Origin of the sequence: Acidisphaera sp. S103 (assembly GCF_009765975.1) — a bacterium.
Taxonomy (GTDB): Bacteria; Pseudomonadota; Alphaproteobacteria; order Acetobacterales; family Acetobacteraceae; genus Rhodopila.
On sequence record NZ_LMUJ01000042.1, the window covers coordinates 1 to 56,106 of the forward strand.

At 65.5% G+C, this 56,106-nt stretch carries 54 protein-coding genes (1 of these 54 only partly in view); 23 read left to right on the forward strand and 31 right to left on the reverse strand.

Annotated elements, in window-relative coordinates:
- Nucleotides 1–287 precede the first annotated feature (287 nt).
- Nucleotides 288–629 carry an MmcQ/YjbR family DNA-binding protein gene (locus GSQ89_RS10270; protein ID WP_216856102.1) on the reverse strand — a complete coding sequence of 114 codons (342 nt, stop codon included), beginning with the start codon at nucleotides 627–629 and terminating at the stop codon, nucleotides 288–290.
- Nucleotides 626–1,465 (reverse strand): 3-deoxy-8-phosphooctulonate synthase, encoded by an 840-nt coding sequence (kdsA, locus tag GSQ89_RS10275; protein WP_158924689.1) that lies wholly within the window; start codon nucleotides 1,463–1,465, stop codon nucleotides 626–628. Before kdsA ends, GSQ89_RS10270 begins: the two co-directional genes overlap by 4 nt.
- A gap of 385 nt (nucleotides 1,466–1,850) precedes the next feature.
- Between kdsA and GSQ89_RS10280 the strand changes: the two genes are divergently transcribed.
- The gene (locus tag GSQ89_RS10280; protein ID WP_254073152.1) at nucleotides 1,851–2,657 is read left to right on the forward strand and encodes a CHAP domain-containing protein; all 807 of its coding nucleotides are present in this window, start codon (nucleotides 1,851–1,853) and stop codon (nucleotides 2,655–2,657) included.
- Nucleotides 2,658–2,746: 89 nt separating this feature from the next.
- On the opposite strand, the gene GSQ89_RS10285 is transcribed toward GSQ89_RS10280, so the two are convergent.
- The 7 genes from GSQ89_RS10285 to GSQ89_RS10315 form a co-directional block, all read right to left on the reverse strand.
- Nucleotides 2,747–3,679 carry an amino acid ABC transporter substrate-binding protein gene (locus GSQ89_RS10285; RefSeq protein ID WP_158924700.1) on the reverse strand — a complete coding sequence of 311 codons (933 nt, stop codon included), beginning with the start codon at nucleotides 3,677–3,679 and terminating at the stop codon, nucleotides 2,747–2,749.
- Nucleotides 3,676–4,932, reverse strand: coding sequence for a dicarboxylate/amino acid:cation symporter (locus GSQ89_RS10290; protein ID WP_254073153.1), 1,257 nt, complete (start codon nucleotides 4,930–4,932; stop codon nucleotides 3,676–3,678). Before GSQ89_RS10290 ends, GSQ89_RS10285 begins: the two co-directional genes overlap by 4 nt.
- Nucleotides 4,933–5,050: 118 nt before the next feature.
- Nucleotides 5,051–5,692 carry a hypothetical protein gene (locus tag GSQ89_RS10295; protein WP_158924704.1) on the reverse strand — a complete coding sequence of 214 codons (642 nt, stop codon included), beginning with the start codon at nucleotides 5,690–5,692 and terminating at the stop codon, nucleotides 5,051–5,053.
- Nucleotides 5,693–5,793: 101 nt separating this feature from the next.
- Nucleotides 5,794–7,425, reverse strand: coding sequence for a thiol reductant ABC exporter subunit CydC (gene cydC / locus GSQ89_RS10300; RefSeq protein WP_158924706.1), 1,632 nt, complete (start codon nucleotides 7,423–7,425; stop codon nucleotides 5,794–5,796).
- The gene (gene cydD, locus GSQ89_RS10305) at nucleotides 7,425–9,113 is read right to left on the reverse strand and encodes a thiol reductant ABC exporter subunit CydD (protein ID WP_158924708.1); all 1,689 of its coding nucleotides are present in this window, start codon (nucleotides 9,111–9,113) and stop codon (nucleotides 7,425–7,427) included. The genes cydC and cydD overlap by 1 nt, the downstream gene beginning before the upstream one ends.
- 95 nt (nucleotides 9,114–9,208) lie before the next feature.
- Nucleotides 9,209–10,267, reverse strand: a complete 1,059-nt coding sequence (locus GSQ89_RS10310) for an aspartate-semialdehyde dehydrogenase (RefSeq protein ID WP_158924715.1) — start codon at nucleotides 10,265–10,267, stop codon at nucleotides 9,209–9,211.
- 288 nt (nucleotides 10,268–10,555) lie between these two features.
- Complete coding sequence (locus GSQ89_RS10315) at nucleotides 10,556–11,302, reverse strand: SDR family NAD(P)-dependent oxidoreductase (protein ID WP_158924717.1); 747 nt, start codon at nucleotides 11,300–11,302, stop codon at nucleotides 10,556–10,558.
- Nucleotides 11,303–11,408: 106 nt separating this feature from the next.
- On the opposite strand from GSQ89_RS10315, the gene panC reads away from it, so the two are divergent.
- Nucleotides 11,409–12,245: a pantoate--beta-alanine ligase gene (panC, locus tag GSQ89_RS10320; RefSeq protein WP_158924719.1), complete on the forward strand. Its 837-nt coding sequence runs from the start codon at nucleotides 11,409–11,411 to the stop codon at nucleotides 12,243–12,245.
- 33 nt (nucleotides 12,246–12,278) lie between these two features.
- Here the strand turns inward: panC and GSQ89_RS38440 are convergent, their stop codons facing one another.
- Nucleotides 12,279–12,827, reverse strand: coding sequence for a DUF2332 family protein (locus tag GSQ89_RS38440; protein ID WP_216856103.1), 549 nt, complete (start codon nucleotides 12,825–12,827; stop codon nucleotides 12,279–12,281).
- The gene (locus GSQ89_RS38445; RefSeq protein ID WP_216856104.1) at nucleotides 12,803–13,282 is read right to left on the reverse strand and encodes a DUF2332 family protein; all 480 of its coding nucleotides are present in this window, start codon (nucleotides 13,280–13,282) and stop codon (nucleotides 12,803–12,805) included. The genes GSQ89_RS38440 and GSQ89_RS38445 overlap by 25 nt, the downstream gene beginning before the upstream one ends.
- 144 nt (nucleotides 13,283–13,426) lie before the next feature.
- Between GSQ89_RS38445 and GSQ89_RS10330 the strand changes: the two genes are divergently transcribed.
- From GSQ89_RS10330 to GSQ89_RS10350, 5 genes are all read left to right on the forward strand, one after another.
- Nucleotides 13,427–14,269, forward strand: a complete 843-nt coding sequence (locus tag GSQ89_RS10330; protein WP_158924721.1) for an amidohydrolase — start codon at nucleotides 13,427–13,429, stop codon at nucleotides 14,267–14,269.
- A 118-nt stretch (nucleotides 14,270–14,387) separates the two neighbouring features.
- Nucleotides 14,388–15,326 carry a glycine/sarcosine/betaine reductase selenoprotein B family protein gene (locus GSQ89_RS10335; RefSeq protein ID WP_158924723.1) on the forward strand — a complete coding sequence of 313 codons (939 nt, stop codon included), beginning with the start codon at nucleotides 14,388–14,390 and terminating at the stop codon, nucleotides 15,324–15,326.
- Nucleotides 15,323–16,519: a CaiB/BaiF CoA-transferase family protein gene (locus GSQ89_RS10340; RefSeq protein ID WP_158924725.1), complete on the forward strand. Its 1,197-nt coding sequence runs from the start codon at nucleotides 15,323–15,325 to the stop codon at nucleotides 16,517–16,519. Before GSQ89_RS10335 ends, GSQ89_RS10340 begins: the two co-directional genes overlap by 4 nt.
- Before the next feature lie 201 nt (nucleotides 16,520–16,720).
- Nucleotides 16,721–18,289, forward strand: a complete 1,569-nt coding sequence (locus GSQ89_RS10345) for a glycosyltransferase family 39 protein (RefSeq protein WP_158924727.1) — start codon at nucleotides 16,721–16,723, stop codon at nucleotides 18,287–18,289.
- 75 nt (nucleotides 18,290–18,364) lie between these two features.
- Nucleotides 18,365–19,336 carry a glycosyltransferase family 2 protein gene (locus tag GSQ89_RS10350; protein WP_254073154.1) on the forward strand — a complete coding sequence of 324 codons (972 nt, stop codon included), beginning with the start codon at nucleotides 18,365–18,367 and terminating at the stop codon, nucleotides 19,334–19,336.
- A 174-nt stretch (nucleotides 19,337–19,510) separates the two neighbouring features.
- Here GSQ89_RS10350 and GSQ89_RS10355 read toward each other — a convergent pair whose 3' ends face one another.
- From GSQ89_RS10355 to GSQ89_RS10375, 5 genes are all read right to left on the reverse strand, one after another.
- Entirely contained in the window at nucleotides 19,511–19,879 is a 369-nt protein-coding gene (locus GSQ89_RS10355; protein ID WP_158924729.1) for an OmpA family protein, read from the reverse strand.
- A 108-nt stretch (nucleotides 19,880–19,987) separates the two neighbouring features.
- The gene (locus tag GSQ89_RS10360; protein ID WP_158924731.1) at nucleotides 19,988–21,103 is read right to left on the reverse strand and encodes an FAD-binding oxidoreductase; all 1,116 of its coding nucleotides are present in this window, start codon (nucleotides 21,101–21,103) and stop codon (nucleotides 19,988–19,990) included.
- A gap of 73 nt (nucleotides 21,104–21,176) precedes the next feature.
- Nucleotides 21,177–21,464, reverse strand: coding sequence for a hypothetical protein (locus GSQ89_RS10365; RefSeq protein ID WP_158924733.1), 288 nt, complete (start codon nucleotides 21,462–21,464; stop codon nucleotides 21,177–21,179).
- A gap of 5 nt (nucleotides 21,465–21,469) precedes the next feature.
- A complete protein-coding gene (locus tag GSQ89_RS10370) occupies nucleotides 21,470–21,796 on the reverse strand; it encodes a YbjQ family protein (protein WP_158924735.1) in 327 nt (108 codons plus the stop codon).
- 122 nt (nucleotides 21,797–21,918) lie between these two features.
- On the reverse strand, nucleotides 21,919–22,635 hold the full coding sequence (locus GSQ89_RS10375) for an SDR family oxidoreductase (RefSeq protein WP_158924737.1): 717 nt from the start codon (nucleotides 22,633–22,635) through the stop codon (nucleotides 21,919–21,921).
- 97 nt (nucleotides 22,636–22,732) lie between these two features.
- On the opposite strand from GSQ89_RS10375, the gene GSQ89_RS10380 reads away from it, so the two are divergent.
- Nucleotides 22,733–23,701 carry a LysR family transcriptional regulator gene (locus GSQ89_RS10380; protein ID WP_158924739.1) on the forward strand — a complete coding sequence of 323 codons (969 nt, stop codon included), beginning with the start codon at nucleotides 22,733–22,735 and terminating at the stop codon, nucleotides 23,699–23,701.
- Here GSQ89_RS10380 and GSQ89_RS10385 read toward each other — a convergent pair.
- Both GSQ89_RS10385 and GSQ89_RS10390 read right to left on the reverse strand, forming a co-directional pair.
- Entirely contained in the window at nucleotides 23,637–24,134 is a 498-nt protein-coding gene (locus GSQ89_RS10385; RefSeq protein ID WP_158924741.1) for a chalcone isomerase family protein, read from the reverse strand. The genes GSQ89_RS10380 and GSQ89_RS10385 overlap by 65 nt on opposite strands.
- Nucleotides 24,135–24,457: 323 nt before the next feature.
- Complete coding sequence (locus tag GSQ89_RS10390; RefSeq protein WP_158924742.1) at nucleotides 24,458–25,366, reverse strand: LysR substrate-binding domain-containing protein; 909 nt, start codon at nucleotides 25,364–25,366, stop codon at nucleotides 24,458–24,460.
- Between the two features lie 115 nt (nucleotides 25,367–25,481).
- On the opposite strand from GSQ89_RS10390, the gene GSQ89_RS10395 reads away from it, so the two are divergent.
- Entirely contained in the window at nucleotides 25,482–26,684 is a 1,203-nt protein-coding gene (locus GSQ89_RS10395) for an MFS transporter (RefSeq protein WP_254073155.1), read from the forward strand.
- A 26-nt stretch (nucleotides 26,685–26,710) separates the two neighbouring features.
- Here GSQ89_RS10395 and mntR read toward each other — a convergent pair whose 3' ends face one another.
- Nucleotides 26,711–27,157 (reverse strand): manganese-binding transcriptional regulator MntR, encoded by a 447-nt coding sequence (mntR, locus tag GSQ89_RS10400; RefSeq protein WP_158924744.1) that lies wholly within the window; start codon nucleotides 27,155–27,157, stop codon nucleotides 26,711–26,713.
- Nucleotides 27,158–27,477: 320 nt separating this feature from the next.
- Nucleotides 27,478–28,764, reverse strand: coding sequence for an Nramp family divalent metal transporter (locus tag GSQ89_RS10405; protein WP_158924745.1), 1,287 nt, complete (start codon nucleotides 28,762–28,764; stop codon nucleotides 27,478–27,480).
- A gap of 192 nt (nucleotides 28,765–28,956) precedes the next feature.
- Here GSQ89_RS10405 and GSQ89_RS10410 point away from each other — a divergent pair, with 192 nt between their 5' ends.
- The 3 genes from GSQ89_RS10410 (at nucleotide 28,957) to GSQ89_RS10420 (ending at nucleotide 31,177) form a co-directional block, all read left to right on the forward strand.
- Nucleotides 28,957–29,913 (forward strand): acetyl-CoA carboxylase carboxyltransferase subunit alpha, encoded by a 957-nt coding sequence (locus GSQ89_RS10410; protein WP_158924746.1) that lies wholly within the window; start codon nucleotides 28,957–28,959, stop codon nucleotides 29,911–29,913.
- 86 nt (nucleotides 29,914–29,999) lie between these two features.
- A complete protein-coding gene (locus GSQ89_RS10415) occupies nucleotides 30,000–30,611 on the forward strand; it encodes a TetR/AcrR family transcriptional regulator (protein WP_158924747.1) in 612 nt (203 codons plus the stop codon).
- 161 nt (nucleotides 30,612–30,772) lie between these two features.
- Nucleotides 30,773–31,177, forward strand: a complete 405-nt coding sequence (locus GSQ89_RS10420; RefSeq protein ID WP_158924748.1) for a LysR family transcriptional regulator — start codon at nucleotides 30,773–30,775, stop codon at nucleotides 31,175–31,177.
- A gap of 95 nt (nucleotides 31,178–31,272) precedes the next feature.
- Here the strand turns inward: GSQ89_RS10420 and GSQ89_RS10425 are convergent, their stop codons facing one another.
- Nucleotides 31,273–31,881, reverse strand: coding sequence for a hypothetical protein (locus tag GSQ89_RS10425; protein ID WP_158924750.1), 609 nt, complete (start codon nucleotides 31,879–31,881; stop codon nucleotides 31,273–31,275).
- A gap of 105 nt (nucleotides 31,882–31,986) precedes the next feature.
- Between GSQ89_RS10425 and GSQ89_RS10430 the strand changes: the two genes are divergently transcribed.
- Entirely contained in the window at nucleotides 31,987–32,193 is a 207-nt protein-coding gene (locus tag GSQ89_RS10430; protein WP_158924752.1) for a molybdopterin-binding protein, read from the forward strand.
- A gap of 45 nt (nucleotides 32,194–32,238) precedes the next feature.
- Here the strand turns inward: GSQ89_RS10430 and GSQ89_RS10435 are convergent, their stop codons facing one another.
- Nucleotides 32,239–33,672, reverse strand: a complete 1,434-nt coding sequence (locus GSQ89_RS10435; RefSeq protein WP_158924754.1) for an NAD-dependent succinate-semialdehyde dehydrogenase — start codon at nucleotides 33,670–33,672, stop codon at nucleotides 32,239–32,241.
- 484 nt (nucleotides 33,673–34,156) lie between these two features.
- On the opposite strand from GSQ89_RS10435, the gene GSQ89_RS40080 reads away from it, so the two are divergent.
- Entirely contained in the window at nucleotides 34,157–34,282 is a 126-nt protein-coding gene (locus GSQ89_RS40080; protein ID WP_158925264.1) for a GxxExxY protein, read from the forward strand.
- Between the two features lie 170 nt (nucleotides 34,283–34,452).
- On the opposite strand, the gene GSQ89_RS10445 is transcribed toward GSQ89_RS40080, so the two are convergent.
- Nucleotides 34,453–35,343 carry a DMT family transporter gene (locus GSQ89_RS10445; protein WP_158924756.1) on the reverse strand — a complete coding sequence of 297 codons (891 nt, stop codon included), beginning with the start codon at nucleotides 35,341–35,343 and terminating at the stop codon, nucleotides 34,453–34,455.
- A 601-nt stretch (nucleotides 35,344–35,944) separates the two neighbouring features.
- Here GSQ89_RS10445 and GSQ89_RS10450 point away from each other — a divergent pair.
- The 6 genes from GSQ89_RS10450 (at nucleotide 35,945) to GSQ89_RS10475 (ending at nucleotide 42,013) form a co-directional block, all read left to right on the forward strand.
- On the forward strand, nucleotides 35,945–37,387 hold the full coding sequence (locus tag GSQ89_RS10450) for a hypothetical protein (RefSeq protein WP_158924758.1): 1,443 nt from the start codon (nucleotides 35,945–35,947) through the stop codon (nucleotides 37,385–37,387).
- A gap of 42 nt (nucleotides 37,388–37,429) precedes the next feature.
- A complete protein-coding gene (locus tag GSQ89_RS10455) occupies nucleotides 37,430–39,811 on the forward strand; it encodes a methyl-accepting chemotaxis protein (protein ID WP_158924759.1) in 2,382 nt (793 codons plus the stop codon).
- A 116-nt stretch (nucleotides 39,812–39,927) separates the two neighbouring features.
- Entirely contained in the window at nucleotides 39,928–40,407 is a 480-nt protein-coding gene (locus GSQ89_RS10460; protein ID WP_158924761.1) for a YcgN family cysteine cluster protein, read from the forward strand.
- On the forward strand, nucleotides 40,407–41,327 hold the full coding sequence (locus GSQ89_RS10465) for a dihydrodipicolinate synthase family protein (protein WP_158924763.1): 921 nt from the start codon (nucleotides 40,407–40,409) through the stop codon (nucleotides 41,325–41,327). Before GSQ89_RS10460 ends, GSQ89_RS10465 begins: the two co-directional genes overlap by 1 nt.
- A 101-nt stretch (nucleotides 41,328–41,428) precedes the next feature.
- Nucleotides 41,429–41,695 carry a type II toxin-antitoxin system CcdA family antitoxin gene (locus GSQ89_RS10470; RefSeq protein WP_158924765.1) on the forward strand — a complete coding sequence of 89 codons (267 nt, stop codon included), beginning with the start codon at nucleotides 41,429–41,431 and terminating at the stop codon, nucleotides 41,693–41,695.
- Between the two features lie 6 nt (nucleotides 41,696–41,701).
- Nucleotides 41,702–42,013 carry a CcdB family protein gene (locus GSQ89_RS10475; protein WP_158924767.1) on the forward strand — a complete coding sequence of 104 codons (312 nt, stop codon included), beginning with the start codon at nucleotides 41,702–41,704 and terminating at the stop codon, nucleotides 42,011–42,013.
- A gap of 50 nt (nucleotides 42,014–42,063) precedes the next feature.
- Here GSQ89_RS10475 and GSQ89_RS10480 read toward each other — a convergent pair whose 3' ends face one another.
- From GSQ89_RS10480 to GSQ89_RS10495, 4 genes are all read right to left on the reverse strand, one after another.
- Nucleotides 42,064–45,246 (reverse strand): efflux RND transporter permease subunit, encoded by a 3,183-nt coding sequence (locus GSQ89_RS10480; RefSeq protein WP_158924769.1) that lies wholly within the window; start codon nucleotides 45,244–45,246, stop codon nucleotides 42,064–42,066.
- A gap of 69 nt (nucleotides 45,247–45,315) precedes the next feature.
- On the reverse strand, nucleotides 45,316–46,560 hold the full coding sequence (locus GSQ89_RS10485; RefSeq protein WP_158924771.1) for an efflux RND transporter periplasmic adaptor subunit: 1,245 nt from the start codon (nucleotides 46,558–46,560) through the stop codon (nucleotides 45,316–45,318).
- A gap of 258 nt (nucleotides 46,561–46,818) precedes the next feature.
- Nucleotides 46,819–47,403, reverse strand: coding sequence for a TetR/AcrR family transcriptional regulator (locus GSQ89_RS10490; protein ID WP_158924773.1), 585 nt, complete (start codon nucleotides 47,401–47,403; stop codon nucleotides 46,819–46,821).
- A gap of 377 nt (nucleotides 47,404–47,780) precedes the next feature.
- Entirely contained in the window at nucleotides 47,781–48,869 is a 1,089-nt protein-coding gene (locus GSQ89_RS10495; RefSeq protein WP_158924775.1) for a mandelate racemase/muconate lactonizing enzyme family protein, read from the reverse strand.
- A 153-nt stretch (nucleotides 48,870–49,022) separates the two neighbouring features.
- Here GSQ89_RS10495 and GSQ89_RS10500 point away from each other — a divergent pair, with 153 nt between their 5' ends.
- Complete coding sequence (locus GSQ89_RS10500) at nucleotides 49,023–50,195, forward strand: glycosyltransferase family 4 protein (protein WP_158924777.1); 1,173 nt, start codon at nucleotides 49,023–49,025, stop codon at nucleotides 50,193–50,195.
- Here GSQ89_RS10500 and GSQ89_RS10505 read toward each other — a convergent pair.
- Genes GSQ89_RS10505 through dut form a run of 4 tightly spaced genes read right to left on the reverse strand, consistent with a single transcriptional unit; the run spans nucleotide 50,192 to nucleotide 55,055 of the window.
- Nucleotides 50,192–51,226 carry a protein-L-isoaspartate O-methyltransferase gene (locus GSQ89_RS10505; RefSeq protein ID WP_305782255.1) on the reverse strand — a complete coding sequence of 345 codons (1,035 nt, stop codon included), beginning with the start codon at nucleotides 51,224–51,226 and terminating at the stop codon, nucleotides 50,192–50,194. The two genes, GSQ89_RS10500 and GSQ89_RS10505, sit on opposite strands and share 4 nt — an antisense overlap.
- A complete protein-coding gene (locus GSQ89_RS10510; protein WP_158924781.1) occupies nucleotides 51,187–53,628 on the reverse strand; it encodes a hypothetical protein in 2,442 nt (813 codons plus the stop codon). The genes GSQ89_RS10505 and GSQ89_RS10510 overlap by 40 nt, the downstream gene beginning before the upstream one ends.
- The gene (locus tag GSQ89_RS10515; protein WP_158924783.1) at nucleotides 53,625–54,572 is read right to left on the reverse strand and encodes an alpha/beta fold hydrolase; all 948 of its coding nucleotides are present in this window, start codon (nucleotides 54,570–54,572) and stop codon (nucleotides 53,625–53,627) included. The genes GSQ89_RS10510 and GSQ89_RS10515 overlap by 4 nt, the downstream gene beginning before the upstream one ends.
- 33 nt (nucleotides 54,573–54,605) lie before the next feature.
- A complete protein-coding gene (dut, locus tag GSQ89_RS10520; RefSeq protein ID WP_158924785.1) occupies nucleotides 54,606–55,055 on the reverse strand; it encodes a dUTP diphosphatase in 450 nt (149 codons plus the stop codon).
- A 164-nt stretch (nucleotides 55,056–55,219) separates the two neighbouring features.
- Between dut and tsaB the strand changes: the two genes are divergently transcribed.
- Nucleotides 55,220–55,879, forward strand: coding sequence for a tRNA (adenosine(37)-N6)-threonylcarbamoyltransferase complex dimerization subunit type 1 TsaB (gene tsaB / locus GSQ89_RS10525; protein WP_158924787.1), 660 nt, complete (start codon nucleotides 55,220–55,222; stop codon nucleotides 55,877–55,879).
- Between the two features lie 5 nt (nucleotides 55,880–55,884).
- A protein-coding gene (locus GSQ89_RS10530) for a GNAT family N-acetyltransferase (RefSeq protein WP_254073157.1) crosses the window boundary here: on the forward strand, nucleotides 55,885–56,106 show its 5' portion. Its footprint extends 204 nt past the window's final position; the window shows 222 of its 426 coding nt (coding positions 1–222); its start codon is at nucleotides 55,885–55,887; its stop codon lies beyond the right edge, outside the window.

A 56,106-nucleotide genomic window follows, 5' to 3' on the forward strand; every position in this document is an offset into this window, starting at 1 on the left:
CAAGTGAGGCCTAGCAGGGACTCACATTCGATCCGAGCCGGTCAACCCCTCACCTTAACCGATTCCAATGACTCGCTTTGATCCCGGACAGACACTTAGGGTTCGCGGCGAAATAACCGAATCGTTTGGCGAGAGCCGCCGGTCTCTCATCGTCATAGGGGGCGAAGGCCCGCCATCCACACCTTGCTGTGCGGGTCTCGGGAAAGGCATGGATGGCGGGCCTTCGCCCGCCATGACGGGATTGGGCGGCAGTGCCAACGTCGAAGCACTTATTTATCAACGGACCCTTAGACCGATCCCACCAACCGCCTAGGCGCCGTCATCCGATAACTACGCCCAACCAGATCGGCCACCTCATCCCAATCAGCCACCCCATCCAGCCAGAACCCGATCCACCCCTTGTGCCCGACATAGGGCGGCCGAAAGAACCGCTCCGGCGCCGCCGTCACCAGGATCGCCTGCGCCCCTGGCGGCGCCTTGCACCACACGCTCAGCCGCCCATCCACCGCATGCACCATGGCAAAGATCTTGTCGCGGACCCGGAACGTCGGCTGTTCCCACGTCTCCTTCTCCACCGCTTCGGGCAACCCCAAACAAACCTCACGCAACCGAGCGATCGCCTGTGTCACGCCGCCTGCTTCGCCAGCCGGTCGAATGCCGCCAGCCGCGTCACCAACGCCTCCATCTCCCGCAGGGGGATCATGTTCGGCCCATCGCTCGGCGCGACATCCGGGTCGGGATGGGTCTCGATGAACACCGCCGCCACGCCCACCGCCAGCGCCGCCCGCGCCAACACCGGAGCGAACTCGCGCTGCCCACCCGACGACGTCCCCTGCCCGCCCGGCTGCTGCACCGAGTGCGTCGCGTCAAACACCACCGGATACCCGGTACGCGCCATGATCGGCAGGCTGCGCATGTCGCTGACCAGGGTGTTGTAGCCGAAGCTGGCCCCCCGCTCACACAGCAGGATGTTCTGGTTGCCGGTGCCGGCGATCTTGGCGGCGACGTTCACCATATCCCAGGGCGCCAGGAACTGGCCCTTCTTCACGTTGATCACGCGCCCGGTCTCCCCGGCGGCCAGCAGCAGGTCGGTCTGGCGGCACAGAAAGGCTGGGATCTGCAACACGTCCACGGCCTCCGCCGCCGGCGCACAGTCGGCCGCGGTGTGAACATCGGTCAGCACCGGCAACCCGGTCGCCTCCCGCACCTCGGCCAGGATCGCCAGTCCCGCCGCCATGCCGATACCCCGCTCGGCGGTCGCACTGGTGCGGTTGGCCTTGTCATAACTGGATTTGTAGATGATCTTCACGCCGGTGCGGTCGGCGATCGCCCGCAACGCATGCGCTACCTCCAGCGCGTGGGATCTCGACTCGATTTGACAAGGGCCGGCGATCAGAACGAACGGACACAAATTGCTGATCTCGATCCCGCCAACCGTTACGACTCGCGCCGTGTCCGATTCCATGGCTCCAAACCCCTCCAAAAAACCCGAGCCTCTATAGTTCTTTCTTCGCGCGCGGTCACAACTGATAAGCGCCCTCGGCAGTATCATCGTATGAGACGGATTTGACCCTCGAGCAGCCCGAAGGTGTGACATCGGCCTGATGCAAGAAAGTCACACCTGTAACATTTCAATTAATACGTTCGGGTCACATTTTCGTTATTAGGGATAAATACCTCATATCGATAGTTATCCACAGCCCCAGAACGGCGAAATGGTGCGTCAACCTAGAAATCTTGCCGCGAAAGGGTTGTCACCTTTGCAACCCTGCTGTTACCGCACGTCTTGTCTAGCGTTTGCGGGAGGCGAGTCTATGCGGTCAGTCGGAACAGGAACCAAAGCTTGGCTTTTGAGCTCGTCGCTCCTGCTCAGTTGCACCGTGTTCGTCGCCCAGGCCGAAGCCGCCCACCATAGTCATCCCGCCAAAGCGCATGCGATCGAATCCCATCACGCGGTTGCGTCCCATCATTCGATCGCGCCCCGCTACGCGCATCCGCTCAGCAGCCGCGTGGCGTTCGTGTCGCATGGCCGGTACTCCTACGCCATGCACCTGGCCGGCCGCCGGTTCGCGATGCGCTATCATGGCATTTCCTGCGTGCCGTACGCTCGTGAGATTTCCGGCATCGAGGTGCCCGGCAATGCCTGGCAGTGGTGGGACAATGCCGAGGGCCGCTATGCCCGCGGCGACCAGCCCGAAGCCGGCAGCGTGCTCAATTTCCGGGCGAATGGCCGCATGCGCCTGGGCCATGTCGCCGTCGTCTCACGCGTGGTGAACCCGCGTGAAATCATGGTGGATCACGCGAATTGGCCGGGCGCCGGCGGCCGCGGAGGCATTTCCCGCGATGTCGCGGTGGTCGACGTCTCCGAGGCCAACGACTGGTCTGCCGTGCGGGTCGAACTGGGCCGCGGCGGGGAATTCGGGTCGATCTACCCGACCTACGGCTTCATCTACGACCGCCCCGACAGCGGCCGGGTCGACGCCGAGATCAGCCGTCCCGCCCCACTGGTGGCGGCAATTAACCGAGCACCGGCCGATCTGCGCCCGGCGGCGGAGCGGTCCTGGCACACGGTGGAAGAAGTCGCCGAGGCCCCGGCCACCTCGGCCCGCCGCATCGACCTGACCGTGCCCTCGGCGGAATTCCACGCCGGAAAATAAGACCACTTGCTTCCCGGCATCGCGGGCGCAGGCGTCGTCGAGCTTCGAACCAACACCGGTCCACATCAGGCTGCTGGAATAGCCAGGACCTAATCCGGCTGGCCCACCAGGCGGTACATCTCAGCCAAGGCCGGACTCATCGGTACATTGAGTGTTTCGCCGTTCGGCAACCGATCCACCAGCCAACGTGCATACAGCCGGTTCAATGTCCCCTCGCCCGCCATGCGGACAAAGCTGTCGCGGATCAGGTCGGCGAACGCAGCGTCATCCCGCCGGAAACCGATGGCGTACGGTTCGTAGGACAGATAATCGCCGGTGATGCCGAAGCGTTTGCCATCCGGTCGCGTGGCGACGAAGCCGGACAGCAGGATGTCGTCGGAGGCGAATGCATCGGCGTTGCCCGCCGCCAGCATGTCGTAGGCGGTGTTCAGATTGGGCACCTCGGTCACCGTGATCGGCGGCGAGACCGTCGTGGCCAGCCGGTGTAACGCAATCGCATTGGTTGTGCCGGTCCCAACGACAATCGTACGACCAGACAGTCCACGGTAGGAGGAGACCGCCGGCCGCCCGTCCGCCAGCGGCACCAGCAGCTTGGTGCCCGCCAGGAAGAACACCGGCGAGAACGCCACGGTCTTTGCCCGTTCGGCGTTGGCGGTCGTGGACCCACACTCCAGGTCGATCGCACCCGATACGATCTTTGGCAGGCGTTCGTCAGCCGCCACCGGCACATAGACGATGCGCACACCGGTCTGCCACGCCGGGGCGTCCGATTCCAGCAGGTCGCGATTCAGCGTGCGGGCCACATCCTCCGCGATGCCGTGGCACAGATCCAGGGAAAAGCCGACCGGTTGGCGGCCGGGGTTCAGGAAGGAAAACGGCGGCGCGCTGTCGCGATAGCCGATCAGGATGGTACCGCGATCGTTGATGGTCCGCAGCGTGCCGGACAGCACGGCACCCTCTTCCGCTCGGGCACCGTAACAAACTCCAACCGCCAGCAGAACGAAGGCAAGAAGAAGCCTCATGCCGGCTCCACCTCCATTTCCTCGATCATTTCGGTTGTGTCGTCGTCGGCGACCAGCAGCCCTTCCCATTTGGCGACCACGGCGGTGGCCAGGGAGTTGCCGATCACGTTGGTCGCCGAACGGCCCATATCGAGGAAGGTGTCGATGCCGAGGATCAGCAGCAGCCCTTCCTCGGGCAGGCTGAACTGGCTGAGCGTCGCCGCGATCACCACCAGCGACGCGCGCGGCACCCCGGCGACCCCCTTGCTGGTCAGCATCAGCGTCAGCAGCATGGCGATCTGGGTGCCGAGGGTCAGCGGAATGTCATACGCCTGGGCGATGAACACCGACGCGAAGGTGCAGTACATCATCGTGCCGTCCAGGTTGAACGAATACCCCAGCGGCAGCACGAAGCTGGAGATGTTGCGGGCGATAGGGAATTTCGCCAGTTGCTCCAGCATCTTCGGATACGCCGCCTCGGAGCTGGCGGTCGAAAACGCCAGCAGAAACGGCTCCCGCACCAGCATGACCAGGCGCCTCACACTGGGACCCAGGATCACGAAGCCGACCAGGATCAACAGCAGCCACAGGCAGACGAGGCCAAAGTAGAACTCACCCATGAATTTAGCGTAGTTCACCAGGATGCCCAGGCCGTTGGTGGCGATGGTCGCGGTCATGGCGCAGAACACCGCCAGCGGGGCCAGTTTCATCACGTAGCCGGTGACCCGCAGGATGATATGCGACAGGCCCTCGATGGCCTCCAGCACCAGCTTGGCGCGTGCCCCCATCGACGCGCAGGCGATGCCGAAGAAGATCGAGAACACCACGATCTGCAGGATCTCGTTGTCCACCATCGGGCGGATCGCCGAGTCCGGAAACACATGCTTGACGAACCCATCCAGCGTCATGGCGTGCGCATCGACGCCGGAACTGACGCCGCTGAGCACCTTGTGGATGCCGACGCCTGGCTCGAACAGGTTGACCAGGATCAGGCCCAGGGTCAGCGACACCAGGGAGGCACTGACAAACCACAGCATGGCCTTGCCACCGACCCGGCCGACGGCGCCGGCGTCCGACATATGGCCGATACCGACCACCAGCGTGGAGAACACCAGCGGCGCGATGATCATCTTGATCAGCCGAAGGAAAACGGTGCTGCCGATGGAGATGTAGCCGGCGAGCATCTTCTGTGTGGCTGGCGCGGCAACCTGGTCGTGGATCAGGCCACCGGCGGCGATTCCCAGGATCATCGCGATAAGGATATAGGTTGTCATACGGCTGGACTTCATTGCGACCGCGCCCCCTGTTGCTCAAGCGTCGGTGCGATCATGCTATGACGCATCGCCGCATTACAAGAAGTTAACGCACCTCAGGGTCCAGCAACGTTTGCGATCAAAGTCCGGCTCGGGCAGCAAACAACTTGTTGCATAGACCGCCCAGTTTGGCGGCAATCGTGTCATCGCCCACCGGGATGACCAGCTTTTCCCCACTGCCATTGGACCGATGCAGTTCGACGAGGCATTGCAGATTGCCCTTCCGCGCATACAGGTCCGTCTCCTTGGCGTCCGGCACGTTGGAATCCGTAGTCGGGGTGCCGTAGGCCTCGTCACCAATCCCGGCCAGGGATTTACGTGATGGGGGAACAAGAAGCAGCAGGTTCTTGAAGGACTGCATGTCACCGCGTCGTATCGATATATCGACGAACGCTACACCGTTTCCAGCGACGCCGAGTTCGCAGCCTTCCCCCTGCTGGCCCTCCGACATCGAATAATGGTTGATCGTCGCCTTTCCGGTAAGGATACCGTCGACGTCACTGACGGACAATTCCTTGTCGCATGGGTCCGGTGGGCGTGGGGTATCGGCCGCAAAGGCCGGCAGGCCGTGGATCGAAATACCGAGCAACGCAATAGTGGTAAAAATGGCTGCGATCTTGGGGGGTAGCATTGTTACCTCCAGGTCAGGTCGTTTATCGATAGACCGAATACTGGAATTATACGAATCGACTATGCCGTTGTTCTTTCGGCGCGGCTGCATAACCATTATCGCGAGCTAGGGCGCGCCGTTCTTTGTTTTGTTGTTGAAAGGCGTGGATGCCGATCTGCATCGGCATGGCGAGTGGTGGGACCTGTCCGAGGTTACCCGGCTGCGGCGACGGCCTTGCCGTTGGACAGCCGGAAAATTCGGTCCAGCCGCTCCACGCCGGTCAGGCGGTGGGTGATCAGAATGACCGACCGGCCGGACGCAGTCTCGTTCAGCGTCTCCAGGAAGGCTCGTTCGGTCTCCGAGTCCAGGCCGGCGCAGGGTTCGTCCAGGATCAGCACGGGGGCCGGCGACAGCAGCGCTCGGGCCAGTGCCAGGCGCCGGCCTTGGCCGCCGGAAAAGCGGGTTCCGCCCTCACCCACCCAGGTTTCCAGGCGATCCGGCAGGGCGCGCACCATATCGCCGATCCGGGCCGCGTCCAGGGCAGCCCATAGTGCGGCATCATCCGCGTCGGGGCGTGCCAGCAGCAGGTTGGCTCGGATGGAGTCGTCGAACAGGTGGGTCGCCTGCCCCAGCCAGCCGATACGCGCGCGCACCAGTGCTGCCGGCAGGGTAGCGATATCGACGCCGCCCAGCCGGACCTGGCCGGAGCGCGGTGCCACCACTTTCAGCGCTAGTGCCGCCAGGGTTGATTTTCCGGCCCCTGATGGGCCAAGCAGTGCCACGCGGGCGCCTTGCGGGACCTCCAGCGTCAGGCTGTCGAAGACTGGCGGGCGGTCGGGTTGCCAGCGGAACTCGACAGCCTCGAAGCGCAGCGTGGTGCCGACGGGCATGGCGGCGGGATCGGCCGGGTCGGGCACCGGCACGGGGGCATCCGCGGCTTCCAGCACCCGGCGGGCGGCGGCTGAGGCGTGGCCGGCCAGGGCACCGGCGCGGGTCAGGCCGCCCACGGCCTCGAATGCCGCCAGCACCAGGAATGCCGCTGCGATCGCCATGGCCGGGTTGACCCTGGCGCCGATCAGCACCGTCAGCACGGCGATCTGCGCGCACAGGAACGATGCCGCGCCGGCCAGGGCGGTCCGCCCGGCCATCGCCTGCTGCGCCGACAGCAGCGCTGCCTCCTTCGCCTGCACCGCGGCCAGCATGCGGCCCTCGGCGGCGAATGCGCGCACCTCCCGCAACCCGGTCAGCGCGTCGAGGGCGGCGATGCGGAGCGCGCCTGCCTCGGCCGCCAGTCCGGCGCCGGTTCGGCTGGACGCCCGAGCGGCGAGGCAGGGCAGGATGAAGGCGGCGGCGGCAAAGAGGGTGCCGACCTCGATTGCCACACCGGGGGCGCGATGCCCGATCAGCAGCAGCAGCGTCGGTAACAGCAAAACCGCCGAGGCCAGCGGGAGCAGGATGCGCAGATACAGGCCGTCCAGGGCCTCGATGTCCCCGACAAGGCGGGACAGCGCATCGCCGGCGTGCCGGAATCCCAGGCCGCCGGCCGATGTGCGCGCCAGGCGGCGGAAGAACCACACGCGTGTGTCGGCCAGGGCTCGGAACATCGCGCCATGGGTGACCAGCCGTTCGGTGTAGCGCAGGACGACGCGGGCGGAACCAAGGCCGCGCAGCACCGCCGGGATCACCAGGCCGCCGCCGACCAGTGCGGCCCCGATGGTCAGGCCGGAGACCGCCATCAGCGCGACCCCGGCGGCGAGCGATGCCAGGGAGACGACCAGGCCGGCCAGCAGCCATCCGGTCTGGCGGCCCCACAGGCCCATGATCCGCAGCAATGGTCCGCTCATCATGCCGCGCCTCGTGCCGATACGGCCTTGCCGTCGCGCAGGTCCAGTCGCCGGCCGCCGAAACCGTGCGCGGCGGAGGAGTGGCTGGCCAGGATCACTGTCCGCCCCAATGCCAGTCGTCGGAGGCTGTCGAGTACCTCCTGCTCCGTTGCCGGGTCGAGGTGCGCGGTGGGTTCGTCGAGCAGCAGTACCGGGGCGTTCTTCAGGTAGGCTCGGGCGATGGCGACGCGCTGCGCCTGGCCGCCGGACAGGCCGTAGCCGCCCTCGCCGATCCGGGTGTTCAGGCCGGCCGGCAGCCCGGCGGTGAACTGGTCAAGCCGAGCGGCGGTGGCGGCGGCGGTGATTTCGTCGTCGGAGGCCTCCGGGCGGGCGAACACGATGTTGTCGCGGATGGTGCCGGAGAAGAGGACGGGCCGCTGGCCGATCCAGGCGGTCAGGCGGGACAGCGCTTGCGGCACGAGGTCGGTGATGTCGGCGCCGTTGATGGTGACGCGGCCGCTGTCGGGGCGGACGAAGCCGAGGAGGATCTCGATCACCGAGGATTTTCCGGCGCCGGACGGGCCGGCCAGCACCAGGGTTTCCCCGGCGGAGACCCGGAACGACAGCCCGTCCAGTGCTGGTCCGCGGGAGGCGTCCCAGGTCAGGCGCACATTGTCGAAGGCGACGGTCACGCCTTGTGCGGCGACGGTGCGGATTTCGCGCGCCGGAACGGGTTCGGGCAGCGGCGGCAGGTCGATCAGCGATTCCGCCGCGCCGGTGGCGTGCAGCCGGTCCTGGTAGGCGGCGGAGAAAGTTCGCAGCGGGGCGAAGAATTCCGGAGTCAGCAGCAGCACGGCCAGGGCCGGCCACAGGACGTTCGCTATGTCGCCGTGCCGCAGCAGGCCGAAATAGTGGATCGCCAGCACCACCAGGGCCAGCGCGGCGGCCAGGTCGAGCACGACCGACGACAGGAAGGCTACACGTAAAACCCGCATGGTGCGGACTCGGAGTTCGGATGCGGCGGCCGACAGGGATTGGGCCTCGTCCTCTGCCCTGCCGTACAGCACGATGGTGGCGATGCCGCGCATGCGATCGAGGAAGCGGGCCTGCAAACGCGCCATCGCCAGGAACTGATTGCGTGAGGCTGCGGCGGCGCCGATGCCGGCGACCGCCATGCCCAGGGGCACCAGCAGGCCACAGCCCAGCAGAAGCAGCGCCGCCCATGGGTCGGCATACAGCACCGCCAGCAGAACGACGCTGGGGCCGACCATGGCGAAGGTCGTTGCCGGCACGTAGCGGGAGAACAGGCCGTCCAGTGCCTCGATCTTGTCCACCACGATGGTGGCCAGGTCGCCGGAATGGCGGCCGCGCAGCAGGGCTGGGCCGGCATGCAGCAGTCGGGACAGCGCGTCGCTGCGCAACCGTCGCCGAGCCGCCGCGCCAGCCGCGAAGGCGGTCTTTTCGGTCAGGTAGGACAGGCAGGCGCGCAGCACCGCCAGCACCCCGAATGCCGCCAGCGCGCTGGCATCGAGCGCTGATCCGGCGAAGGCCGAAGTCAGCACCGAGGCGGCGGCGAAGGCCTGGCCGATCGCCAGGATCGATCCCGCCACGTGCAGCATCAGCACCGGTCGGGCGGTTCGGCTGCCCGCGCGTTGTTCTCGCCGCAACCAGGATCGTGCAGCGGCCTTGGTGGGATCTGCCTGTGCCATGGAGGGGTGGATTAGACGAACGGGGCGGCGATGGACAGTACGGGAAAGCCAAAACGGCTGTTAAACTTCGTCAAGATCGCCGCCACCGGTCGAGGTCAGCGCCGCAACAGCATCTCCGCGATCTGAACGGCGTTGAGGGCGGCGCCTTTCAGCAGTTGGTCGCCTGCCACGAACAGGGCTAGCGAGCGGCCGGATGGATCGCCGCTGTCGGTGCGGATGCGGCCGACCAGCACGTCGTCTTGACCGGACGCCTCGGACGGCATCGGGAAGTGGTTGGTGGTGCGGTCGTCCACTACGCGCAGGCTTGGCGCGGCGGCGAGGATGGCTCGAGCTTCGGCCGGCGAAACGATTTCGTCGAATTCGACGGTGAGTGCCATCGCGTGGGCGCGCAGGACCGGGACGCGGATGCAGGTGACGCCGATCGGCAATTGGTCCGCGTCCAGAATGCGCCTTGTCTCCGCCACGACCTTGAGTTCTTCACCGTTGTAGCCGCTGTCTGGATCGACATCGGCGTTGTGGCTGAACAGGTTGAACGCGTAGGGGTGTGGCAGGACTTTGGGTTCGTAGGTCTGGCCGGCCAGGAAAGCGGCGGTGGACTGGCGCAGTTCCTCCATCGCCGCCGCACCGGCACCGGAGGCGGCCTGGTAGGTTGCCATGCTGATCCGGCGGAGTGGATGCGCCTGGTGCAGCGGGGCCAGGGCGACGGTGGCGATGGCGGCGACGCAGTTGGGGTTGGCGATGATGCCGTGATGGTGGCGCAGGGTGGCGGCGTTCACTTCCGGCACCACCAGCGGGACGTCGGGGTCCATACGGAAGGCGGAGGAGTTGTCGACCACCACTGCGCCGGCCCGGACCGCTGTCGCTGCATAGCGCTTGGAGATACCGCTGCCGGCGGAGAACAGGGCGATGTCGACGCCGTCGAAACTCGTTTCGGTGAGGGTCTCGACGCGGATGTCCTGGCCCTTGAACGGCAGCATCCGGCCGGCGGATCGTTCCGAGGCCAGCAGTTTCAGGCCGCGCAGGGGGAAGCCTCGGGCTTCGAGGCAGCGGAGCAGTTCGATGCCGACGGCGCCGGTGGCACCGACGATGGCGACGACGGGCGCACCGGCCTGGGCTTGATGTGCTTCGGTGGGTTCTTCGAGGGTGGTCAGCATGGTGTCTCTCTTCCGTTGAGCCGGGGGAGACGGGCCAGACTGAAACCGAGGCCCGTCCGTTGCCGGCGGGCCTTTGGGTGTTTTATGCCGTGACGATCACTGCACGCACACCAAAGGACGCCCCGCCTGGGCGGTCGTTTTGGTAATGCGTTTAATGGTCGTCGTCGTGGACATGGGCGGTTGCTTACGCGTTCGAACGGAGCGGCGTCAAGTCTGGCGCAGAGGCCCTAGGGTGCAGCGCGATCCAAGGCGTGGATGGTGGGCCTTCGCCCACCATGACGGGGGGCCTCAGTGCATCACATCCCCGCCGTTGGGTGACAGCGTGGCCCCAACGTAGAAGCCACCGTCCGGGCCGGCGAGCAGCAGGGCGGTGGCGGCGATTTCCTCCGGCCGGCCGAACCGGCCCGCCGGCAGCGCATCGATGAATGCCTGGCGATCATCCGGTTCCATCGTCGCCGTCAGATCGGTGTCGATCGGGCCGGGCGCGATAGCGTTGACGCGAACGCCTTTCGGAGCCGCTTCCCACGACAAGGCTCGGGTCAGGCCGATGATGGCGGCCTTCGCCGCCGAATAGGGGGCCGAGTTGACGGCGCCCTTCAGGCCGCGTTGGGAGGCGACGTTGATGATGCAGCCCCGGCCCCGGGCGATCATGGCCGGGTAGACCGCCTGGGCCATGAAGAACATGCCCTTCAGGTGGACGCTGATGATGCGGTCGAATTCGGCCTCGGTGTAGGTCTCGAACGGCTTGCGGATGTTCATGCCGGCGTTGTTGAACAGGATGTCGATCGGGCCGAACGTCGTGGCGACGTTCTCGGCGAACGCCCCGGTCGCAGCGATATCGGCGACATCGACCGATTGGTGCATGACGCGCCGGCCGAGTGCTCGTATGTCCGCGGCGGTTTCCTCCGCCTTGGCACCATCGTCCAGGTGGCAGAACGCGATGTCCGCCCCTTCCCGTGCGAACAGCAGCGCGGTGGCCCGGCCGATGCCGCGCGAGCCTCCGGTTATCAGCGCGATCTGGTTCCGCAGTTTCATGATGCCCGCCCCCTGTCCGGCAACCCGCCTCGGCAATACGTTTGTCGGGGCGGGTATTCGCCGCGAGACATTGCCACGGCGGTCGGTCTGAACCAAGGTCCGCCGCATGCTGATCGCCCGCACCCTTCCCGACCTTCGTTCGGCCTGTGCCCATCTGCGCCTGACCGCAAACTCCCTGGCCCTGGTGCCGACAATGGGGGCTTTGCATGAGGGCCACCGGACCTTGGTGCGCGCTGGCGTCGCATCCGGGGCGGCAACGGTCGCCTCGATCTTCGTCAACCCGCTGCAATTCGGTCCGAATGAGGACCTGTCGCGCTACCCGCGCGACGAAGCCGGCGACCTGGCGGCGCTGCAGGCCGAAGGCTGCGCCCTGGCCTGGCTGCCCGACGTCGAGACGATGTACCCAGCCGTGGAAGCAACGACGATCACCGTCGAGGGACCAGCCAAGGGCTGGGAAGGCGATGCCAGGCCCGGACATTTCCGCGGCGTGGCGACGGTATGCGCCAAGCTGTTCGGCCAGGTGCGTCCGGATCGCGCCTATTTCGGGGAAAAAGACTGGCAGCAACTGCAAGTGGTGAAACGGATGGTCGCCGACCTTTTGCTGCCGCTGGAGATCGTCGGTGTCCCGACGGTGCGGGAGGCGGACGGCCTCGCGATGTCGTCGCGGAACCGGTTCCTGTCCAAGGAGGAACGAGAAAAGGCCCCGGTGCTGATCGGAACGTTGCGTGCCACGGCGCTGCGGCTCACCAGCGGCGAACCCGCCGGCCAGGCACTGGCCGATGCGCGTGTTGCCTTGCAAAGCCAAGGATTCGGCGTCGATTATTTCGCTTTGGTGGAGGGCGCGACCTTGCTGCCGGTCGCGCAAGCCGTTTCGGGCGCGCGACTGATCGCGGTGGCGAAGCTGGGGCCGGTGCGGCTGCTGGACAATATCGGGATCGGGTGATCCGCCGGCCGCGATCGATCCGGCGAAGCATCATCACTCACCGGCCTGGGGAGACCCCTGCCCAATCCATTCGATCGAGCCGCCATGCGGATCGGTCCAGGCAACCGGCGACCCATTCACCGACAGCAGGAAATCGCCGGGCCTGCCGGTGGTATCCGTACGGCGCGCGATGTCCGGAAAGACCAGCGGCGTTTCATTCGCGATCCAGAATTGGCAAAGCGACATGACCCGAACCGCGAAAGCCTGCCTGTCGGCGCGGCTGGCGACATAGGCCAGGACAGCGGTGTGGAAGACCACCAGTGTGGCGTCTTTCGGGGCTTCACCGCACAGGGTCGCGAGTTCGTCTCCGAGCAGACTGCCCTTCGCCACCCGCGGTTTCGTTGCAACGGCAACTTTCATCGCGGCCCGCAGACGGTGCAGCCGTTCGGTCTGCTCCGGCCACACGAGATTTTCCAGCCACGCCGCCTGCGATGGGTCCGACACGTCGAGCGGATTGAGATCCAATCCGGCTCGCCAGACGATTTGCGGCATGGCGGCCGGGATCGGCGTTATTTCGTTTACGGAACAGGGGATACCGGACATTCCGGTGCCGGCACCTTCGGGCGGATCGATGTGCGCCCGTAATCGTAGCCATACAGATCAGGCAGCAGGCATAACCCCGCCGATGCGCCGACCTCGATCAATGCAAGCGGTTGCGGCAATGTCGCCAGAACCGGCAACAACGTCGCGCACCGAGCCGGTTCGTTGGTCTGCGTCGCATGGGTCAGCATCACCGAACGGATGGCATCGGGATGCGCCAGGATTGTCTCACGGAACGTGGTCCAACCTGGCGGCGTACCGAACAGATGGCGCATCGCGGCCAGCAAGAGGTTCGGTTGCCGCTTTTCCGATGGCAGGGTCAACAGAAAGCCCATGACATCCGGGTCGGCCGCGACACCGCGCGCCAGCATCTCGTACAGCGGCGACCGGAGATGCACTTCGTCATCGGCGAAGCGTATGTATCGCGAGGAGATTTCAGCGGCCTGCTTCGCGTCCATGCCCGATGGGTCCCCTCCCTGCAACCACGCCGATCCGCCACTATACGACCCCCGCCCACGCGGCGTAATCCTGCCGGTACTGCACCCCAAACGACCGGCCGGACGCGCTTCACGTCCGGAGCAACATGGTCCGTGAGCCACAAGATGTCCGTTTTCGACGAACCCAAGATCGACTGCCACTGCCATCTGCTCGACCCGGCGCGCTTCCCCTACGGCGCCGACAATCCCTATCAGCCGGCGGGGCAAGAGATCGCGACGGCTGGGCAGATGGACCAGGTGTTCCACGCTTACGGCGTGCGTAACGCGCTGCTGGTGCAGCCGAATTCCGGGTACGGTTCGGATAACAGTTGCCTTCTCGCCGCGATCGCCGCCAGCCGGGGGCGGTTCAAGGGCGTCGCCGTGGTACCGCACGACGTCGCCGAGACCGACCTCATCCGCCTGAAAACACAAGGCATTGTCGGCATCGCCTTCAACCCGACATTTCACGGCGTGGCCTATTACCTGGAAACCGAGGCGCTGCTGGCCAAGCTAGTCCGGCTCGATATGTTCCTGCAAATCCAGGTGTTCGAGGAGCAGATCCTCGCAGTGCTGCCACTTCTGGAACAGTTCCCCGTCCGGCTGCTGATCGATCATTGTGGCCGCCCCACCCCCGCCGCCGGCCTTCAGGCGCCCGCTTTCCAGGCACTGCTGGCCATTGGCCGCCGCGGGCGCGCTGCCATCAAGCTGTCCGGCGAAATGAAATTCTCCAGCGAGCCGCACCCGTTCCCCGACACCTGGCCGTTCGTGCGCGCGCTGGTGGATGCGTTCACGCTGGATGCGTGCCTGTGGGGGTCGGATTGGCCGTTCCTCCGTGCTCCGGAGCGGGTGGATTATGGACCATTGCTGACGCTGGCCGGCGAACTGTTCCCCGATCCCGCCGACCGGCGAAAGCTGTTCTGGGAAACCCCGCGCCGGCTTTTCGGTTTCGACAATCCAACGGAACCCTGACCCGCCCTTGGCATGGAGGCGCGCCGTCGAAGCGGCCAATCGAAGCCGGTCTTGCCGCCATCCCACCGGTCGTGCGACGACTCCCCGACACGCTGGCGCCCCAGCGACCGGAGGACCCATGGACCAGACCCTCGACGCCCTGCTTGGTTTTGCCCCCGACTACGATTCGCCGATCCCGTATATGCGGCGCACGCGCGAGTATTACACGGCGATCGGCTACACCACGCCGTATCGCTGGGCACACTATCTGTCGGCGCCGTTCACGCCGCTGAGCAAGCCGCTGAGCCAGTCCAAGATCGCCATTGTGACCACCGCCGCGCCCTATCAGCCCGACAAGGGCGACCAGGGCCCCGGCGCGCCCTATAACGGCAGCGCCAAGTTCTACGCGGTGTATTCGGGCGATACGGCGCAGGACCATGACCTGCGGATTTCCCATATCGGCTACGACCGCACCCACACCACAGCGACCGACAGCGGCACCTGGTTTCCCCTGCCGGCGTTGCGGGCGGCCGCCGCAGCGGGGCGGATCGGTGCCGTCGCACCTCGGTTCCATGGTGCGCCAACCAACCGCAGCCACCGCGTCACGGTCGAAACCGACGCGCCGGAAATCCTGGCCCGGCTGCGCCAGGACGGCGCCGACGCCGTCCTCGTCGTGCCCAACTGTCCGGTCTGCCATCAGACCAGCACCCTGGTCGCCCGTCATCTGGAGGCCAACGGCATCCCCACCGTCCTGATGGGCTGCGCCAAGGACATCGTCGAGCATGCCGCCGCGCCGCGCTTTCTGTTCAGCGATTTCCCGCTGGGCAACAGCGCCGGCAAGCCGCACGATCCGGCGTCCCAGGCGCAGACCCTGGAATTGGCGCTGCATCTGCTGGAAACCGCCGCCGGGCCGCAGACCACGATGCAATCGCCACTGCGCTGGAATGCGGATGGCAAGTGGAAACTGGACTATCTGAACCTGGAACAGATTGGTGAAGCGGAACTGAAGCGCCGGCGGGAGGAATTCGACCGGCAGAAGGAACTCGCCCGTCCCAACCGCGTGGTCAAAGCGGCATGACCGCCCGCCCGTTCACCGGGGTCCGCATCCTGGACTTCACGCAAGTGCTCGCCGGACCCTATGCCAGCTACCAGTTGGCGCTGTTGGGGGCGGATGTGATCAAGATCGAGCGGCGCGGTGGCGAGGACATGCGCCGCACGCCGCTGTCCCGCGAATGGGCCGACCGCAACATGGCGCCGCCATTCCTGGCGGTGAACGGCAACAAGAAAAGCCTGACGCTGGACCTGCAGAAGCCGGCGGCGCGGGAGATCGTAATGAAGCTGGCGGCGAAAGCCGATGTGGTGATGGAGAATTTCCGCGCCGGCGTCATGGACCGGCTTGGTCTCGGCTACGCTGCCTTGTCGGCGGTCAATCCGAAGCTGATCTACTGTGCCATCTCCGGCTTTGGCCAGACCGGACCCGCCAGCAATGAAGCCGGCTACGACGGCAAGATCCAGGCGATGTCTGGCATCATGGCGATCACCGGCCACGCGGAAATGGGGCCAACCCGAGCGGGGTTCGCTGTGTGCGATGTGTTGTCGGGCGCGACCGGGGCGTTCGCGATTTCCTCCGCGCTGTTCCAGCGGACGCATACCGGAAAAGGCCAGCGCCTGGACGTTTCGATGCTGGAGGCGAGCCTGGCCTACCTGGCGACCCAGGTCGCCGACTACACGGTTGCCGGGCATCGCCAGCAGCAGGCCGGCAACCAGGCAATCAGCCGCAAGGTCACCGCGAATTTGTTCCGCGCCAAGGACAGTTTTCTGTTGCTGGCGGTGAACGACGAAAAACAATACCGCAACCTGATGACCGCGCTCGGTCGCACCGATGTGTTTGACGATCCGCGGTTCAGCGACTGGTTCACCCGCAAGGAGAACGAGACGGCGTTACGGGCGATCATCGAATCCGCGCTGACGGCCGCGGACTCCAAGGTCTGGGAACGCCGCCTGAACGACGCCGGCGCGCCGTGCGCCAGCATCTGGAAGGTGGAGGAGATCATCGATCATCCGCAGATCGCGGCGCGTAACGTCATGCAGACGGTGGACAGTCCGTACGGGCCGATCCGGCTGATGGGTTCCGGCTTCCAGATGGCACACGGTGGCGGCAAGCTGGACACGCTGGCGCCCGAGGCCGGGGCCGACACCGACGCCGTATTGGCCGAGATCGGTTACGATGCCGCCGCCATCGCCGCGCTGCGGGTCGAATCGGTGATCTGAGCGGCGTTACCCGCTGCACCGCAACGTCGGACAGGGCCTTCGGGATCGGGCGGCGGTGCCGCGAAGCCGTCAACCACGGTCGGGCGCAGTCGCTACGGTACTCTAGCCTCGGCTTTGTTGAACTTCACGCAGGTGCATCATATACAACACGATTACATTTCCATTGGCCGCTCCATTATGTTCTCGACGCGTTCTTCGATCTTGGGCGTCATTTCGACCGCCATTTTGTGCGGCCTGATTGCCATTCTTTTCTTTACGTCCCCCAGGTCGGAGGATTTCTGGTGGACCGACGCGGCAAGCTTCGCCCTGAACGGCGACCTTATTCGGGACTACGTCGCGTCCGGATTACACCAGTCACCCATGGCCTTCGCCAACGGCTGGTTTCGCCATTACCCGGCGCTGACGATCAGTCTGTATCCGCCAATCTTCCCGATCGCCGAGGCCATCGCATTCGGCCTGTTCGGCTTTTCCCATCCGGTCGCCCAGGCCACCGTCTCCGCCTTCGCGGGGTTGGCGGCGTACGGTTCCTATCGGCTGGCCAGAACCACGACCGGCCCTTTGGAGGCCGCGGGTGGCGTCCTGCTGATGTTCAGCGCGCCAGGCATGCTGTTGTGGTCGCGCCAGGTGGTGATGGAGGTCCCCTCGCTGGCGTTTCTGCTGCTGGCCAGCCTGTGCCTGCTTCGTTTCCAGGCCGGCCGCCGCAGCCGGGACCTGATAATCGCGACATTGTTGACCCTGTGCGCCGTCTATACAAAGCAGACTGCCATTTTCGCCGCCCCGGCCTTTGCCTTGGCATTGATCGTATCGGATGGCTGGCGTTTGTTACGTGACCGGACGACGTGGGCCGCGGCCGGCCTTGGAATCGTCGGGCTCGTGCCGCTTGCCGTCTTTACCGTGGCAACCGCCCCTGAAATGCTGGCGATCGCGCTCAACCAGGGGATCGCCGCGCATGCGGATGGCGGACTCCAGGCCGGCGGTCATTTCGCGCAGGCCAAGGCCTATGTGCTCGCGTTGCCCGATATCGTGGGATGGCCCCTGCTGGTCGCCGCCGTCTGCTATCTCGCCAGTGTGGCTTGCCTTGGCTGGCGCGGCCCGGCTGAACGCCGGCTGGCAATCCTGATGCTGGCGTGGTTTGGCTGCGATTTCCTTTTCATATCGGCCACGGGACATTTTGAGGTTCGATATGCGATGGCGCTTGGGGTTCCGTGCGCCCTGTTCAGCCTCATGCTGCTCTCACGCATGCTGACCCCCTCCATCCGGCCTGTGGCCATCTTGGCTGCCGGGGCCGCGGTGCTGGGGTTTTTCCTGTGGACACAGCCGGTCTTTCGAATGTCCGGCTATGACAAAGTCGCTGCCTATGTGTTGCAGCACAGCGCGCAGAACGACGTTATCTGGTTTCAAGGCAGTGAATCGAAAAATCTGGTTTTCTCCCTTCGGAGCCATCAGCCGACACCCAAGCTGTTCGTGCTGAGGGCTGAGAAATTTCTGACCGACTACCATATCGTGCGCGAATGGGGGGGCACCGATCGCGGATGGACGACCGATGCGCTGCAAGCGATGGCCGATCGGCAGCATATCGCCATGGTTGTCCTGCAACCCGGGTTCTGGGCCGATCTGCCGTCCATGAAGCTCATGCAGGACTACATTCTCTCCGATCGTTTCCGGCAAGTCGCGGAATTCAAGATCACCGCCGATGAACCAAGCCAGCGGAGCACGATCAAGGTTTTCGTCAACCAGCGGCCGGCCATCACGACAGGATCCTCCAACTGATGGCGAACCTTCGATCCCGCAACGATAAACCATCTGTCCGATATCGCCGGCACCCCGGTGGCGCACGAGGATCCCATGTCTGACGTCGCCATGCCACTGGTCAGGGACGGTCCCGGCAACCGGCTCTGCGTGGTCGTGCCCGCCTTCAATGAGGCAGCCGGCATCGAGGAATTCCATCGGCGCCTGTCGGCGGCGATGACGGCGCTGGGCCCCTGGCGGGTGATCTATGTGAACGACGGAAGCACCGACGACACGCTGGCGATCCTGAAGCAGCTTCGGGCGGGCGACAGCCGTGTCGCGCTGGTCAACCTTTCACGCAATTTCGGCAAGGAAATCGCGATGACCGCCGGCCTCGACCACGCGACCGGCGATGCGATCATCGTCATTGATGCCGATCTGCAGGATCCGCCGGAATTGATCCCGCGTCTGGTGGCCGCATGGCGCGACGGTTACGACATCGTCTATGCCCAACGGAGCGTTCGGATGGGCGAAACCTGGCTCAAGAAGACCACCGCGAACCTGTTCTACCGCCTGATGCAGGATGTCGGAAACGTGAAACTGCCCCGTGACACGGGCGATTTTCGCCTGATGAGCTGGCGGGTCGTGGAGGCCGTGCGCTCACTTCGCGAAGGCCACCGTTTCATGAAGGGACTGTTTGCCTGGGTCGGCTTTCCCAGCCAGGCAATCCTCTACGAGCGAGCGCCGAGGCACGCCGGGACCACCAAGTGGAACTACTGGAAGCTGTGGAATTTCGCGATCGAGGGTATCACCAGCTTCACCGTCATGCCGCTGAAGATCGCCAGCTATCTCGGGCTGGCCGTTTCCGCGTTCGCCTCGCTGTTCATCTTGCAACTTGTGGTTCGAACCATCCTGTTCGGCAATCCGGTGGCCGGCTATCCCAGCCTGATGGCCGTGGTGCTGTTTTTAGGCGGCGTGCAGTTGCTCACCCTGGGCGTTATCGGCGAGTATCTTGGCCGGGTCTTCAACGAAACGAAACAACGGCCGCTCTATTTTGTGGAAAGCTTCCTGCCACCCGGCGATGCGTGAATCCACAACGCGATGGATGCCGCCTGAAACCATCTTAGGGTCCGTAGATAAATACGTGCTTCGGCGTTGGCACCGTCGCCCAATCTCGTCATGGCGGGCGCGGGCTCGTCATGACGATGAGGGACTGGGGGCACTCGCCAGACAATTCGTTACGCGGACGACCCGGCAACCCACCTATTCCCCGATACCGATATCCACGCGGCGAACCGCCACGCTGGGCAGGCTCTTTGGGTCGACGATCCCGTTCGCCGTGGTCGTGATCCGGACCGACGCGACACCGTCACCGATCAGCGCCTGCTTCACCACGTCCGCCCGCTGTGCCGACAGGCCGTCAACGTCCTGCTTTGGATCGGGTGGCGCCGAGAACCCGTCGATCGAGACAGGCCGCAACGGATGGTTCCGGGCAAATTCCGCGGCGCTGGCGATCGTTGCGTGCCCCTGCTGATTCAGTTCGGCCGAGTAGGGTTCGAAATAAACACTGAATTTTCGCGAATCGGACAGCAACGAACAGCCGCCAAGGCCCACCAACAAAAGAACGGTCATACAGCGTAGCCGCACATGATCCTCCCACCCGGCTGGGGTTGTGCCGGACCCATCGGTGCGGCGCCGGTTCGTATCCTAAGCGGTCCAAGCGGGACAGGAACGCTCACATTACCGCGAGGCAATGGTGGTGAACCGGCCGGGTGCGACGGCGGGTGCCAGGGTGGCGGCTTGCCCGGCATCGCGACCCAACACCAGATCGGCGACAAACCGTCCCGCGGCGGGGGCGGTCTGGATGCCGTAACCGGCCTGGCCGACGCACCAGAAGAATCCCTCGACACGCGGGTCCCAGCCGAACGCCAGGCTGCCGTCCGGGGTAAAGGTGCGCAAACCGGCCCAACTGTGCTCCACCCGCCGCACCGGGATATCCAGCGCCTGTTGCATACGGTCGATGCCGATGGCGACGTCGATCTCCTCGGGCTGGACGTCGTGCGGATGGGTGGGGGTCGCGTCGGCGGGCGAAACCATCAACCGGGTGCGAGCTTCCGGACGAGCGTACCATTCCTCACCAACATCGACGATCATCGGCCAGTTGGAAACGTCGAACGGTGATGGATCGATAATGGCCGCGGTACGGCGGCACGGCTGTAGACCGAGCGGGGCAGCGCCGGCGATGGTGGCGACATGATCGCCCCAGGCGCCCGCGGCGTTGACCACCACCGACGCCCTGAATGTCGTGCCGGATGTGGTTTCCACGTCCCACATGTCGCCGCGTTTTTCGATGCGCCCTGCCCGGCTGCGCAAACCCAATTCGCCGCCGTTGGCACGCAGCATGCGCAGGAAACCCTGATGGATCGCGGCGACATCCATGTCGAAGGCGTCTTCCTCCATCGTCGCGCCGGCCAGGTAACCGGGGCGGAGGGCAGGCAACAGCGCCTGTGCCTCCTGGACGGAGGCACGCCTTATTCCGTGGCCGCTCGCGAGGGCATTCTCCAGGTCGGGCAGTTGGGCTTCCGACGCCAGCATCAGGACCGGACGCTGGCGGATCAACGGCACGTCCGAGAAGCCGGCCGGAGGCGTTTCATAGAACGCGCGCGACAGCCGGGTCAGCGCCCGAACGTCCGGCGGACCGTAGTTCTGGATCCAGATGGCGGCGGAACGACCGGTGGTGTGATAGCCGGCGACCTCCTCCGCCTCGATCAGTGCGACACGCTTATCGGCGGACAGGAAAGCGGCGGCGGTGGCGCCTGCCATGCCGGCGCCGATCACGGCGATATCGAAATTCATCTGACCCCCTCGATGGTTGGTCCCGGACGCCGCCTCCGCTGCTTATACTGGCAGGAAGATCGGCCTGACGCCATCAGCCATCGGTGTCGGCGACGTAATGCCTCTCGCCGGTCCGAGCGTTGTAGTACACCACGACCGTCTGGCCAGAGCGCGGATCGACGAATTTTTCCGTCGTCCTGTCCCATCCGGGGCCAGGCGGCTCCCGACGGATCGGCTTGTAGATGTAGCGTTCGAACAGCAGGCCCAGCAGCAAGATAGCGGGTGCGATCGCGAATGGCAGCGTGCGCCAACCCATAGCGGCGCCCGCCAGCGCCCCCGCCAGTAGGACCGCCATCAGAAGCAGCGCCGCCGAACGCAGCATCGGGGTCAGGCCGGGTCCGGTTCCACGACCACAGCGGTGCCGTACGCCACGATTTCGCTCATGGTCTGGCCGATCTCAGAGCTGTCGAAGCGCATCATCACCACGGCGTTGGCACCCATCATCGTTGCGTTCTGCACCAACCGATCGACGGCGTGGCGGCGAGCTTCCTCCAGCAAGGACGTGTATTCCTTGATCTCGCCGCCGACGATGGAGCGCAGGCCGGCCATGATGTTGCCGCCGATCCCGCGGCTGCGCACAACCACGCCGAAGCACTGGCCCTTGACGTCCCGCACCCGATAGCCGGGCAGGTTCTCGGTGGTCACGACGATCATGCGACACCCCTCTGTTCCGCCCGCGTCATAGCCTGACGTTACGGACAAGGGCAACAAATCGCCATCACGAAACGAACGACGTTCCGGTTCCACGCTGTCCTGCGGAACCGGAACGTCCGTCTTCACACCAGGCTGCTGCCGCCATCGACCACGATCACCTGCCCGGTCCCATAGGTCTGGCGCATCAGATACAAATAGGATTCGGCGATTTCCTCGGGTTCGCCGGCGTGGCCGACCAGCAGTTTGTCCGCCATCTGGCGATACAGCGCTTCCCGGTCGGCCTCTTGCATCGCACCCCACAGCGGCGTCTTCACCACGCCGGGGCACACGATGTTCACACGGATCGGGGCCACCTCAACCGCGAGGGCTCGGGTCAGGCCCTCCATGGCAGCGCAGATACTTGCCCCGAGCGCCCAACCGGGCTGTGGACGGCGGCTAGCGACGCCCGAGGTGAAGACGATCGATCCGCCCGGCCGGATATTGCCGGCACCGTGCTTGGCGGCCAGATAGGCACCCCAGTAACGAAGTTCGAAGAACCGGTGCGCGGCGTCCAGGTCGGTGGCGGCCAGGGGACCGAGTTGCAGCGTCTCACCAGCGGTGAACACCAGGTGGTCGAAGGCGCCGATCCGGGTGAACAGGGCCTGGACCGCCGTGGCGTCGGTCAGGTCCACAGCATGGCCCTCGGCGCCGGGGAGTTTCGCCAGTGCTTCGTCCACGCGGGCCTGACGGCTGGAAACAATAACGACCGAGGCGCCTTCACGCGCGGCCGCCTGGGCCGTCGCCAGGCCGATACCGGAACTGCCGCCCAGCACCACGATCCGTTTGCCGTTCAATGTCATGGGATTCCTCCATCGGTTGCGATGGCAGGGTATTTCGGCGTTTCGCGGCATTGATGCCAGCGCATCTTTATCCATACTATAGTGACTGGAGATCATCATGGCGTTCGATAGCAGGTTGCTCGCCGGCATCGGTGTGCTGACGGCCGTGGTGGAAAGCGGCAGTTTCGTGCGGGCAGGGGAAGCGCTCGGACTGACGCCGTCCGGGGTAAGCCGAGCGGTGGGGCGGTTGGAGGGACGGGTGGGGGTCAGGCTGTTCGACCGAACTCCACGTGCGGTGACGCTGACGGATGAAGGACGGCGGTTTCATGCCCAGGTGCTGCCGCTGCTGGCGGGGTTGGAGGAAGCCGCGACGGATGCGGGCGGATCGGCGGCCGAGGTGCGCGGGCGACTGCGGGTCAACGTCGATCCCTGGTTCGCCCGATTGGTGCTCGCGCCACGCCTGGCCGGGTTTCTGGACGCACATCCGGCGCTGTCGGTCGAACTCGTGGTGCGCGACACGCTGGGCGAACTGGTGGCCGAGGGCTTCGACGCCGCCGTCCGGTTCGGGGAGCCGGAGCCATCCGGGTTGGTCGCGCGCAAGCTGCTGGAGACCCGGATTCTGACCTGTGCCTCGCCCGGGTACCTGGCCCGGAATGGCACACCGCTGCATCCGAACGACCTGGAACGGCACGCGTGCCTGATGTTCCGGGATTCGGTGACCGGGCGCCCGTTCGCGTGGGAGTTTTGCCGCGGCGACGAGGTCGTGGCGGTGAAGGTGAATGGCCGGATGGTGCTGAACGACCTGGCGACCAAACTGGCGGCCTGTGCCGCCGGCTGCGGGGTGGCGCAGACGATCGCCCTAGGAGTCGATTCGCTGCTGGCGAGCGGGGAACTGGTGCAGATCCTGCCGGATTGGGCGGATGAACGGTTCCCGCTGTACGCGTATCACCTGTCCCGCCATTTGCCGCCGGCGAAGGTGCGCGCCTTCCTGGATTTCGTGGTCGCTAGCGTCATGGGGAGCTCTATTCGGCCGGCAGGCCCAGCAGTCCGCGACGCAGTTCCGGCGACGGCGGACGAGGGCCGATAAACCCGGACAGCAGCCGGTAGGCCAGATCGCGATCCGTGAAGTCGCCGATTATCCGGTCGTTGGCGAGCACTCGAACGCCCTTGGCGGTGAAAATGTAGGTGGACGTGTCGCCGGCGCTCACCGCCGGTGCGGCGGCGACAAGCCGCTCGAAATCCGTCTGGTCGGAGGGTGCGCATTCGCCGTTGCCGCAGTTGTTTCGCTCGCCCTCGCGGTATTGCTGCTCCACCCGTTCCTTCGACGCACCGCGGATGAATTTCAGCAGGATGACCTTGGGTTCGGACGAAGCCAGTATCTGCGGCGCGTCATGACTTGGCCGCGGCAGGTAGAGTCCGGCGACGTAAGCCTCGATGTGGAAAATCGTCAGCGAACGCAGCCCGATTCCGTTCAGGACAAGGGATTGTCCGTCAACGGTATAGCTATCCGGCAGACTCACACCCTCCAGCGTAGCCGCCGCCGCGCTTGACGCAAGCCAACAGCACAAAAGGACCGCCAGGAGTATTCGCAACAGGGATGGGCGCATTGTCGATTCAGGGCCAATGATGTTCCAGCCGGCCAATCTAGCCCGTTTACATCGTGTTTGAAGGGTCTCCCGCCCCCGTTTTGTGGCAAGGACGATCAAAGTCGCGTGCCATTTAACGATGCTGGCGGTTTGGACTATCGTTTGCCGGTTGGTCTACCGCCGAAAATGGACGCATGAGCGACAGACCGCCTCAAAGCGCTGGGGCGATGGCAGCGGCCGGTCCCGCGCGACCGGCCTTAATCGATTGCCCGCCCGACATCCTCAAGCCATTCGCAGAAAGCCGAACTGGCGGGGTTGGCAACCTGTGCCCGCGGCAGGTACGCGAAGTAGCCACGGGCCGGCAGGCTCACCCCCGGAAACGGCGTCACCAGACGCCCGGCGGCGAGATCGTCGGCGACCAGCGCGGTTGGCCCCATCGCGACGCCCAGCCCATCGATCGCGGCCTGAACGGACAGATAAAAATGGTCGAGCGTCAAGGAGGCCGCCGGCACCAGCCCTGGCGATCCCGCGGCGGTCAACCAGTCATGCCACAACCTCGGTATGGAGGTGACATGCAGCAGCGTATGCCGCTCCAGATCGGCGACCTGCACCAAGGGCATGCGTCGCAGCAAACCCGGGCTGCATACCGGCAATCGCCGTTCGGACAGCAGCAGACGGGAGACAAAGCCGTGAAAGCTGTCTGGACCGCCACGAATCACCACGTCGTACGGCTCCGGCAAGGCGTCGAGCGGATCGTTGGACGTGGTCAACCGTACCTCGATATCCGGATGGCTCTCACGAAACTGCGTCAGCCGAGGCAGCAGCCAACGCAGGCTGAACGTGGCGAGCGCATTCACCCGCAGCAGTGTCGTTGACGCCGTCCCGGCCCGCCCCTTGTGCTGCCGCACCGCTGCCGCGACACGATCGAGTGCCGGACCGAACTCCCCCAGCAGCACAGTGCCCGCCGGCGTCAGCACCACCCGCCGGTTCAGCCGCCGGAACAGTGCCGGCGGACCCAGCCAGTCCTCCAACAGGCGAACCTGGCGACTGATCGCCCCATGGGTCACCGCCAATTCGGCCGCCGCGTCCTTGAAGCTGCCATGACGGGCGGCGGCTTCGAACGCTCGAACGGCATTCAGGGGCGGAAGATAGCGGTGCTGCGGCATTCGAGTGAGTTTTCCTGACTTAATGAAAGAAATTAACTCGTTTGTCGGCTTGGTGGCGGCAAACCATACTCCATTGCGTGAGGTTTTCGCATTAATGCGATTCGAGGGAGCCGCCATGACCGAACTCGCTGCTGCCACGCCATTCGGCCGGTTCATGGCCAGTGGTTCCAAGGCCCGGACGCTTGCTTTGGCCGGCCTGGCACACGCGCTGCACGATGGCTACACCGACACGATCTATGTTCTTCTGCCGGTCTGGCAGGCCGAGTTCGCGCTGGGCTACGGCGCACTGGCCTTGCTGCGCGGCCTCTATGCAGGCGCGATGGCCGCCCTGCAGATCCCCGCCGGCCGCTTGGCCGAACGGTTCAGCGGGCGGACTGTCCTCGTCCTCGGCACCGCCCTCGCCGCCGGCGGCTACATGCTCGCCGGCCTCTCCGCCGGGTTGCTCGGCCTCTGCGCCGCCCTGGCGCTGTCGGGTGTCGGGTCCAGCACCCAGCACCCGATCGCCTCAGCGGCGGTCTCACGCGCCTACGGCTCTGCCGCCCGCGGCCCGCTTGGCACCTACAATTTCGCGGGCGACCTGGGCAAAGCCGCGATTCCGGCGTTTACCGCCCTGCTGTTGACGCTGGTGTCATGGCGCCGGTCGCTGTGGCTGTTGGCACTGGCCGGATTGCTGGTTGCCGCCCTGGTCGCCTGGCTTCTGCCACCGATCCGGAAGGCACCGCCCCCCGAACGGCACGCAGCCGTCGTGGGCGGCGATCGAGGTGGCTTCCCGCTGTTGCTGGCGATCGGTGTGCTGGATACCGGCGTGCGGATGGGGCTGCTGACCTTCCTGCCATTCCTGCTGAAGGCCAAGGGCGTTTCCCTGCCGGCGATCGGACTGGCGTTTGCCCTGGTCTTCATCGGCGGCGCGGCCGGCAAGTTCACCTGCGGCTGGCTGGGCGGCCGGTTCGGCGTGCTACGCACGGTGTTGCTGACCGAGGGCGGAACGGCGGCCTGTATCCTGGGCGTGCTGGTCCTGCCGCTGACCCCGGTCTTCCTGCTTCTTCCGCTGCTCGGGGTGATGCTGAACGGCACATCGTCGGTGCTGTACGGGACGGTGCCGGAACTCGCCCCGGCGCACCACGCAGAGCGCGCATTCGCCCTGTTCTACACAGGCACGATCGGATCGGGCGCCATCGCCCCGGTGCTGTATGGCATGCTTGGCGACGCCATGGGTCCGAACGTGGCGACCATGGCGACCGCCGCCACGGCCCTGGCCATATTCCCGTTAGCATTGGCGCTCGCGCCGCACTTGGAATCTGATCGGGCGCAGTCCTGAGCGATGACCGCTGCGAATGGAGGCCCCTACCCCCGCGCCAGAAACCGAGCGAACGCCGCCAGCGTCGTGTCCGATACGTGGTGCTCGATGCCCTCGGCATCCGACTCCGCCGCCTCGAACGGCACGCCCACCGCCAACAGCAGATCGACCACCACCCGGTGCCGCGCGCGCACCCGGGCGGCGAGGCTCTCGCCGGTCTCCGTCAGAAACACACCGCGATAGGGCTTGGCCACCGCCAGTCCTTCCCGCTTCAATCGCCCGATGGTCTTGATCGCCGTCGCGTGCGCCACGCCCAGCCGCCTCGCGATATCGGTGGGCCGAGCCTCACCGCCATTGGCGAGAAGGTCGGAGATCAGTTCGACATAGTCCTCCAGCAGCGCGCCGGACTGGGCGGTGCGCGCCTTGCCGAAGCGGCTGGCCTGCGTCGGCTCCTCCGGCAGCGTCGAGGCAGAACGAATCGGGCTATCGACCATTGGGACTGACATCGCATGGTTAGAGCGTGATGACCGAAGGCGGAATCGCCGGAGGTCTGAATCACGCGATCAGACTTTAGCGCGTGATGACCGAAGGCGGAATCGCCGGAGGTCTGAATCACGCGATCAGACTTTAGAGCGTGATGACCGGAGGCGGAATCGCCGGAGGTCTGAAGCACGCGATCAGACTTTAGAGCGTGATGACCGGAGGCGGAATCGCCAGAGGTCTGAATCACGCGATCAGACTTTAGAGCGTGATGACCGGAGGCGGAATCGCCGGAGGTCTGAAGCACACGACCAATTAATGCGCCAAGGTCTGCCTAATTGCCAAAAATTTGCAACAGCAGGATCGCGTTCAACCCTAACACCACCACCGTCGCCGCCGTGGCCAGCCCCTGCGCACCGCGCCCGATAGCGAATCCCGCCATCACACCGGGCCGCCGGATCAGCACGAACAGAGCCACCATCGGCACCGGCAACACCAGGCTGAGCACAACCTGGCTGATCACCAGCGCATCGGTCGCATTGACGCCCATCGCCACCACCACCACCGCCGGCACCATGGTCACCGCGCGCCGGACCCACATCGGAATGCGGAACCCGACGAAATCCTGCATGATGACCTGGCCGGCCATCGTGCCGACCACGGAACTGGATAGGCCGGACGCCAGCAGCGACGTCATGAACGCCCCCGCGGCGACCACGCCCAGCACCGGCAGCAAGGTGTGATAGGCGGTCTCGATCTCGCCGACATCCGCGTGCCCCTGGTGGAACACCGTCGCCGCCATTGCCACCATCGCCATGTTGACCAGCCCGGCCAGGGTCAGCGCGACCAGCACTTCCAGGTTCGAATAGCGGATCAGCCGCCAACGCTCCCCGTCCGTACGGGCCTGCACGCGATCCGTCATCATCGCCGAGTGCAGGTAGATCGCATGCGGCATCACCGTGGCGCCGACGATACCCACCGCCAGCGTCACGCTGCCGGCGCCGTCCAGTTGCGGCACCACGCTGTGGTAGAAAAACTGGCCCCAAGCGGGCGGCGCGATGAAAAGCTCGACCAGGTAGGCCAGGCTGATGATGCCGACGAAGCCGGTGATGATCAGCTCGATCGGCCGGAAGCCGCGCGACTGGAAGGTCAGCAACCCCCAGGTGATGGCGAAGGTGATCAGCAGCCCGGCCAGCAGCGGCAGGTGAAACAAGACGCTGATGCCGATGGCGGCACCGATCGACTCGGCGAGGTCGGTGGCCATGGCCGCGATCTCGCTGACCAGCCACATGGCGACGACCAAGGGCCGCGGGAAATGCAACCGGCACAGGGTTGCCAGGGAATGCCCCGTGACGATCCCCAGCCGGGCGGACAGGGCCTGGAACAGCATGGCGATGACGTTGGCCAGCAGCACGACCCACAGCAGCATATAGCCGTGCCGCGCGCCCGCCTGGATGTTGGTCGCGAAATTGCCGGGGTCCATGTAGGCGATCGACGCCACGACCGCCGGCCCGACGAACGGCAGCAGCCCGCGCAGTCCCTGACGCCCGCCACTCAAGGCCGTCCGGCCCGCGAGCGCGGTGCGATCGGACAAATTGGCGCGGATCGCCACTTCGTTCATGGGCGCCTCGGTTCGGGCGGATATGAAGCTTCGACCATAGATTATGCCTTTCACGACAGAATGTAGCCTAGGCTACATCTCGAGTCGAGAAAATTGCTCGCGCCCGGCGGAATTCAAGCCCCTGAAGGGCATGCGTGCAGCGTTTCTTCCCCCGCTTCCCCTGGCCCGGAAGTGTGCTAAAGCCCCCGCCCCATGCGTCATTTCCTTGATTTCGAAAAACCCATCGCCGAACTCGAAGGCAAGATCGAGGAGCTTCGACGGATGTCGGAGCCCGATGGCATCAATATCGCCGATGAGGTCGCCCGTCTGACCACGGTCGCCGACCGGCAGTTGCGCACGACCTACGGGCGCCTGACGCCGTGGCAGAAGACCCAGGTCGCCCGCCACCCCGACCGGCCGAAGGCCAAGGATTACATCGACTCGCTGATCACCGAGTTCACCCCGCTGGCCGGTGACCGTGCTTTCGCCGATGACGCCGCTGTCCTGGGCGGCATGGGCCGATTCCAAGGCCGCCCCGTGATGGTGCTGGGCACCGAAAAGGGCACCGACACCGAATCCCGCGTGAAACACAATTTCGGCATGGCTCGGCCCGAGGGCTATCGCAAGGCGCGCCGCCTGATCGAGCTTGCCGGTCGTTTCGAACTACCCGTGATCAGCTTCGTCGATACGTCGGGCGCCTTTCCCGGCATCGAAGCCGAAGCCCGCGGCCAGGCCGAGGCAATCGCCCGCTCCATCGAGGCACTGCTGGAAGCCCCGGTGCCCGTGGTGGCGACCATCATCGGTGAGGGCGGCTCCGGCGGTGCCATCGCCCTGGCCGCCGGCGATCGGGTCCTGATGCTGGAACACGCGATTTATTCGGTGATCTCACCGGAAGGGTGCGCCTCCATCCTGTGGCGCGACCAGGCGCAGGCACCGACGGCCGCCGAGGCACTGCGGCTGACCGCCGAGGACCTGCTGCGCCTGAAGCTGATCGACCACATCGTGCCGGAGCCCCTGGGCGGCGCCCAGCGCGACAAGCCGGCGACGCTGGCCGCGGTGGCAGCGGCAGTGCAAGACGCCCTGACGACCCTGAAGGGCCTCGACGCGGCGACATTGCGCGGCCGGCGCCGGGAAAAATTCCTAGCCATGGGCCACGAATCCATCGCCTAGGCCCGCACGTCTGGCCGAAACCGCGAAACTCTGCTTAGCTGGCGGCGGGGCCGGTTCCGCCCCGGGGGCCTATCGGTAGAAACGTCATGCGCGAAGAAATAGCGGCCTACAAGCGGGAGCGCATCCTCGAGGAAGCGGTGAAGCTGTTTTACGAGCGCGGCTTCAGTGGCACCACGCTGGACGACATCGCCGGCATGCTGGGGGTGACGAAGCCATTCATCTACACGCATTTCCGCAGCAAGGTCGAATTGCTGGAGGCGATCTGCCGCCCGACCATCGAGATGTCGCTGCAAGCGATCGCCGAGGCCGCTCGCCTGCCCGGCACGCCGTCCGAGCGGCTTTTCGATGGTATCGTTAACTTCAGCAAAGTCATCTTGCAGCGCCAGGCCAACATCGCGGTGTATTTCCGCGAGGAAAAGCACCTCTCCGAAACCGGCCTGGCCGAGATCAACGCCCTGCGCAAGCAGTTCGACCGGGTGTTGAGCGAATTGCTGGAAGAAGGTGCCCGCAACGGCGAATTCCACATCGCGGACGTCCGCCTCTCCGCCCTGGCGATCGGCGGCATGGTGAGCTGGGCGTACACCTGGTACCAGCCGGAGGGACGCCTGCCGATCGAGCAGGTTGGCGCCAAATTGGCCCGTTTCGCCCTACAAATGGTTGGCGTGCAGCCGGCGGAGCAGCCCTCCACCGCGCTTTGAAATCAAGCCCCTCGCCTGCCGCCGGCCCGATTATCGGCACCTGACGGCATAGTCACCCGCATATAACGGCGCAGGCCCGCGTCCACGCCACTTCCGTCATACTGGGGTCCGACTCGGCAACGACTGGTTGATCTCCGCCGGGAGGCGTGTTTCGGTGCGCCATGGCAGTGGCAAAGACATCATCCAAGGCGCCGCCCCCTCCGGCTTCGGCCAAGGCGGTGAGCCGGCTCAGCATTCGGGTGGACCTGGCGTCCGGCGCCCGTATCGGTCCCGGCAAGGTCGCTGTCCTGGAGGCAATCGCCAGTTCCGGCTCGATCTCCGCGGCCGGCCGAGCGTTGCATATTTCGTACCGGCGGACGTGGGAACTGGTGGAGGACCTGAACGCCACGCTGGGCGCGCCGGTGGTGCAAACCGCGGCCGGGGGCAGCGGCGGCGGCGGCGCCAGCCTGACCGAACTCGGCCAGGCTGTGGTCACACGGTATCGGGCGATCGAGGAAGACTGCGCCGCCGCGGCGCGCAAGCACCTGGCTGCGTTGCAGCGCGTCGCCCGGGGGCGATCCGAATAATACCGGGCCGCATTCACATAAACACACCAATCTCCTCGTGGTCCGACTGAATTGCCGCGTGCCGATCCGGTGGGGCTTGGGACGGCATCCGCCCGTCAACACATGCCGGTCGCCGTGTGGCCCGCACGGGCGCCATGCTCCACGAAGGCATTGACCGCCCACGCCTCGCCTCGCTTGAGGTAGGCGCGCGTCACATCAAGCCACGCGGGCAACGACATGAGCCGGAGGCCGCGCGGTTCGGACCATCCTTGGGCCTCGGAGACGAACGGCGCTCCATCTTCGGGACGGCGGACGATTTGAACGACATGCGTGATCCCACGCGGACGTGGGTGGTTTTTTGCCCAGGCACCGCCGCCCTGTCGCAGTCCGATCGTGGCATAGGGCGGCAGGGTGTCTAGGCTGATCCGGTCCCCCTCGAGGATGTAGCCGGATCGCTGCGCGAGTTCCTCGATCAGGCGGTCCGACCATGTATCCACCGCGGCGACGTCATGATCGGTGAACGGCGTCCTGCCAGATGCACGATTGGCGGCTTCCATCCCCGTGGAAAGGAGTAGCGCGACCCAGCCGGAACAATCGATGACCGGCGGATCGGCAGCCAGTCCAATCGCCTTGACACCGCCCTTGTACCCCACGCGCCCGGTATGGCGATCGACGAGACCCCACATCGCCGCACCGGAGGCATCAAGCCACGCTGATTCGCTCATATCCGGACACCAGCCCCGCTGATACAATACCCGCCCGCACGGTCGCCGCTGCACGCGCTGGCGAATACCGACGATATCGCAGCGGCATTTTCGCAGGAGGCCTAAATGAAGCTATCCGCCCGCAATCAGATCGCCGGCACGATCAAGACGGTGAAGCCCGGGGCGACCACCACGCACGTCACCATCGAGATTTCCGCCGACGTGACGATCACCTCCTCCATCACCAATGAGGCAGCGGAGGAATTGGCGCTAAAGCCCGGCATGAAAGCGTTCGCGGTGGTGAAGGCCTCCGACGTCATGGTCGGGGTCTGAAAAAACCCGGCCGGCGGGGTCACCGCCAGCCGGGAATAGCCGGACCTACAGGCCCGCCTGAGTCACGAACTTGGTGTTGAAATAGGCTTCGATCGCTTCGGATCCGCCCTCGGAGCCGTAGCCGGAATCCTTGATGCCGCCGAACGGCACCTCCGGCAGCGCCAGCCCGAGGTGGTTGATCGTCATCATGCCGGCTTCCACCGCGTTGGCGATCGCGTTCGCCGTCTTCCCCGACCGGGTGAAGGCGTAGGACGCCAGGCCGTAGGGCAGCCGGTTCGCCTCGGTCACCACATCGTCGAAGCCCTGGAACGGCGAGATGATCGCCAGCGGACCAAACGGCTCCTCGGTCATCACGCGGGCTTCCATCGGCACGTCGGTCATCACCGTCGGTTCGAAGAAATTGCCCTTGTTGCCGATACGATGGCCGCCGGTCTGGATGGTGGCGCCCTTCTGCTGGGCGTCGCCGATGAACGTTTCCATCGCGGTGATCCGGCGCGCATTGGCCAGTGGCCCCATGTTGGTGCCGGAGTCGTGGCCGTCGCCGACCTTCAGGTTCTTGGTGTGGCCGACGAAGCCCTCAACGAACTGCTTGTAGACCTTCTCCTGCACTAGGATGCGGGTCGGCGACACGCAGACCTGTCCGGCGTTGCGGTACTTCGAGCCAGCCAGGATACGGCTGGCGGCATCGACATCCGCGTCGTCGAACACGATGGCCGGGGCATGGCCGCCCAGTTCCATCGTCACCCGCTTCATATGCGCGCCGGCGATCGCCGCCAGTTGCTTGCCGACCACCGTCGATCCGGTGAACGACATCTTCTTGATGACCGGATGCGGGATCAGATACTCGGAAATCTCCGACGGCACGCCGTAGACCAGGTTGATCGTGCCGGCCGGCACACCGGCATCGGCGAACACCCGGATCAGTTCCGCGGGGGACGCAGGGGTCTCTTCCGGCGCCTTGACGATGATCGAGCACCCGGCGGCCAGCCCGGCCGACAGCTTGCGCACCACCTGGTTGATCGGGAAATTCCACGGCGTGAACGCCGCCACCGGACCGACCGGCTCCTTGATCACGATCTGATGGACACCGTCGGTGCGCGACGGGATCAGCCGGCCATAGGCTCGGCGGGCTTCCTCGGCGAACCAGTCGATCACGTCCGCGCCGGCCATCACTTCGCCCTTGGCCTCGGCAAGCGGCTTGCCCTGCTCCATGGTCAGCAGCGGAGCGATTTTATCGGCGCGTTCCCGCAGCAGGTCGGCGGCCTTGCGCATGATCTTGGAACGATCGAACGCGGAGATTTTCCGCCACGTCTTGAAGCCCTTGTCAGCGGCTTCCAGCGCGCGATCGAGGTCGGAAATGGCGGCGTGCGGAACCGTGCCGATCTTGTCACCGGTGGCCGGATTGACGACGTCGATGGTGCGGCCGCCGGCCGCGGGTCCCCAGGCCCCGTCGATAAATAGCGAAACGTCAGAATACATATTTCCTGTCCTTCTGTTCTCGGGCTGCCAAGCCGACAGACCCGACACATGGCACCAACCCCGTGGTCCTTCAACCGAGGCACCCGGCGCTGTATCCATCCCCGCATGACGGGTTGATGCATTCCTGGCACTGTCCCGCATTGTTGCCAAGCCGCCTGCCCTGCCGGTTGTCGGCCGGACGATCCCTCAGCCGGACGAGCCGGGACCAAGGGGAAAAGGCGCCACTCTCGGCTGTGAGGGCAGTTTTGAATGATCCGCCGGTTCACACAATTCTCGCGATCAGCGGATGCAAAGCCAAAGAACCATCCGGGTTTAAACCATTACGGCCTGAGCGGGTTCATCTTTCGTTAACGCGCACCGGGTCGGACATTCACGCCTAGTCAGGTGTCCCCGTGTACCAAGGCAGGCTTTTTTAAGGCGGATTAGCGGGATGGAGAGGGATGCAGGTGATGTAGGGTTTTGGCGCCGGTGACCGAACGGATCCATCGGCTGTGCTTTCAGGGTTGCCAATGCGCTCGGTCATGGATTCGCCGAGAAGATCTACGAGAACACCCTCCCCATAAGGCGCGATAGTCCGGGCTGGGCGTTGTGCAGCAGTGGGAAATCATAATTTATTGCGATTTCGTAGTCATTGGCCAGCATACCACGGCATCACCGCCCAATCCTGGTCGCGAGCGTCATCCTCTTTTATCCCGCTTCATCCGCCTAAAAAGAGAAGCGACGACCGCAAGGTCGGCTGGTTCAAATCCGTCCGATCGGCGAGAGGCGGGCGATAAGGGACTAACGTCCTCGCGCGAACTGAAACCCGCAGAGTGCCGCGATCATCACCCCTGCCCCCAGCATTTGCACCGGGTCCAGGACTTCCTCCAACAACGCCATGCTGGCGATCAGCGTGACCAGCGGCTCCAGGTTCAGCGCGAGCGCCGTCCGGAACGGCCCCACCGTATTGGTGGAAATGTAGATCAGCAACGTGGACAGCGTGCTGGTGATGGTCACCCCCAGGAACGCAGCCCAACCCCACGAGTTTTGCGGCACGTTCCAGGTCCCCGCCGTCAGCGAGGCAGCCAGGAACAACATCGCGGACGGCACCATGGAATACCACGTCGTGACCCGGGCATCCGTGGTCGCCAGGAACGCCCGGGTTGCCAGCAGCGATGCCACTCGGCACAGCGCCGCGCCAAACGCGCAGGCCAGGCCAAGCACCGACAAGGCGCCGAAACCGTGGCCCAGCATCAGCGCCAAACCCAGGAACGCGACAGTCGCGGTCAGCAACGCGCGAGCGCCCAGACGTTCCACACCCGTCAAGGCGGCGGCAATACCGGTGGCCAGCGGATAAATGAAATAAGCCAGGATGGCGATCGAGACCGGCAGCAACGAAACGGCCTCCAACAGGCCAACCACCGACAAGGCGAACAGCGCTCCGATCCCGAGGGCGATCGCCCGTTCCCGCGCGGTGTGCCAGCGGACGGGCGGGACGATACGCAACCAGCCCCAGAAGAAGACGGCGGCCAGCAGGGCACGCAGCGATGCCAGCGTCAGCACGTCCATGCCGGAGGCATAGGCGACTTTCAGCAGGATATCGGTGGTGCTGAAGGACAAAGCAGCGATGACGGCCGGCATCAGGCCGGGCAGCCGAATAATCGCGGGCGGCAAAACGCGGGCGCTGCTCACGCGCCGTGCGCTTTCGAATCCGCCTTGATGCGGCTTGCTGCCACTGTTGTTTCCTCCCCTTTCGGGCGTAACGACACAGGCTGCCATGGAAGCGGGGACGCGGATAGCACCGAGCGGGTTGGTTAACACTCGGTTGGCGTGATGGCAGTATGCGGTGCTCTCCGTGGTTGGCGGAGACGGCCGAGTCAGGCTGGGTGAGGGGCGACGATCATGATCATGACGGATGTGCGGAGAGGTATCACCAACAGAGCAACGGGGCGGATGGAAACGGCCTGATGCCATCTCGCGCTGCGATCCGCTCTTGCTTCGTGGTGTTTCGCCCCAGTGCTCCGCCATGGCCCGGCGGCAGTGACACGTGCTGGTTCGGCGCCTGGTGGTTCGGCGCCATGACGCATCAACTGTCGCCGAGCCATGACGAAACAACTGGCGCCGAACCATGACGAATCGACTGAGGCCAAGTCATGACACATCAACTGAGGTCGGGTCATGACGAACCGACTGAGGCCGGGCCATGACGGACCCGCTGACGCCGCCTTGCCATAACAATGACCACACGGACTTCTCCTCGATTCGCGCACGGATCGGTGCGGCGGATCGAGTCATGAAACCATGGCACCTCCCCTCCCGCGACACGGCCAGTGCCACCGCCTACCTCCTGGCCTGGGCCGCCACCCTGCTGGACCAGTTCGGCCGCCTGCCGGTGGCGGGCGACCTGGGCGGCATCGCCATGCTGATCTTCCTGATCCTCGAATTCCCCCGCCAGCGCCGCTACGCGCAAATCCTCTTCCTGGCTCTGACCGGCATCGGCCTGATCGGGGTCGTCATCGCTGCCGATCCCATCCCCCTGTTCCTGTCCGCCTGGCGCCGAGGCGCCGCTTACGGGGCCTTTTTCCTCGCCTTGTCGTCCCTCCGCGACGCCGCCGAGACCAGCAAACTGGTCCGCCGCTGCGGCCGGCACCTCGTCGCCCAACCGCCCGGCCGGCGCTATGCGGCCCTGACCGCCGGCGGCCATCTGTTCGGCATTATCCTGTCCTATGGTGCGATCGAGCTGCTCGGCGCCATGGTCATGCGCGCCAACACATTGCTGGCCGCCGGTGGGTCGGAAGCCACGCGCGCGTTGCGGACCCGCCGCATGCTGATGGCGATCTACCGCGGCTTCGCGGTGATGAACTGCTGGAGTCCGCTGAATCTGATGACCGCCGTCGTCTCCACCGCCGTCCCGGCGGCGCCGATGCGGTTGCTGCTACCGATTGCGTTCATCGTCTCCATTGGCATGGCCGCGATCGGCCGGCTGGAGGACCGTCTCTCGGCCACACGGCTGTCGCCACCCCGCCCGCTCACGTCCGGCACGGCAAGGCCACAAACCACCGAATCCTGGTCGATTCACCTGCGCATCGTCGCCCTCGTTGCCCTGGTCATGCTGCTCGCCGAACTCGGCAGCATTGTGCTGGGCGTCTCCCTGGTCGCCGCCGTCACCCTGATCGTCCCGCTGGTCGGCCTCGGCTGGGCCATCGCCCAGGCCTGGACCTTCGTCGTCACCGCCCACCCGCTGGCCCGCACCGCCGCCATCCTGAAACGCCGGGCCGGCCGGTTCGCCCTGCGCGTGCCCAGCTTCCGGTCGGAGGCGACCGTCCTCGCCGGCTCCGGCTTCATGGGCGTCGCGGTCGGAGGCGCCCTGCCAGCCGCCGGCCTCGCCCCGTTCATCGCCCACCTGCCGCCAGTCGCCGTCCCGCTGCTGGTGCCGGTCATCCTGATCGCCACCGGCCAACTCGGCCTCAACCCAGTCGCCGTGGTCGCCCTGCTGGGTGCGGCGATGCCGGACCCCACCGCGTTCGGCATCTCCCCCACCGTCCTTGCCTTCGCCTGCATGCTGGGGTGGGGCCTGGCGGTGAACATGACGCCGATGTCTGCCTCGGCCATCACCACCGCCCGCTGGGCTGGGGTTTCCCCCTGGACCGTCAGCACCGCGTGGAACGCGACCTTCACCTTTTCCGCCCTGCTTCTGTCATGGCTCGCGATCGGGGCGATGTTCATCCTTCTTTAACCAGTCACCCGTAGTGTCGTCTCATTCCGCTGGGAGACAGTCATGGGATGGTTCAACGCGCCGGTTCGCCTGATCCGCGACCTGCCGATCGGGTTCAAGCTGACGCTGACCGTCGTCGGCGCGCTGGCGTTGCTGACGGGCGTATCGCTGTTCGCACTCAACCGGCTCGATTTCGTGACCGCGTTGCAGGAAAAAGTCACGGCGCAGTCGGTGGTCGAGCATCAGGTCCAGCTCAGCCTGCTCGCGGCGCAAGACCTTCGCGTGATCAGCCGCGAAATGCAGGTGCAGCAGACCGTGACCGGTGTCCGCACCGCGCTGAAGCGGGCGACGAAGCAGACCGACATCGCCGCGTCATTGATGCATGAGGTGCAAGCGGGTCCCGACCAGACACTGCTGGACGATGCTTTGACCCAGCTCAATGCCCTGATGAGTGCCGTCAAGAAGGCCGCCGACCTTCGTATCAGCATGCTGGACGCTCGCCAGGTGCGGTTGTTTCGCGCTCGGCCGGTGTTCGAAACCGCCCTGACGACGCTGGTGACCGAGCTCGCCCGCGGCGGCGCGTTGGATACCGGGGTCGACGCGGTGCGCGATACCACCGCACAGACCGCCCATGTGGACCAGCACGACCCGACGCTGGAAGCGATCAACCGCTACCGCCTGGCCATGAGCCGCCTGGAAGCGTCCGCGATGATGTTCATGGTCACCGGTTCGGGATCGGCCGCCAACGACGTCCGCGACGCCACGGCCGATGCGACCGCCAGCATGGCGACCGTGCTGTCCGGCCCCGTACCGGATTCCATCAAGGCCGACGCCCGCCTGGTGGACAGCATCGGCAAGTCCATCGCCGGCGCCTCTGCCGAACTGATCACCATGTCGCGGCAATTGGACCAGGTGGCCGGGGCCGACGTCGAAACCGCCAGCCAGGCCATGAGCGCCGCCTTCGAGAAGCTTGCCGAAACGGCCGCGGATCGTCAGCGGTCGGCTTCGCAAACCGCGCTGGCAGCGGGACGGCGGGCATCGGACGATATCCTGATGATGGTTGGCGCCATCACCCTGCTGATGGTCACCCTGGGCACGATCGTAATCCGCATGCTGGCCGGACCGATCCGCCGGCTGACCCGCATCGTCCAGGCGATCGCCGGCGGCAAGACCGACGAAGCGGTGCCCTATACCGCATGGCGCGACGAGATCGGCCGGATGGCCGCGGCCGTCGAGACCTTGCGTGAAGTGATGCGGCAGACCTTCATCCAGACCCAGATGATCGAGCAGTTGCCAGTCGGCGTCATGACCGCCGAACCGACCGGTGAATTCCGCATTACCTACCTGAATGCCGAGGCGCGGCAGATCTTCGAAACGGTGAAGGACGCGATCAGCGTTCCGGCCAGCGAACTGGTTGGCCAGACCATCGACGTCTTCAGTTCGAATGCGCGGCACCAGCGCGACCTGGTCGCCGATCCAACCAACCTGCCGCATCGCGAGCGGATCAAGATGGGGCCAGAAACACTCGACCTGCGGATCAGTGCGATGCATGACCGGAATGGTGGCTATGCCGGACCATTGCTGACATGGCACCGGGCAACCGGGCAGGTCCGCCTGGTGGACCAGTTCGAGGAAAGCGTCGGCACCATTGCCCGCGCCGTCGCCGAGTCGGCCGACGGCATGCGGCATGCCGCCCAGGTGATGCGAGAGAGTGCCATCACTGCCGGCCAACGCACCCTGGCGGTGTCGACCGCCTCCGACCAGGCCTCGCAAAGCGTCAGCACCGCGGCCGCTGGTGCGGAGGAAGTCGCGGCCTCGGTTGCCGAGATCGCCCGCCAGGTCGCGGAATCCGCCCAGATCGCCGGGATGGCCGTGGCCGAGGCGCAGGCGACCGACGCCAGCGTCAGCAGCCTGAGCGAGGCCGCCGACCGGATCAGCGCGGTGGTCCGGCTGATCAGCGACATCGCCGCCCGCACCAACCTGCTGGCCCTGAACGCCACGATCGAGGCGGCCAGGGCGGGCGATGCCGGCAAAGGCTTCGCCGTGGTTGCCGGTGAGGTGAAGAACCTGGCGACCCAGACCGCGAAAGCGACGCAGGAGATCGGCGGGCAGATCGCCGCCATGCAGCAGGCGACCAGTCAGGCGGTGACCGCGCTGCGATCCATCAGTGGCACCATCCAGCGGATGAATGAGATCGCCTCGGTGATCGCCGGTTCGGTCGAGACCCAGGGCGAGGCAACCAAATCGATCGCCCAGGCCGTGCAACATGCCGCCGCCGGAACCGCCGAGGTCAACAGCAATATCGCCGCCGTCACCCACGTGGTGGAGGAGACGGGCAGCCGGGCCGGTGGCGTGCTGGACGCGGCGACAGAAATGACTCGGCAGGCGACGGTGCTGAAGGACGAAGTGGCGAACTTCCTGGTCGCGGTACAGCAGGCGGCTTGATGAAGATCCGGGGCTTTGCCCGGGCCGGCGCCCGCTTCGATCCCGTAAACAGCCTGACGCGTTGACCGGAGGCCTTGTCTTCCGTCCGGCCCCGACAGGCTGTAGGGTCCGCCGCCATGGAGCCGTTTTGGAAGACCAAATCGCTGGACCAGATGACCAGGGAAGAATGGGAATCCCTGTGCGACGGCTGTGGCCGTTGCTGCCTGCACAAGCTGCGGCATGAGGACACGAATGAGCTCGCTTTCACTAACGTCGCCTGCCGCCTGCTGGATCTGCATTCCTGCCAGTGCAGCGACTATCCGCGCCGGCGCATGCGGGTGCCGGATTGCGTCAGCCTGACGCCGGAGGCCTTAAAGGAAATCGACTGGCTGCCGCCATCCTGCGCCTATCGCCGGGTGGGCGAGGGCAAAGGGCTGGCATGGTGGCATCCGCTGGTGTCGGGCGATCCGGATACCGTGCATCAGGCCGGCGTATCAGTGCGTGGCCGGGCGGTGAGTGAGCGCTGGGCGGGCGCACTGGAAGATCATGTCGTAGGATGGCCGGGCAAACCGCCCCGCGTCCGGCGGCTCAAGGACGACCTGAAGGAGACTGAGTGATGTTGAAGGATGCCCTGTACGGCGGGATCAATGCCGCCGTCGTCACCGCGATGAATGCGGACCTGTCGATCGACCTCGATCGCCTGGCCGGCCATTGCCGCTGGCTGCTCGCCAACGGCTGCAACGGGCTGGCGGTGCTGGGCACGACCGGTGAAGCCAACAGCCTGGGCATCGAGGAACGCATCGCGGTGCTGGAGGGCCTCACGGAACGCGGCATCCCGGCGGCGAAGATGCTGCCCGGCACCGGCACGACGGCGATCACCGACACGGTGCGTCTGACCCGCCACGCGGCGAAACTGGGCTGCCGCGGCGCGCTGCTGCTGCCGCCGTTCTACTACAAGAACCCGTCCGACGACGGGCTGCTGGCGTATTTCAATGAGGTGATCCAGCGGGTCGGCGGCGACATCAAGATCTACCTGTATAATTTCCCGCAGCAATCGGCGATCCCGTTCTCGGTGGATTTCATCGGCCGGCTGCTGAAGGCCAACCCCGGCAAGGTGAAGGGCATCAAGGACAGTTCCGGCAACTATGAGAACAGCCTGTCCTACGTGGAAGCGTTCGCCCGCGACGGGTTCGAGGTCTATGCCGGCGATGACGGGCTGCTGCTGTCGCTGCTGACCAAGGGCAGTGCCGGGTCGATCACCGCGGCCTCCAACGTCAACTGCGCGCTGGGCGCCGAGGTCTACGCCAACTGGGACAACGCCAAGGGTTCGGCCGCACAGACGATCCTGTCGGCGACACGCAAGGCGGTGATCTCGCAGCCACTGATCCCGTCGCTGAAGGCGCTGGTCGCGCGCAACACAGGCGATGCAAGGTGGCTGAACATTCGCCCACCGCACCTGAAGCTGACCGAGGCACAGGCCGCGGCGCTGTTCAGCGCGTTCGATGCCAGCGGGATCACGCTGGCGAAGGCGGCCTGAGGCGACACGCGAGGGGATGGCCCCATCAGGGGTCATCCACGTCCGCGTGGCATCTTGAGATTGCGCAGGTCATGCGCATATCCTGCATCAGAGGTGTTGTCATGGCCGACCATGCAGTGATCGCGGGTTACAACCACAAGGCGCCGCGCAGGGCCGTCAATCTGTCGTTGAACGAGGATTTGGTATCACGAGCGAAAGCTTTGACCCGGAACCTGTCGGGAACTGTCGAAGAACTTTTGGCCAGCTACGTCAGTAGCAAGCAGGCGCGCAAGCAGGCGGAAGATGATCAACTCGAAACCGTCATCAACGCCCTGAACGAGCGTCACGAACGCGACGGATTTCTGTCCGACGAATTCTCCAGCCTTTAGATTTCAATGACACAATTCGCCGTCCACAGATATCGCGGGCGCAGCGAAGACATTGTCTTTCTCGTTCAGCTTCAATCCACACGCCTGGAACGATCGGCTGGTCGCGTAGTCATTCCATTGCTCCGCGTGGGATATCGAGCGCCTCCGGATCATCCGCTCACACCGCGTTTGGTGGCGCAGGGAATGACGGTATATGCGGACCCCCTGGACATCGCCACGGCCCCTGTGCAGCGACTGGGCGAAGTTCTGCTGGTTCTCCCGGAGAGCGATCAGGATCGGATTATCCGCTCGGTCGATGAGATGCTCAGCAGAGCGTAGACGCACCGCCGTCCCTGGCTGACCCGCTCGGGACGACGGCTACAATCCCCCTACTCCGCCGGCGCCCCAATCGCCCCCTCCACCTCGGCCGTCCCGCGGCGGCGACCGGCGAACACCCGCCGGATCACCGCGTAGAACACCGGGGTGAAGATCAGCCCGAACCCGGTCACCCCCAGCATGCCGGCGAACACCGCGGTGCCCAGCGACTGCCGCATCTCGGCGCCGGCGCCGCTGGCCAGCACCAGCGGGATCACCCCCAGCACGAAGGCGAACGACGTCATCAGGATCGGCCGCAACCGGGTCTTCGCCGCCTGGATCGCCGCCTGCATCGCGCTGACGCCGGTTTCCTCGGCCTGCTTAGCGAACTCGACGATCAGGATGGCGTTCTTCGCCGCCAGCCCGACCAGCACCACGAAGCCGATCTGCGCCAGGATATCGACGTTCATGTCGCGGAACAGCAACCCGGTCACCGCCGCCAGCAGACACATCGGCACAATCAGCACGATCGCCAGCGGCAGCGTCCAGCTCTCATACTGCGCCGCCAGCACCAGGAACACGAACAGCACCGACGCGCCGAAGATCAGGATCGCCGTGTTGCCCGCCTGGCGCTGCTGATACGCCAGATCGGTCCATTCATACCCGATCCCCGGCGGCAGGCGTTCGGCCGCCAGCTTCTCCATCTGCGTCAGCGCATAGCCCGACGACACACCCGGCAGCGTGCTGCCCTGCACCTCGGCCGCCGGGAACATGTCATACCGAGGCACGCGATACGGCCCGGTGGTCTTGAACAAACGAGCGACCGACCCGATCGGCACCATCTGCCCGCTGGCATTGCGTGTCTTCAGCCGAGCGATGTCGTCGGTGCTGGAGCGGAATTTTGCATCGGCCTGCGCGGTTACCTCATACGTCCGGCCCAGGTAGTTGAAGTCGTTGATATAGGCCGACCCGAGGTAGACCTGCATCGCCTCGAACACCTGCGACGGAGTCACCCCCAGCTTCTGCGCCTTCGCCCGGTCGATATCGGCATAAACACTGGGCGTCCGCGTACTGAACGGCGAGAACACGCCCACCAAACCAGGCACCTGGTTGGCGGCGGCCGCCATGCCCTGAGCCGCTTTCTCCAGCGCCTCCGGTCCCACGCCGCCGCGATCCTGCAGCATCATCTTAAAGCCGCCGGCGGTGCCGATACCGGCGACCGGTGGCGGCGGGATGGTGATGATGAACGCGTCCTGGATGCTGGACAGCCGCTGCCGCATGTCGTTCAGCACCACGCCGACGCTTTGCCCCTTGGCAGCCCGCTCATCGGCCGGCATCAGCGGCGAGAAAATCGCACCGGCGTTAGACGCATTGGTGAACGTCGCACCATCGAAGCCGGCGAACGGCACCGCATGCTCAACCCCGGGCGTGCCGAGGATGATCTGGGTCGCCTTGCGCACCACCGCATCGGTCCGCTCGAGCGACGAACCAGGCGGCAACTGGATGACGGTGATCAGGTACCCCAGATCCTGATCCGGAATGAACCCCGTGGGGGCCCGATTGAACTGGAACACGGTCAGCCCGATCAACCCGGCATAGACGGTCAGAGCCAGAGCACTCATGCGGATCAAGCGGGCGGTCAGCTTGCCGTAACGATCCGACAACCACTCGAAAGTGCGGTTGAACACGTTGAAGAAGGCGAACAACGGGCGCACCAGTAAGCCATGGCGTTTCTGTTCACCATGTTCCTGGTGCGGCCGGAACAGCAGCGCGCACAACGCCGGGCTCAGCGTCAGCGAAATGAAGCAAGAGATCACGGTGGATGCCGCGATGGTCACCGCGAACTGGCGAAAGAACTGGCCGGAAATGCCGCTGATAAACGCCGACGGAATGAACACCGCGCACAGCGTCAGCGCGATGGCGATCAGCGCGCCGCCGACCTCGTCCATGGTTCGGTGCGCCGCTTCCCGCGGGCGCATGCCACTTCGAAGGTTTCGTTCGACGTTCTCCACCACCACGATGGCGTCATCCACCACGATGCCGACGGCCAGCACCAGGCCGAACAGCGACAAGGTGTTGAGCGAGAAACCCAGCGCCGCGAGGATGGAGAACGTGCCGATCAGTGAAATCGGGATCGCGACGATCGGCACGATGGACGCACGCCAGGTCTGCAAGAAGACGATCACCACGATCACAACCAGCCCGACGGCTTCCAGGATGGTCTTCACCACTTCATGCACCGACTGGGCGATGAACAGCGTGGTGTCGTAGACGATGCTGTATTTCAGGCCCTGCGGGAAATCCTTCGACAGCTTCTCCATCGTTTCGTGGATGTGCTGGGCGGTGGACAGCGCGTTCGACCCCGGCTGCTGGTAGACCAGGATCGGCACTGCGTTCGCCGTGTCCAGATAGCCGTTGGCGCCGTAGTCCTGCGCGCCAAGTTCGACACGGCCGATATCGCGCACGCGGGTGATGCGACCTTGGTTGTCGGACTTCACGATGATGTCGGCGAACTGCGCCGGATCGGTCAGCCGGCCCTTGGTCTCGACGTTCATTTGGAAGGCGCCAGGCGTAGACACCGGCGGCTGCCCCAGCACGCCGGCGGACACCTGGACGTTCTGCGCCTGCAACGCGGCAACCACCTCACCGGCGGTCAGGTCATGCGCGGCGACCTTGTCGGGATCGAGCCAGATCCGCATCGCATAGTCACGGCCGCCGAAGATCACCACGTCGCCGACACCGGGCACGCGAGACAGCGCGTCCTTCACATGCAGCGTCGCATAGTTCGACATGTACAACTGATCGCGCGACCCATCCGGCGACGACAGATGGATCACCATCAGCATGTCGGGGGAATTCTTCTTCACCGTCACGCCCAGGCGCTGCACCGCGTCCGGCAGCCGCGGCAGGGCGATGGACACGCGGTTCTGCGTCAGCACCTGCGCGGTATCCAGGTCGGTGCCCAGCTTGAAGGTGACGGTGATGGTCAGATTGCCATCGCCGGTGGCCTGGCTGGTGAAGTACTGCATGTTCTCGACGCCGTTGATCTGCTGTTCCAGCGGCGTGGCCACGGTCTGGCTGATCACCTCGGCGGACGCACCGGGATAGCTGGCGGTCACCTGGATGGTGGGCGGCGCGATCTCGGGGTACTGCGCGATCGGCAGGATGAAGTAGGCGACGGTGCCGACGATGGTGATGAACGCGGCCAGCACGGTCGCGAAGATCGGCCGGTCGATGAAGAAATGTGAAAGGCGCATAACAAGGCGCTCCTGCGTATTGCTTTCAGGTGAAAGCAATACGGTATGGTTACGATACGATCGGTTGGCTCAGCTTTGGGCGGACGGTGTGATCGTTCCTGGTTGCGGTGTGACCTTGCTGCCGGGACGCGCCCGCATCAGCCCGTTGATGATGACCCTGTCGGTCGGCGCCAGGCCGCTGCTGATTTCCCGCAGGCCGCCGGTGAGCGGGCCGAGCTCGACCTGTTTAGGCACCACCGATCCGTCGGCGGCGACGGTCATCACCAGTGTGCGCGACTGGTCGGTCGATATCGCCGAATCCGGCACCAGCAGGGTTGGCTGCCGCGCCGAGGTCGGCAGACGCAACCGAGCGAATTCTCCAGGTGCAATCAGCAACCCCGGATTGGGCAGGCTCGCTCGGGCATGGATGGTGCCGCTGCCGCGGTCCATTTCGTTGTCCATGAAATCAAGTTCGCCCTGGTGTTTCCAACCCTGCTCGTCACTCAGGCTGGCCTCCACGGTGCGGTCGACCGAAGCGCCGCCGTGCTGGCTTTGCAGGAAGCGTTCGTAGGTCAGGTAGTCGCTCTCGCTCATATCGAAATCGAGGTGGATCGGATCGAGCGAAACGATGGTGGTCAGCAATGTCGGTGTGACGCCGGCCTGGCCGCCGGCGATCAGGTTGCCGATGGAGACCCGGTGCATGCTGATCCGCCCCGACAGCGGCGCGGTGATATGGGTGAAGTCGAGGTTCAACCGGGCGGATGCCACGGCGGCCTTGGCCTGGTCGAGCGCGGCCTGGGCGGCGCGCTGCTGCTGCACCCGCTGGTCCAGCAACTCGGTGGAGGCGAAGTCGCTGCGGTGCAGTTGCGCGGTACGAACGATTTCCTTGTCCGCCAGGTCGAGTCCCGCCTGTGCCGTCAGCACTTGAGCATTCGCTTGCTGCAACACGATCTCATACGGACGCGGATCGATCACGAACAGCAAGTCGCCTTTGTGGACGATCTGACCGTCGGTGAAATGGATCTCAGTCAGATAGCCGCTGACCTGTGCCCGCAGTTCCACGTAGTCCACCGCCGAGAACTGGCCGGTGAACGTGGTCCAGTTCGCCAGATCCCGCTGCAATGGCGGGCTGACCGTGACCGTCGGCGGGGGTGGCGCGACGGGCTGGGCGGTCGCCTGCGATGTGTCGGTTAGCCATTTCGGGGCGAACAGCGCCGCCCCGCCGGCCAGCAACACCACCAGTGCGGCACCGCCAATCCAGACGCGGCTGCGGCGGCCAACCGAAGCGGGAATGCTTTGCCGCTCGAGAACGAGCGTATCAACCTGACCGGTCATCTTACATCCTGGCAAGAAAGGCGAGGCTGTCCGTGGACCGGCCTGGCGGAAAACTGGGAGAACAGCCTGCCGAACAATGAACGCACGCAGGCTGAGTGATAAGGTCGTTTCGAAGCATTAGATTTGTGCTCCAAAACGGGAAATCGGTGACAGCGCGCCACCGGTTTCGCGACCGCAGCGGCTGACCGAAACAAGCATGTCAAGGTGACCGGTCATCTTATATCCTGGCAAAGACGGCGAGGCTGTCCGGGGAGCGGCCTAGCGGAGAAGTTGGGTAAACAGCGTATCGAGGAACTGCCGGAGCGGGCGATCGCCCTTTTCTATCCGGGCACGCAGGACGGCTCCTTCCCAGGCGTTCAAGATGAACGTCGCCACCTGATCGGGGTCGGCGTTCTTGCACACCTCGCCGGCGACCTGGGCCTCACGCAGGCATTGGCCGACCATCCGGCTCCACCCCGCGTAAATTTCGGAAAGCTGCGCTGAAATCAGCGGGCTATGGTCGGACAGTTCGGCGGCCATGTTGCCGATCAGGCAGCCGCAGGTGTAGCCCATCTGGGCGACGTCGGCGGAAATCTGCTCGAAATAGGCCCGCAGCCGCTCGCGCGGCGACAGGCCAGGCTGGTTGAGCAACAACAGCCGGTCGCAACAGTCGCCATCGGACCAGTAATGCTTCAGGGCCGCGGCACCCAGTGCTTCCTTGCTGTCGAAGTGGTTGTAGAACGACCCCTTAGGAACACCGGCGGAGTCTGTGATATCCTGCACGCTGCAACCATTGAAGCCGGACTTGCTGAAGATCCGGACCCCGGCCTCCAGCAACCGCTCCCGCACATCGTGAGATGACATTCTGGTCATGGCAGAGCGATATGACCAGTCATCTTAGAAATTCAAGGGGGGAATTTTTGCGATGCACCATCGGAGTGTGAGAGGGCGGTGGCCACCTGGACGTAGATTTGGCAGCCGATCGACAATCCCACTCGCCGGTGTTTGCCTATGCACCGCTCCAACACAGAGGCCGCCGAGGCCCCAGACGCCGCAGAGGATAATTTTGGCCTGCCCCCGCACGGATCAGCAACCCAACCCCGGACAGTGAAGCCAAACCGGGCCGAAGGCCCAAAAATCTTCCTCTGCGTCCTCTGAGCCTCCGTGACCTCTGTGTTAAACGCCGACTCAAACACCGCACCGATGGAGCCTATACGCACGAACCGCACCGCCCCCAACAGTCACCCGGCATAGTGCCGAACAGCATCCGGATCGAAGCTGAATCCCCAACCCGGCCGGTCCGGCACGATCGCATGCCCATTCCCGTCCAGTTCGATCCGTTCCCGGTAGATCGCCTCAAACCACGGCATGTATTCCAGATACGACCCACCAGGCAGCCCGGCGAGCAGCGCCAGGCTCATCTCGGGGAACAGATGCGCCGAACACGGAATGTGGAACGCCTCACACAAATGCCCGGCCTTCAGGAACTCCGTCGGACCGCCCATGCGCTGCAAATCCGGCATCATCACGTCACACGACCCGGCCTGCAGCATCGCCAGGATACCGCGATGCGTATAAACTGTCTCCCCCGAAGCGATCGGCGTATCCAGCGCCGCCCGGATCTCCGCCTCGCCTTCGTGGTTGTGACAGATCACCGGCTCCTCGAACCATGTCAGGTTCAGCGGCTCCATCATCCGGCCGATCCGGATCGCCTGCTTGACGCTCATCTGCTGGTTGGCATCGACCATCAACCCGACACCCGGCCCGATCGCCTCCCGCACCGCCGCCACCCGAGCCACCATCCCCTCTGGGTCAGTCGGTCCCACCCGGGTCTTCATCGCCCTGAACCCGCGCTCCACGAAGCCGCGCGCCTGCTTCTGCAGTGCGTCGATGGACGACCCCAGCCACAGCCCGCCGCTGGCATAGGTAGGAACTGCTGATCGGCACGCACCGATCAGATGCGCCACGTTCATCCCGGCCGCCTTGCCGCGCAGATCCCACAGCGCGTTGTCCACCGCCGCCAGGCCGACGATCGACACACCCTCATACCCAAGGAAGTTCAGGTCCTTCCACGCCGTGGTGTTCAGCGTCCCGCCCAGGCGAGGGTCCAGACCGACGACAAGGTCCTCCAACTGGCGGATCATGTCGTGGATCACGCTCAGCCGGCGGTTGTTGATGGAAAACACCAGGCCCTCGCCGGTCAGCCCCTCATCGGTATCGAGGAACGTCAGCACGCAATCGGCGGAACGGATGGACCCGAGGATCGCCGTGGGGATCGCCGGTTCGATCGGCAGATGGACGACCTGGGTGCGCAGGCGGGTGATTTTCACGGCAATTCCTCCTCGGTTCGGTATGGAAGGAAGTGTCGCACGGCCGGCGCGAGGCGCCCAGCGATTCACATTTCTCCCTCAGTCATATCGTGCTAGGGCGCCGCTGCCGTCACCCGCCGCCCGGGACCGGGGACCAAAGGACGATCCCAGCCGATGCGTATCCTGTTCCACCATCGTATCGCATCGCGCGACGGCCAGGCCGTGCATATCGAGGAGATGATCGCCGCCCTGCGCCACCAGGGGCACGAAACCATCCTCGTAGGCCCTCCCGGCTTCGAAACGACCGAATTCGGCGACTCCAACCCGTTTGTCGACCGCATCAAACGCCTGATCCCCGGCGCCCTGTATGAACTGCTGGAGATCGCCTACAGCGCAAAAGCCTTCCTGCGCCTGCGGGCGGCCGTCCGCCAGCACCGCCCGGACGTCATCTACGAACGCTTCAGCCTGTTCCTGTTCGCCGGCATCTGGATGCGCCGCCTGTCGGGTCTGCCACTGCTGCTGGAGGTAAACTCCCCGCTGTATGAGGAGCGGGCGAAGAACGACGGCCTGCGCCTGCACCGGCTGGGCCGCTGGGCGCAGCGCCTGCTGTGGACCCGCGCGAACCACGTCCTGCCGGTCACCGGCGTGCTGGCACGCACCGTGGCGGACTATGGCGTGCCGCAGTCGCGTATCACCGTGATCCCGAACGGCATCAATCCCGAACGGTTCGGCGCCGTCCCGCCGACGGATGCGGCAAAGGCGGCGCTTGGCCTGCCGCCCCGGCTGGTGCTGGGCTTCACCGGCTTCATCCGCGGCTGGAACGCCGTCCACCGGCTGATTGATTTCGTGGCTTTACAGCGCGACCGTTTCGACCTGCACATCCTGGTGGTCGGTGACGGGCCGGCCCGCGACTCCCTACAGGAACACGCCAGCGCTCGGGGTGTCGCCGATCGCCTGACCATCTCCGGCATCGTCGGGCGAGACGACGTCGCCCGCCATGTCGCCGCGTTCGACATCGCGGTGCTGCCGGGCCTGACGCCCTATTCGTCGCCGCTGAAGTTGTTCGAGTATCTGCAACTCGGCCGATCCATCGTCGCGCCGGACACCGAGAACATCCGCGAAATCCTGACCGACGGGCAGGACGCCGTGCTGTTCGACACGGCCGCCGACGGCGCCCTGGAAGCCGGCCTGCTGCGCCTGTGTGGCGACCCCGCGCTGCGTGAACGGCTGGGAAATGCCGCACGGTCAACGATCACCACCCGATCGCTGACCTGGGGCCACAATGCCGAACGTGTCGTGGCCATCGCCGAGGCCCTTATCGGCCAAGCCGCCGCACGCCCCCGTTAACCGCCTGACGTCACACCAGGCCCGGTCGCGCCAGGCCCGGTCGGCCCGGTCCCGCTCGGCGCCGGCTCCGTCGCGGGCTTGCTCTCGACAGGCTTCTCCGCTGGCTCGACCGGCTTCACCACCGGTTCGGCGGGCTTCGCCGCCGGCGGATGATCCGACACCAACTCCGGCCGCACCGGCGCGCTTTTGGCAATCGCCCCGGTCATCGGGATAAAGAACACGCCGATATCGCGCCGCGAGTGGATCTTGCCCTCGGCATCCTTGGTGTAGACGTACAGCACCTGCCCGCGCTTGAACGGCTGGCCGATCGGAATGATCATCCGCCCACCGGGCTTGAGCTGCTTGAACAGGTCAGGCGGTGCGAACGTCGCCGCACACGTCACGATAATGATATCAAACCCGCCCTGAACCTCTGGCCAGCCATAATAGCCGTCGCCCACCCGCGTGTGGATGTTGTTATAGCCCAACGGGGCGAAGATCTTGCCGACGGCCTTGCCAAGCGGCTCGATGATCTCGATCGAGTATGCGGTCTTGACGATCCGCGACAGCAGACTGCTCTGGAACCCGCTGCCGGTGCCGATCTCCAGCGTGACATCGCCGGCCTTCGGCTTGCAGATCTGAGTCATGTAGGCCTGCCCCAGATAGTCCGACAGCGCGGACCCGTAGCCCAGCGCCCAAGGCTTGGGATTGGACTCGTACGCATCACCCGGCGTCGCACGGTGTTCGGGGTATTCGTAGTGGTAGTATTCCCGAGGCACTGCCTCGAACGCCGCCATTACAACCGGGTCGGCACCGCCCAGATGGTCCTTCAGATAGGACTCGATCAGCCGCATCGCGGCCGGCTTGCGTTTCTGGATCGCGTCGAACTGGGCATCCGTCAGGCTGACCGGACGGCCGGACTCGTGCATGGCCTGCTCATACGCCGCCCGCGTCCAAACCGGCGCGGCGCGCCCGATCGCGGGCACGGCCGAGGCGGCAACAGCGGCGGAAATCACTCCGCGACGGGTGATGGTGCTGGGATATCGTGCCAAACCGAACTCTTCCTCATCGTCGGAAACGTCATTAACGCGACCCCATAAAGGATTGCCGCGCATAACAAAACCCTGCTGAACCCCGATTCGCGGGCAACCAGGTTCGCCAATGGCGTCGCCACCACGGAAAACGCCCCGTTCAGCCCCCACGCCCACGGCAAGAACCCGCCCGTCCCCGCTCGGTTCAGCCCCAGGGGGAACGGCAGCCCGATCGCCACCGACACCGGCGCGATCAACGACAGCAGCAGCCCGGACCGGGCCAAGAACGACCAGTCGAGCGTGGCCAGAATCAGCGGTTGCAGCCACATCAGCACCAAAGCGCACCAAACCAGCACCACCGCGGCCACCACCGCGATGGCCCACCTCGGCCGAGCGACGACACGTTCCGACAACGCGCTGCCCAGGCCGGAGAACACCAGCATCCCGGTCAGCACCAGGGCAAAGCCGTTGGTCCGGTCGCCCAGCCAGAAGCTGGCCTTTTCAATCAAATAAATTTCGATGAACAAGAAACCCAGGGCCAGTGCGGGGAAATACACCACCGCCCGAGGCAACCCGGCGCGCGACGATCGGATGCGTCCGGGCGCGGCGAGCGGCACCAGCAGCACCAGCGCCGCGATCGCCACCGCCTGCGCCAGGACAGCCAGGTTGACCAGCGCCCCGACCTCGGCCTGCGGCAGGATTTCCAGCCGTTTCAGGATGGTGCCGATGCGATCCAGCCGCAGCACCGCATAGAAGAACGGCTGGTCCAGCGTGATCGGTGCCAGGTTGAACTGATCACGCGACGGTGATGGTTGGCCGGACAAGATCGCCTGCGCCTCATCCGCGATCGAGTCATCCGGGCCACCCGACTCGACCTCCCCCTTGTCGAACGACACCGCCGGCAGGTCGTTGTAGATGTCCGCCCGAGCCTTGGCGACGTCCAGACCGGGATACCAGGACATGTCGAACGACCGGTCGTCGCAGAATTTCCGGGCGGTGGCGATGGCCGCGGCGCTCCAGCCCTCGCGAGAGACCAGGATGCGGACGTTCCACGCCGAACGGTAGACGATGACATGGGCGGCCGGGTCATCGATGCCGGCCGCCAGCAGGGCGGCGCGCACGGTGGACAGCATACGCAGCGCATACACCGGGAAGTCACGGATCGACACCGGGATCGACACGATGCCGTTCGGCGCCAGCACACCAAGGTAGGACACGATCGCTTCGCGGCTGAACGCCGTGGCATTGGTTTCGGCAGCGTCCAGGAAGTCGGCCGACAGGTCCACCACGTCGTAAACCCCGCGGCCGGTATTGGCGAGCGGCGTGGACCCGACGACCCGGACATTGGGGGAGGGCGCGACCGGCGAAACCGGACCCAGACCGTCACGCATGACCCGCAGCAGTTCCGGTTCCGGCTCCAGCACGCGAACCTGGGCGGCGCCCAGACGCAGGACCTCGGCGGTCCGGAATCCGCCGGACGCACCGACCACCATCACCCGCGCCCGCGGAACCAACTGATAGGGCAGCGCATCCAACGCCGCCCCCGCATAGCCGGACTGGATCGGCTGCCGGCTCGGCAGCGCCGCGATCCGGTTGCCGTCGCGATACAGGCCGTAGCTGCGTGGCGGCCCCTCGACCCCCAGCATGCCGGCGTTGTTGGAAATATCGGTATCCACCCGTTCGGTGAAATCGTCCAACAGCGCGTAATCGCCGCGTGGCGTGTTCACCGAGGCCGCGATCTTTGCATTCGGCGTGTGAAGCGGGGCGTATATTGCCTTGAAATCATTATAATCCGCTTCATCGTCCCCCAGCAGCACCGCCTCCGCCGCGCCAAGGATGAGAACCGCCGCCAGCACCGCCTTCCACCGGTGCGTCCCCCCGGAAAAGACAGCGGCGAACGCCAGTGGCACCAGCAGCAGCGGCACCAGGTGGAACGTATGCACGGCATACATCGCCGCCAGCACGACGGCCGACCCCGCCCCGGCACCGGTCAGGTCGAACGCGTACACCCGGCCGATACGGTCGGCGTAAAGGACAAAACTCAGGCTGATGAACAGGCCAGCCAGGAAAAAGAACGGCAACAGCGCGGCATAGTAGCCAGCGATATTCCACAACTGCGGTTGCCAAGTGACCGGATTCTGCAATTGCAACGGGTTGAACGGGTTGGTTGTGGTGAAGTGGTAGCCAACCGCGGCGGTCAGCACCAACGCCGCCGGCAACGCCGCCATCAGCACCGGCGCACGCCGCACGAATGCATCGCGCCACAGCGCCAGCACCACGCCGCTTAGCGCGAAGCCCACCATCACGATGGAAATCACCCAGTAGCCATACTCGGACCACTTGGCGACGGCGAAATATCGCGTCAGGGCCGTCTCGTAGCCGACGGCGGCGAGCGAAACCAGAAACAGCGCGGCGAAATTCACGGCCAGACGTACCGCTGCAAAAAACGTTCGGTCACGTCGTTGAAGCGCGCCGCGTCGTCGACGAACAAGGCATGGCCAGCATCGGCGAACACATCCATTTCGGTATCCGGGCGGTTTCGCATGAGGTTCTCACCCTGCGCAACCCAAAGCGGCCGAATCACATACAACAGGGGTACTTTTGCCGCATACACCGCCTCCCGCCAGTAGGATCGCGGCACCGGATAGGCCAGCAGCCGCCTCGCCGCGGCTTCCGGCGTCCGCAGCGCCGCCAGCGTCAAACGATCCAGATAGGAAGCCGGTTGCCGGTGGTGGAACATCCCGCGCACGAAGGACCGCATCGCCACCTCATGGTTCGGCGGCGGCCCGCGGCGTGGTGGCGCGGGGTGGTACTGCGGCGCCGGTTCCTCGCCCACCGAGTTGTCGACCAGGATCAGGCCGGCCAGCCGCCGGTCGCCCGCCACGTGGATGGACGCGAGCACATCCAGCACCCCGAGCGACCAGCCGACCAGCACCACCTTCGGTTCGTCCAGATGCGCGACCAGTTCGGCGATGTCGCGGCCACGCCGCTCCGGTTCGTAGCCGTTGTCGGGAATAGAGGAATCGCCCTGCCCGCGCGGATCGAACGCGATCACATGATACTGGCGCGAAAACGCCTGGATCTGCGGCATCCAGATCCAGGCCGGCATGGTCCAACCGGGGACGAAAACCAGGGTATGAGCGGACGGCGGCCCGGCTTCCAGGTAATGCAACTGAACCCCGTCGCTCGACAAAAAGAAATGGTCGGTCACCGCGCGCGGCAACGCCAGCGACTGCGCCGCGGGTGAGGCAACATGGACCCGAACCCGAGACTGGGCCGCCGGGACACCGACCGCCAGCAGGCCGAACAGGAGACTCGCGGCAAGGAACAGCCCGTGGCGCATGGCTGTCAGAAGACCAGCAGGCACGCGCCGGTCAACCTGCTTTTTAGGGTCGCGCGATCACGATACGCCGGTACTGCCAAACCCGCCCGCGTCGCGCGCCGTCACATCCAGGCTGTCCACCTCCCGCCACGCCGCCCGGCTGACCGGCGCCAGCACCGCCTGGGCGATACGAACGCCACGCTCGACGACGAAGGTTTCGGTGCCGGTGTTGAGGATGATGACCCCGATCTCCCCACGATAATCCTCGTCGATCGTGCCGGGGCTGTTCGGCAGGGTGATGCCGTGCCGCAGAGCAAGACCCGATCGCGGGCGGATCTGCAATTCGTAGCCGGGCGGCAGGGCGATCGTCAGGCCGGTCGGGATCAGTGCGCGTCCTCCGGGTCCTACGGTAACCGGATCCTGAACGGCGGCGATCAGATCCATGCCGGCGGCCCCGTCGGTGGCATAGGACGGCAACGGCAGGCCCTCGGCGTGGGGCAGACGGCGGACAAGGATGGGGATCGACATGACATCAGTCTGCCGTGCGCGACCGGAAGCGCGCAAGCTGGTGTGCCTAAGCCGACACCTGGCCGAACGGGTGGCCTGCTCTGCGGCTGGAGGCCGCCCTTCAATCGACACGTGATTTTCTGCCTGCTTGCGCGGGCCGGCCGGCAGGCTAGCTTGACCCCATCATGCGGATACTCGCCCTCGATTCGGCCGTTGCGCGCTGTTCGGCGGCCCTCGTCGCCGGCGGCGAGGTCATCGCCGGCTATCAACAGAACCTCGACCGCGGCCAAGCCTCGATCCTGCCGGTCATGGCACAGGACTGCCTCCGCGACGCCGGCCTCCAGGCCGCCGATCTCGACCTGGTCGCGGTGACCGTCGGCCCCGGCAGCTTCACCGGCATTCGCGGCGGCGTGGCGCTGGCGCAAGGCATCGGCCTCGCGGCGGACCGCCCGGTGATCGCTGTCACCGTCGGCGAGGCGCTCGCCGACTCCCTCCCCCAGCTCGGTGGCCGGATCTTGTGGTGCGCTGTCACCAGCCGGCGCGGCCGGATTTTCCTGGAGGTCGGCGACACGGTGCTCTCCCTCGCCGTAACCGAGGTGCCCAACCCGCCGGGGCCGGTCGCGATCGCTGGCCCCGCCGCCCCCGACGTCGCCAGCCGGCTCGCCGCCCGCGGTGTCAACGTCATGCTGACCGATGCCCGCCTGCCGACCGGCCGGCATATCGCGCAGGTGGCGGAGCGGCGTTTTCTCGGCACGATCCGCCCGCTGGCGGCCGAACCGCTCTACGTCGATCCGCCGGAGGCCAAACTGCCGGGCGGCAAGCCCCCGCCCGACCCGGCCGGTTGAGACCCGTGCTGTACCGCGCCACGCAGGCCGACATCGATCTCATGGCGGCTATCCACGCCAGCGCGTTCGCCGGTTCGGACGCCTGGAGCCGGGACGTGTTCAGCCTCCAGGTCGCCCTGCCGAACGTGTTCGGGCTGTTGCACCCCTCGGGCGGCTTGATCCTGGTCCGGGTCGCGGCGGATGAGTCGGAAATCCTCACCCTGGCCGTGGACCCGGCGGCGCGCCGC

Bases quoted from the DNA above. Each gene is read 5' to 3' on its own strand.
- GSQ89_RS10500 (WP_158924777.1), top strand. From the start codon at position 49,023: ATGCGTATCCTGTTCCACCATCGTATCGCATCGCGCGACGGCCAGGCC.
- kdsA (WP_158924689.1), bottom strand. From the start codon at position 1,465: ATGGAATCGGACACGGCGCGAGTCGTAACGGTTGGCGGGATCGAGATC.
- GSQ89_RS10420 (WP_158924748.1), top strand. From the start codon at position 30,773: ATGGCAGTGGCAAAGACATCATCCAAGGCGCCGCCCCCTCCGGCTTCG.
- GSQ89_RS10415 (WP_158924747.1), top strand. From the start codon at position 30,000: ATGCGCGAAGAAATAGCGGCCTACAAGCGGGAGCGCATCCTCGAGGAA.
- GSQ89_RS10330 (WP_158924721.1), top strand. From the start codon at position 13,427: ATGTCCGTTTTCGACGAACCCAAGATCGACTGCCACTGCCATCTGCTC.
- GSQ89_RS10390 (WP_158924742.1), bottom strand. From the start codon at position 25,366: ATGCCGCAGCACCGCTATCTTCCGCCCCTGAATGCCGTTCGAGCGTTC.
- GSQ89_RS10310 (WP_158924715.1), bottom strand. From the start codon at position 10,267: ATGCTGACCACCCTCGAAGAACCCACCGAAGCACATCAAGCCCAGGCC.
- GSQ89_RS10470 (WP_158924765.1), top strand. From the start codon at position 41,429: ATGGCCGACCATGCAGTGATCGCGGGTTACAACCACAAGGCGCCGCGC.
- GSQ89_RS38440 (WP_216856103.1), bottom strand. From the start codon at position 12,827: ATGTCCGGTATCCCCTGTTCCGTAAACGAAATAACGCCGATCCCGGCC.
- GSQ89_RS10430 (WP_158924752.1), top strand. From the start codon at position 31,987: ATGAAGCTATCCGCCCGCAATCAGATCGCCGGCACGATCAAGACGGTG.
- GSQ89_RS10365 (WP_158924733.1), bottom strand. From the start codon at position 21,464: ATGCTGCGTTCGGCGGCGCTGCTTCTGATGGCGGTCCTACTGGCGGGG.
- GSQ89_RS10490 (WP_158924773.1), bottom strand. From the start codon at position 47,403: ATGTCATCTCACGATGTGCGGGAGCGGTTGCTGGAGGCCGGGGTCCGG.
- GSQ89_RS10405 (WP_158924745.1), bottom strand. From the start codon at position 28,764: ATGAACGAAGTGGCGATCCGCGCCAATTTGTCCGATCGCACCGCGCTC.
- GSQ89_RS10465 (WP_158924763.1), top strand. From the start codon at position 40,407: ATGTTGAAGGATGCCCTGTACGGCGGGATCAATGCCGCCGTCGTCACC.
- GSQ89_RS10360 (WP_158924731.1), bottom strand. From the start codon at position 21,103: ATGAATTTCGATATCGCCGTGATCGGCGCCGGCATGGCAGGCGCCACC.
- GSQ89_RS38445 (WP_216856104.1), bottom strand. From the start codon at position 13,282: ATGGACGCGAAGCAGGCCGCTGAAATCTCCTCGCGATACATACGCTTC.
- GSQ89_RS10335 (WP_158924723.1), top strand. From the start codon at position 14,388: ATGGACCAGACCCTCGACGCCCTGCTTGGTTTTGCCCCCGACTACGAT.
- GSQ89_RS10370 (WP_158924735.1), bottom strand. From the start codon at position 21,796: ATGATCGTCGTGACCACCGAGAACCTGCCCGGCTATCGGGTGCGGGAC.
- GSQ89_RS10290 (WP_254073153.1), bottom strand. From the start codon at position 4,932: ATGACAACCTATATCCTTATCGCGATGATCCTGGGAATCGCCGCCGGT.
- GSQ89_RS10460 (WP_158924761.1), top strand. From the start codon at position 39,928: ATGGAGCCGTTTTGGAAGACCAAATCGCTGGACCAGATGACCAGGGAA.
- GSQ89_RS10450 (WP_158924758.1), top strand. From the start codon at position 35,945: ATGAAACCATGGCACCTCCCCTCCCGCGACACGGCCAGTGCCACCGCC.
- GSQ89_RS10485 (WP_158924771.1), bottom strand. From the start codon at position 46,560: ATGACCGGTCAGGTTGATACGCTCGTTCTCGAGCGGCAAAGCATTCCC.
- GSQ89_RS10410 (WP_158924746.1), top strand. From the start codon at position 28,957: ATGCGTCATTTCCTTGATTTCGAAAAACCCATCGCCGAACTCGAAGGC.
- mntR (WP_158924744.1), bottom strand. From the start codon at position 27,157: ATGGTCGATAGCCCGATTCGTTCTGCCTCGACGCTGCCGGAGGAGCCG.
- GSQ89_RS10285 (WP_158924700.1), bottom strand. From the start codon at position 3,679: ATGAGGCTTCTTCTTGCCTTCGTTCTGCTGGCGGTTGGAGTTTGTTAC.
- tsaB (WP_158924787.1), top strand. From the start codon at position 55,220: ATGCGGATACTCGCCCTCGATTCGGCCGTTGCGCGCTGTTCGGCGGCC.
- GSQ89_RS10380 (WP_158924739.1), top strand. From the start codon at position 22,733: ATGGCGTTCGATAGCAGGTTGCTCGCCGGCATCGGTGTGCTGACGGCC.
- GSQ89_RS10425 (WP_158924750.1), bottom strand. From the start codon at position 31,881: ATGAGCGAATCAGCGTGGCTTGATGCCTCCGGTGCGGCGATGTGGGGT.
- cydC (WP_158924706.1), bottom strand. From the start codon at position 7,425: ATGAGCGGACCATTGCTGCGGATCATGGGCCTGTGGGGCCGCCAGACC.
- GSQ89_RS10340 (WP_158924725.1), top strand. From the start codon at position 15,323: ATGACCGCCCGCCCGTTCACCGGGGTCCGCATCCTGGACTTCACGCAA.
- cydD (WP_158924708.1), bottom strand. From the start codon at position 9,113: ATGGCACAGGCAGATCCCACCAAGGCCGCTGCACGATCCTGGTTGCGG.
- dut (WP_158924785.1), bottom strand. From the start codon at position 55,055: ATGTCGATCCCCATCCTTGTCCGCCGTCTGCCCCACGCCGAGGGCCTG.
- GSQ89_RS10295 (WP_158924704.1), bottom strand. From the start codon at position 5,692: ATGCAGCCGCGCCGAAAGAACAACGGCATAGTCGATTCGTATAATTCC.
- GSQ89_RS10455 (WP_158924759.1), top strand. From the start codon at position 37,430: ATGGGATGGTTCAACGCGCCGGTTCGCCTGATCCGCGACCTGCCGATC.
- GSQ89_RS10480 (WP_158924769.1), bottom strand. From the start codon at position 45,246: ATGCGCCTTTCACATTTCTTCATCGACCGGCCGATCTTCGCGACCGTG.
- GSQ89_RS10350 (WP_254073154.1), top strand. From the start codon at position 18,365: ATGTCTGACGTCGCCATGCCACTGGTCAGGGACGGTCCCGGCAACCGG.
- GSQ89_RS10475 (WP_158924767.1), top strand. From the start codon at position 41,702: ATGACACAATTCGCCGTCCACAGATATCGCGGGCGCAGCGAAGACATT.
- GSQ89_RS10315 (WP_158924717.1), bottom strand. From the start codon at position 11,302: ATGAAACTGCGGAACCAGATCGCGCTGATAACCGGAGGCTCGCGCGGC.
- GSQ89_RS10375 (WP_158924737.1), bottom strand. From the start codon at position 22,635: ATGACATTGAACGGCAAACGGATCGTGGTGCTGGGCGGCAGTTCCGGT.
- panC (WP_158924719.1), top strand. From the start codon at position 11,409: ATGCTGATCGCCCGCACCCTTCCCGACCTTCGTTCGGCCTGTGCCCAT.
- GSQ89_RS10435 (WP_158924754.1), bottom strand. From the start codon at position 33,672: ATGTATTCTGACGTTTCGCTATTTATCGACGGGGCCTGGGGACCCGCG.
- GSQ89_RS10395 (WP_254073155.1), top strand. From the start codon at position 25,482: ATGACCGAACTCGCTGCTGCCACGCCATTCGGCCGGTTCATGGCCAGT.
- GSQ89_RS10355 (WP_158924729.1), bottom strand. From the start codon at position 19,879: ATGACCGTTCTTTTGTTGGTGGGCCTTGGCGGCTGTTCGTTGCTGTCC.